Source organism: Pseudorhodoplanes sp. (assembly GCF_050250235.1).
Taxonomy (GTDB): domain Bacteria; phylum Pseudomonadota; class Alphaproteobacteria; order Rhizobiales; family Xanthobacteraceae; genus Pseudorhodoplanes.
On sequence record NZ_JBFWPA010000014.1, the window covers coordinates 1 to 56479 of the forward strand.

Genomic DNA, 56479 nt, shown 5'->3' on the forward strand with positions numbered 1-56479 from the left:
CGATCATGCGCAGCAGCGTCGACTTTCCGCACCCGGAAGGGCCGACGAGAACCACGAACTCACCGTCTTCTATGGAAACATCTACGCCGTGAATGACTTGCGTTGCCCCAAAAGCCTTACGCACGTCCTGAATTTGAACTCGTGCCATCAACTGAGCCCTGACTTAAACGCCTGCATCTTTAAGGAAACGGCGTACCGTCGCCGCCACCCTTGTCGGGTCTTCGAGATGTGGAAAGTGACCGAGGCCCGGCAGCATTTCAAAATGCTTGGGATGCGCATTGACGATTCTGTCGAAGGTCGCACGCATCATGTTCTCGGAAACCAGCCAATCCTCCGTACCGCGCAACAACACCGTCGGAGCCGTGATCTTGCCCATCAATTCGCGTGTGTCGCAGTGCGCGTAGGCGCGCAGATCGCCCTGCTGCGCGAGCGGGATGAGAGACAGCACGCCCCACGCGGAGAACTCCCGTCCAGCCGGCGTAGATTTCGAGCCGACCAGGCTCATGGAAAAGTCCATGTTGGAATGCATCAGGCTGATCTGCGGATGCGTCATCAGATCGAGCGCCGTGTCAGTGAACGTCGGCGTCCAGTCGCATCCCTGCAGCGCAACGACCGCTCGCACCTCCTTGAAACGCGCGCCCATCAAAAGCGAAAGGTTTCCGCCGATCGAACAGCCCATCACGACGAAAGGCGCTTGCATGACCCGCAAGGCAAAGCGATGCAGCCATTCGGCGATCGCTTGAATGTCCTGAAGACAGGCGTTTCCCGCCAGCGGCCAACTCTTTCCATGTCCAGGGAGGTCAGGACAAAAGAATCGATAGGTCGAGCCAAGCTCCTGCATCAGGCCCTGCCATTGACGGCCATCGCGTCCGGCGGTGTGGATCAAAAGAACGGGCGCACCCGTTCCGCAGGACTCGTAGTAGGTACGCGCGCCATCGATCTCAACATAGCGTCCTTCGATCTCAAGCATTCTCAGGCGCTCCCGAGGCAAGACGCGCGGTCACGCGGAAAAGCTCCCAGAGCGCGGGTGTCGCCCATGTCATCGTAAGGATGTCGCCTTCTGCCCGCAGCTTGCCGTGGCGGACATTGATCGCTTGTGCAAACGCGATCTCTTGGCGCATGACACGCCGCCATTCCGCGCCCGGTCCCCGAAGCGTGAAACGGAACCCGCGTAACGCAGGCCCATCGATCAGCGCAAGTTTACCGCGATGGAACTCAAGACCGATCACCGCCTCGTCGATGACGAGAGCGGCGGTGACGGCTTCGAGATGCCGCGACTTTTGAGCAAAGGGCGGATGATCGTTCGCCGCCCTCGCGACCTTGGACCAAAACGCGTGGTCGTTAATATTCGGCATTCAACCTTTCTCCAGACATTCGCGCAGGGCCTTCATGCTGCCGATCCATAACGGCGGATTGCCTCGCGCGAAAACTTGACGCCGACGCCAGGCCGGTTTGAAAGCTTCAACACGCCGTTCTCGATCCGCGACGGCTCGTCGAAGAGATTGTCCCACCAGCCCGGCAAATATTCCGCCAGTGTGCCGTTCGGCATCGCCGCGATCATGTGGGCGGAAATCTCAGTGAAGGTGTGCGACGACACGGGCAGAAAGCGAGCGGCAGCCAATTCACCGACACGCATGAACTCGGTCGGGCCGCCGGTGCGCATCAGGTTGAGCATCAGCGTATCGCAGGCACCGCCATCGATCAGCGCCAAATGACCGTGCCGAGTGAATACCGACTCTCCCGCAGCGACGGGCATCGCGAGCGCATCGGCGACACGGGCCGTACCGGCGATATCGTAGCAGGAGACCGGCTCCTCGTACCAAATAACACCTTCGTCCTGCAGGTGACGACCGGCTTCAATCGCGGTGTTCACGCTCCACGCCTGATTGACATCGACCATGATCCCGAATGCATCACCGACAGCCTCGCGCAAGGCTCGAACGCGCGCGACATCCACGGCCCAGTCGGAGCGCCCTACCTTGATCTTGCAGCGATTGAAGCCATTCGTGCGATGCCGTTGCACCTCCTCGATCACAGACTGGATGGGATCAGTGAGAAAGCCTCCCGTGGGATAAAGCTCCACCTCATCCCTCATCGCTCCAAGGAGCTTGTAGAGAGGAAGGCCCTGGCTCTGCGCGAAGAGATCCCACAGGGCCGTGTCGATCATCGCCAGGGCCACAACGGGCGGGCCGGCGTGACCGATGAAATTGAGCCGCGTCCAAAGATCGGCCCAATGCCGCTTGAAATCTTCGACCGGCTTTCCGATCAGCGTCTTGGCGAGATCCTCAGCCAAAAGACGGACGGCCTCAGCCTGCCCCGGCGCGAAATTGAATGCGTATCCAATTCCCGTCAGACCTTCCGCCTGCACTTCGATAAGAACGTTCTCAAGCGTCACATAGAGATGATTGCCGGTCCGCAGCGGCCGCTCAAACGGAATCGACAGACGATGCGTAGTAAAGGCTTCAATCTTCGGCATAACTCAGCTTGCCTCAAGTCATTGCGACACGAGGATGACGACAGCATCGCGGCAAACATCACGTGCGCGAGCGGGCCGTCGTCCGGCTAGTAACATCGAAACTTACGCAACAACCGATCGGCAGTTGCGTACATGACGTTATCAAGCGCCTGCGGTGTGAACGGCAGACTAGAGACGCGCTCGATCGCCGTTCGGACCGGCACTACCGGATAGCAGCTCGCGAACAGCATGCGATCAGGAACGATCGAATTTGCTGCTTCCGCGAACTGGGCCGTCCCCGGCAGATGCATGTAGAGCGAAGTGTCAATGAAGACGTTGTCATGACGGAACAGAATCGCGATCGTCTCTGTCACCCATGGCCAGCCGGAGTGATCGACCACAATCGTGAGCTCCGGAAAATCGCAAGCGACGTCATCGATGCCGCGGACGTCGCCGTGATCGAGGCGCGGTCCGGGAAACGGCAGCGGGCCGCATGTCACGACGACGGGAACATCGAGTTCTGCGCACTTCGCGTAGACTGGATACAGGCGCCGGTCATTCGGAGCGACGTTGCCGCCATACGGATCGATAGAGACGCCCTTCAGCCCCAACTTGCGTACTGCGTGTTCGACCGCACGAACCGACGTCATGCCTTGAAGCGGGTCGATCCCCGCAAAACCGATAACCACACCGGGAAAACGGAGCGCCGTCTCGGCGACGTATTCGTTGGTAACATCGTGGCCGCTCGTGCCCTGTGACTGGCGGCCCGTAAATACGACCCGCTCGACGCCCTCTTTCTGAAAGCCGGCAACCCACTCTTCCAGAGTGCCTGCCTGCGGCTGCGGCGAGCCGAGTTTGCGCATAACCGTGCTCGCGACCGGCGAACGCAAAGCCACCAGATATTCCGGCGTGTTCGGGCGGGAGCGAAAGTCAATTACCCGACGAGGAACGGATCGATCGCTGGCGCCCATACTCGTTGCGTCCTACATGATGCTGATTAGCGCGGCGGGTTCCGGGGCGATTGCCCCGACCCCGCCGAAAGCCGTTTTCGAAAGCCGTTATTTCAAGGTCTGCGCCGCGGCCTCCACGGCCTTCGCCGGATCGACCTTGCGGACAACGATCTGCTCAAGCGCCTTCGCCAGAACACGCTTCTGCAGGGCCGGACCGAGCTTCATCACCGGCGTGCCTGTCTCGCTGATCGGGAACTGGCCCGTCTCCATCGCACTGTTAAGGACCTGCAGCGAGCGCTTTCCCGCCTCCGTCTTCAACAGCGGCTGGTCGAGAAAGGCCGGGTCGGAAACGATGCTCTTGCGCGGTGGCCAGTAATGCACGGGAACCGTTTTCATGACTGTCGCTTTACGCTTCGCATCTTCCAGGAAAGCGAGGAAATCCGCTGCTTCCTTGGTGAATTTCGCTGACTTGGCCATAGCCCAGCTCTTCACGTAAAGCAGCGTGGCGCGATGGCCCTCTTCACCCGGCCCTTTGGGATGTTGCATTGGCACGGCGACCTTGAGGAGCTCAGGCGCTGATTTCTCAAGGTAACTCAGGAGGCGAAAAGGGTACTCCGTGTGCGCAACCGCGCCCGTCGCGAAGGCGTTCATCATTTCATTATTGGTGTAGCTGTTGACGCCGGGCGGTGCGAACGAGGCAAGCTTTCCGAGATAGGCGAAGGTCGCCACGGCCGCGGGCTTGTTCAGGGTCGGATTACCCTTGGCATCGAAGACGGTCGCGCCGTTCGACCACATCCAGTTCTGCGTGTTGTCGTTGGTGAGCCAATTGTCGCCGACCGAAAGCGCTGTGCCGTAGAACCTCGCGTCAGCCTTTTCCGCACCTGCCTTGGAAAGCACCTCGACATTGTGCGCGTACTCGTCCCAGGTCGCCGCTTCCTTGAGGTTGTACTTGTCGTAAAGATCCTTGCGGTACCAGAGGACGTTCACGCCGATGCTGAAGGGCACAGCCCAAACTTTTCCGTCGAGCGTGTTGGAACCGAGGATACGCTCGTAGTAATCGCTGCGGCCGATGCGATCAATCACATCGTCGACGGGGCGCACGATCCCCTTCTTGGCCAGCTCGAAGAGCTCGTAGCTGCTCTGGACGTTGAAGATCTGCGGCGGGTCGCCCGCGGCAAGAGAGGACATCAGCTTCTGATTGAGGTCCTGGAATCCGACATATTGAAGCTCGATCTTCACGTTCGGATTTTTCGTCTGATACTCCGCGGCAATTGCGTCAAGCGCGGATTTGGTGTCCGGGTTCGTCTCGGTCGTCATGACGCGCACGACTGCAGTCTGCGCATTTGCCGCGCTGACGGAAAGCGCCATCGGCGCCAGACACAATGTCACGCCCAACAGAATGTTTCGCATCGTCTTCCTCCGTAAAATCTCTGGCTGAGAATCTCTTGTTGCATCAACCTTTGACCGCTCCTGCAGCAAGCCCGTGAATGAGCCAGCGCTGTACGACGGCAAATCCGATCAGGACCGGCAGTGTGATGAGGACGCCGCCGGCCATCAGCAGCCCCCACTCGACGCTCGTGGCCTCCACGAAGCCGGCGACGCCGACTGGGAGCGTCTTTTTTTGTTCGTTCACGATCAGGATGAGCGCGAACAAATAGTCGTTCCACGACATGATGAAGGCGAAGACGGCGAGCGCGACGATCCCCGGCAGCGCAACAGGAAGAATGACCAGCCAGAGAGCCCGCAGCCTTCCGGCGCCGTCGATCATCGCAGCTTCATCAAGTTCGAGCGGAATTGCCTCGAAGAAAATGATCGCAAGCCACATCGCAAGCGGTAACGTGAAGCTGATGTGGGCAAGGGCAAGCCCGCCGAGACTATCAATGACACCGACATTCTTGAGCATCACGAACAGCGGGATGGAGAGCAGAATGGGCGGGAACATGTAGACGAACAGGACACTGCTCGCGAGCAGCTTGCGCCCGGGAAAATCGAAGCGCGTGATTCCGTAGCCGGCAAGCACGGCGGCTGCCACGGCGCCCAGTGTGGCGGCGGTAGAGACGATCAGGCTGTTCAGAAAGTATCTTGCGAACAATGTATCGTGCAAAAGCTGCACGTAGTTCGCCAACGTAAAGCTGCCGGTCGGCAAAAGATGCAGGCTGCGGCTGAACAGCTCGTTGAACGGACGGAAGGACGACAACACCATCCAATAGAGTGGGAAGCAGACGATGGCGACCGTCAGGATGATCAGTAGCCAAAAAACGATCTGTCCGTTGCGCGAAAGAGACGTCATTTCGACATCTCCTTACGCATTTTGCCGGTATACCAATAGCCGAAGACGGCCAGCAGCATGAAGATGCAGGCGGACACGGCCGCACCGCTGCCCAGTTCGTACTCGTGGAAGGCCTTGAGATAAGCCAGGATCGGCAATGTCTGTGTCGAACCAACTGGGCCGCCCTGCGTCAGCAGCCAGATCGTATCGAACTTGTTGAACATCCAGAGGCCGCGGATGAAAACCACGAGCAGGATGGTCGACCAAAGTTCAGGAAGGATGATGTACCAGAAGCGCTGCGCTGCATTGGCGCCGTCGACGCGCGCGGATTCATATAATTCAACCGGGATCGCCTGGAGGCGCGCCAGCACCTGGATCGTGATGAACGGAAAGAACATCCAGACATTGATAAGAATGACACTCGCCATCGCAAGGCTCGGCGAGCCGAGCCACGCGATACCCTCGTCGATGAGTCCAAGCTTCATCAGAACGAGGTTGGCGACGCCATAGAGATCGTTGAGAATCCATTTCCAGATCAGTATCGCAACGATTGTCGGCACCACGAACGGAAACAAAATAAGCCCGCGGACAAGCGCACGACCGGGAAACGCGTTGTCGAGAAGGAGCGCTGTCGCGACCCCCGCAGCAAGTTGTAATGCAACCGTGACGACGCTGAAGACGACACCGTTGAAAAGCGCGGTCCAAAACTCATTTGACGGCAGCAGTTCCGCGTAATTCTTCAGGCCTACAAATTCGCGTCCAGTACCGAAGATCTCTGCAGTATGCAGGCTAAGCCACAGGGACGAGACAAGCGGATAAGCGGCGAACAGAAAAAGAAGAATGATGCTGGGCGCAACGAACAAAATGCCTTGAAGGCTTTGCGAATTTTTTAGTGCGTCAAGGCCAGCCCACATTGGCTCGCCGCCAGACTCAATCACACGGTCCGTCATTTCGGCCAGTCCAAACGCCTATCCCGAGCCTTGCCTGGCTCGATTGAACTATCCCGCGCGCAGCATGTCAATCGATTATCGATTTTTTTAGCGATACTTCTCTTCTGCGATCGGCTTGGAGGCGAAGCAGACGCTAGCGGCAACTCTACCTTTTGTAGTTGACGTTGCGACGGCGTGGCGCCGCACTGAACGGTTGCCTCTCCTCTCGCTGAACTTGCAGCGATCGAGAACGGACCTCATGCTACAAAATGCGAACTCCATATCGAAGTCAGATCGGATTGGATCGTCATGCATCAATTCCGACGCCCCACGAAAAGATTGCCTTGAACCTCATCTTCGAATGGCTCGGCGAAAGTCGCTACAATCGCTCCGCCGAAGAATATAAGGCGATTGCGGCACGCATCCCATCGCTTGACGCGTGTCACGCCTACGTCACGCAACGGCTTATGCGGACCATTGAGAACCAATTCTTGGCGCCCGATGGACGAGTCTGACTAGACGGTAATGCACGGCCGCCTTCCGGCAGAAGGTGCGGACACCAAGTGCCGTTTTTCACCGCGTTGGGATTAAAAATATCGAACCCAGTCTCTTCGATTATCGAACCGAGTCTCAGGCCGACAAAACGCGGATATCAAAAATTCGTGGCCTGACTTTCAAGAAAATTTGTCCTGTCGCGGCAAGCATTTGGGCGACATCGGTCTGCAGAGACTACGCGGTGCCTTTGAAGGCGCGGAGATCGCGTCAATTTTTTCGCCACACGGAAACCGCCCGCAGAGTCCCGCGTCGCTGGCTGACGATGCAGCGATATCGAACACAGTCTCTGCTTGAATTTCGCGGATAACAGGGAAAAATATAGGGAATTTCGTGAATCCGTGAAGAGTAATTTTGATTTCTAGTGAGGACATGAGCCAGACGGAGCCGCACCTTCTACCAACATTTGGAAGCTGCCTCGATCAATCGAATGACATGCCCCAATGAGGCGCGCCTCCAGAAATCAATAAATACCGCTTCCTTAGACGCTGCTTTGAAAATTCTTCTGTGGCCAGAGCAACTGAACCGCCTGCAAGACCACAACGCCAACAACCAGCTGCAGCAACGACAAGCTCGCAACCTGCGAAAAATTTCCCGTGTTCCACATCTCGAAGGAAAGCAGCGAGAAGGTCCGCGTCTCCGCCGTGTAGAGCAGCACCACCATCGACAGTTCGGTGATAAAGATGCTGAACAGCAGCATCCAGCTCGCGACGATGCTTGGGCGAATCAGCGGCAATGTGATCTTCAGGAAGGTCCGGACTGGCCCATAGCCGGAAACGCGCGCACTTTCTTCCAGTTCAGGATGAACTTGCACGAGGCTTGCCGAAATGCTGCGTACCGCATAGCCGGAAAAGCGCCCGATGAACGCGAAGATGATGATCCAGATCGTGCCGTAGATAGTCATCGGCATCTCGAGCCAGAACAGTGCCACGCCTACCCCAAACGCGATGCCGGGCACCGAAACCGGCAACACCGCCAGATATTCGAGGAGCTGCCGACCTGGAACGCGCGTCTTCTGTGTGATCCACGAAATGGCGACGCCGAGTGTCGTCGCAATCGACGCCGCGATGACGGAGATGAGTAGACTGTTGCGCAGCGTCGCGCGAACGTCGCTATCCGCCCAGAGAAAGCGCACGTTCTCCATCGTGAAGCGCCCGGACCACGTATAGGTGGAGAGCGACGCGACGATCAGCACTGCCACCGGCGCGATGATCGTGAAGATGCAGTAGAGCCACACTGCACCGGCGGCGACATAGCGACTACGCCCGAGCACGACCGGGCGCGCGCGGAAGCCCTTGCCCGAGACGGTGACGAACGAACGGCCCCGCACCAGCCACCGCTGCAACAATGTCGCTAATACCGACAGGGCGATCAAATAGCTCGCGAGCACGGCCATCGTTGCCAGGGCGGGCGGCACTTCCTGGCTGGCGATATAGATGCGCGACGTGACGAAATAGATCTGCCGGGCCCAGCCGATGACGACAGGCGTTCCGAACAGGCCGATCGTGATAACGAAGGCAAGCGTCGCGCCGGAAAGGATGGCCGGCGCGACAAGCGGCAGCGTGATCCTTGTCGCCGTGCGATAGCGCGACAGCCCCGAAACCTGCGCGGCCTCTTCGAGACTCGGATCCATGCTGCGCAGGGCCGCCGCGACAATCATCATGACGTACGGCGCGAGGTAAATTCCGATGACCCAAGATATCCCGACGAGAGAATAGACGTTGAACGGCTCGGAACCGAGCAGATGCCGGAACGGGTAGTTGAAGACGCCAATTCGCGGTGCCGACAGGAGAATCCAGGCAATGGCGCCGACGAATGGCGGAATAAAAATCGGAATCGTCGAAAGCCGTTCGAGAAATGAACGGCCAGGCATGTTCGTGCGCGCAAAAAGCCACGCCAGCGGCACGCCGACGGCCGTTGCGATCACGGTCGCGCCGGCACCGATGATGAGCGTGTTGAGAAGCGCGCTCCAGTAGACGCCGCCACTCACCACTTCAAGGATGGGCGCGGCGGTAAAAGTCCAGCCGCCGTCCGTTTGCGTCAGCACCGCCCGCACCAGAATGAAGGCGAGCGGGACGACGACCAGCGCAAACAAACCAAGCGCCGCCGCGGCAAAAACCGCATGGCGGCGCAGGCGGAGCAGAGCTCTCTTGGCTAAGTGGTCGAACAAACGCCTTGGCTCACTTGGTGCCGGCCACGTCCTGCCACCACGCGATCAACGCCTTCTGCTCGGACAGCGCCTTCTTGACGTCGACCGATATGAGCTTCACCTCGTTCAGCGCCGGCAACCCTTTCGGCGCCGGAGAGTTCGGGCGCAAGGCATACTCGCCGCGCGAGATAATGACGTCCTGCCCCTGCTCCAACATGAACTCGGTGTAGAGCCGCGCCGCGTTCGGATGGCGCGCGCCTTTGAGGACACCGGCCGCGAAGTAGAACGGAACGGCGCCGGATTTCGGAATCTTGAACTTGAGCGGCGCGCCTTTCTTGAGCGCATCGACGACGTGGTTGGTCAGGATGTACATCATTAGAGGCCGCTCGCCGGAGACGACCTTGGATACGCTGGCGGGGGTGTTCATGGAGATTTCGGGCCGCGTGCGCCGCAGGCCCTCGTAGATTTCACGCGCTTTGTCCTTGCCGTAGTTCTGAACCATGGCCGCGACGACGAGAAAGGCGACGGAGGAACCGCGCGGATCGACGTAGGCGATCTTGTCGTCCCAGGACTTGGGCGGATTTGCAAAGCTCGTCCAGTCGTCCGGAACAGGTGCGTCCTTCATCTCATCCGTATTCGAGACAAGCGCTGCATAGCCGAGCTTTGTCCGAACGAAGCTGCCGACCTTCGTCTCGGACGGATAGTCCTTCAAGGCCGCCGGCGTGTAGGCCTCTAGTCGTCCCTCGGCATCCAGCGTGAGCAACGTGTCTTCGACATTCGTGAAGACGTCCGCGACATTCTGCCCCGACTTAAATTCGGACATGTAGCGGTTGTAGAGTTGCCATCCGCCCATCGTGACCGAGGTCACCTTGATCTTGGGGTAGAGCTCCGCGAACCGTTTGACCTGATGTGGCGTTTCGCTGATGTCGCCACCATAGACGACAAGTTGCCCCTCCTTCTCCGCCGCCGCGACGAGTGCCGGATCGGCCGCTTGCGCGCGTTGCGACGTCGCCAGTGCCGCGGAGACCAGAAGCGCCCCCGCGAGGGCAGCGAGTCTCAATGTCCGGCTATGTTTGCAGATACCCACGCCGTTGACTCCCCTAAATGCTTATTGTTCAACCGCTCCGTCGAATAGCACGGGCAGTATGCACAAACTGAAAGCGCATGAAAGCGTGCTGTGTCTCATGGGGAGAAACACGAATTGCGGGTGCATTTCTTTCTCAAACAACCGGTACGCCAGTGAACGTTGAAACGTCGGGGGCCAGCGTCGCCGTTCGAAATCTCCGCAAGTCATTCGGAGACGTGACCGTCATCGCCGACCTGTCGGTCACGTTCCAAGCCGGGAAAATTTCGGTTCTGCTCGGATCGAGTGGATGCGGCAAAACGACCATCCTGCGCTGCATTGCCGGCCTGGAGACGCCGAACGGCGGCGACATCGTCATTCACGACAGGGAAGTTTTCTCGGCCCGGCAAGACATCAACTTGCCGCCGGAACGCCGCGGCTTGGGCATGGTGTTTCAGTCCTACGCCATTTGGCCGCACATGACCGTCCACGAGAACGTCGCGCTCCCCTTGCGCGCGCACGGCGTTCGCGACGCTGAAGTTCGCCCTCGCGTCGAAGAAGTGCTTACGCTGGTCGGGTTGGAGGCTTTCGCACAGCGAAGCGCGACGCAACTTTCCGGCGGACAGCAGCAGCGCGTCGCGATCGCGCGATGTCTGGTCAGCCGGCCACAACTGATCCTGCTCGACGAACCTCTCAGCAATCTCGACGCAAAGCTGCGTATCAGCATGCGGGCCGAATTGCGTGCCCTTCAGCGCCGTTTCAACACGACGATGATTTTCGTCACGCACGATCAGGAGGAGGCGCTCTCGCTCGGCGACGAGATCTTCCTGTTCCGCAACGGTCAACTCGAGCAGAACGGACAGGGCGAGGAACTCTACAGGAGGCCGAACCGCCCTTACGTCGCCGAGTTCTTTGGAAAGGCGAACCTGTTCAAAGCGCGATTTGAGAGTTCTGGCGGAAGCACGGCCCTGTTCCCCGCCGGATCGGCCCATTGGATCGCGCGCGGCACATTTCCCGACCTGCCGGGCAACGGCGGCGAGCGCCTCTGCATGGTACGCCCCGAGGCGTGGCGATTGAGCACATCGGCAGACGGCCTGCCTGGCCGCGTGGAAGACGTGACGCTGCTTGGAGACCGTCTGGAACTAAAGGTGGCCACGGACATCGGTCCGCAGGTGGTTCTTGCGCTCGGCTATGAGCGGATCAAAAATGGCGACACCGTCGTTCTGACGGTGTCACCGGAGCATGTTCATTTCGTTCCTTCGGAGACGTAGGCGCGTGTCCTCACGCGTCAGCGCGCTGCGGCTGTGTCTCCGCCAGCGTGGCTGCGAAAAGGGCGGCCACGCCGTGCTTGTCCATGTTCATCGCGACACGGAACAGCGCCTCGTCGCCTGCGTCGCCGAGACACGGTCGCACCAGCGACGAAAACTTTGTGCGCACCTCCTGCGCCGTCACGAAGTTTTCCGGATCGCCTTTCGGAACCCGCTGGAAGGCCTTGTGGGTTGTCCCGTCCCTGAAGACCAGCTTGAGCGAGCCGGAAAGTAGCCCTGGATAGTTCGACTCCACCTCCGCATCCTCGAAGACGCTGACTTTCCGCGTCAGGGCGAGCGTCTTTTCGTCGCGTAGCTGCGGCCCGTAATCGTCCCAGTCGAGTTTCCCCTGCCGCAACATCACCGCGACGGTGAAATGGGTGGAGAATTGCCCGTCGACGACGCTTTTCGGTTCGCGCTTTTGTTCCTGCGGCACGCCTGTCAGCACCATACCGGTTTTGCTCAAGCCGGCGATCACTTCGACGATGTCGTCGCTGCGATCGCCGTGGTCCTTGAAATAGGCCGCGCCGAGATCCGCCACGGCGTGCGAAAGCCGGCAGGCCGGGTAAGGCTTGATGCCTGTCGTCATGACCTCCCAGACGTCGCGAAGATCCTTGATTGCCTCGTCCGGCTTCGGGTTCGGGACGTAGGCGTGGAAAAGGCCGAAGCGGCCTTCCAGCGCGTCCACTGCGCCGGAGAATCCGTGCTTGGCGAGAGTCGCAGCGACCAGACCGTTGCGGCCCGCATTGCCTGCCTGGAAACGTTTCGTCCAAGCGCCGTTGCGAAGATACTGCATCGAACCCGCAGCCTCGGAGAGCGCGATGCCGAAAGCGTCCATCATCTGGGCGGTCGAAAGGCCGAGCACGCGCCCTGCGGCAGCCGTCGCTCCGAAACAGCCAGCGACGGCCGTAGGATGAAAACCACGTTCGTACATGTCGGCGGGAACCAGCGCCTTGCTGATCTTGCAGGTGACGTCGTAACCGACGACGATCGCCGCCAGCACGTCGCGCCCCGAAGCGCTGCTCATCTCCGCTGCCGCGAAGACGGCCGGCATGATCGGCGGGCTCGGCGCCAGCGACGCTGGCGTGTTCATCGGATCGAAATCCATCGAATGCCCGATCGCGCCGTTGACGAACGCGGCGACCGGAGGCGCGAGACGGCGGCGCGTTCCGATGACGCTCGCGCTGGCGCCACCCTCACCCGCCGCACCGAGTGCTTCGGCTCCTGCGATCAGGGACGGCGTCGAATCGGCGTCGTGAAACGCGCGTACGGCGATTCCCATGAAATCGGCGATGAACAGCTTGGCGCGCTCGATCACCTCCGCGGGAATCTCTTCGTGTTGCAGCGTCGCCGCGTGCTCGGCCAGCCGCCGCGTAACGCCTTCCGCAACATTCTCGGACATCTCATCTCTCCAAATTCGAGGAATGGCCACGAGTCGCGGGCAGAGACGGCCACCTAATCGCGCCGGCCCGGATCATGCGAAAGTCGCGCTTCTTTCACAAGGGTCGCGCCAGAAGAGCTAAGCGGAGCGTTCCGGCGCCAGGACAAATATTTTAGCGCGAAGTGAGGAAACAACTCGCCTTCGGCGAGAACCTCGAGAAGCATCGCCTTCGATTGCGAGATACAAGATATGGGTTAGGAGCGCCGCCCATTACGGCCTGCTGTAACTGTTTGGGTTTGCGCCTTCCGCAAGATATCCTTGTCCGGCCAGACAACCGGGGCCATCATGTCGAGCGCCGCCAGTTCGTAGCCTCGACGAAAATCGACGATATGTTTTTCCATCCAAATCCGTGCCTCAGCGACGTCGCGGGAGCGTATGGCTTCGATGATCCGCGAATGCGCGGTCAACAAGCGCTGCCCGGCATTCAGGCCCGTTATGACCTTGGCGAAGGCGGGATAAAAAAGCTGACTGATCGGCTCTCGGCACAATTGCAGCGCGCGATTGCCTGATCCACGAGCGATGAGATCGTGAAATTCGATGTCAAGCACAACGAGCCGCGGCCAGTCGTTCAGACATTCCCTCGTCTCGCTCAGATTGGCGTCGAGAGCGGCGACGATATCAGGCGGCGCCTGCTGTGCGGCCGTCGCTGCGATCGCAGGCTCGAGGCAATGCATCGCACTCCAAAGCTCTTCAAATCGCATTTCGTGAAGCACGATAGCTGCCGCGGCACGTGATGCGAGTTGCGCCCGCTCCGGAACGCTGACGAACAGATGCTTGCCACCATTCGTTCGACGGACAAGTCCGTTTTGCTCCAGCATTCGGATCGCTTCACGCACGGTTGAGCGATTGACCCCGAAGTGTGCCGCGATCGCCGTCTCGGAAAGCAAACGTTGCCCTACAACAAGCGTCCCCGACATAATCTGAGCTTCGATGGTGCGCGCCACAGAACGATAGGTAGGGTCGGGCGAGGCGTTCTCGATCATAGCGTCTCGCCTCTTTGCATAGTCGTTCTCGAGGATGCTCGACTCCGGTCGTTCATACGATCAAGCGGCTGCCCATTTCCGCAAAACGAGCACACCAAACGCCTATCTCGCACTTTTAAGCGCTGCGACCAGCGGCGCACCGTCCTGTCACGCAATTGGAAACAACCTAGGCGAGCACGCCTTCAACTACAACGGAAACTCCCGAAAACTCAACGGCTCATCCCTGCTTGACAAGGCTAAGGTTGCATGATCGATTATTGTCCGACAATAAATTAAACAACAATAATGGAAAATATTTTTTTGGCGACGCCGGGAGGATCGGAAGATGATTGGGGATTTCGTTTATGTGAATGGAGAATACCTTCCGAAGAACGACGCCAAGATATCGGTGTTCGACCATAGTTTTATTTACGGGGACGGAGTTTTTGAAGGGCTTCAGCTAGCAAACGGCCTCATCTTCAAGGGCCGGGAGCACATTGACCGCCTTTTCAAGTCCTGCCGCTTTCTCCAGATCGACCTGCCGTTTTCCCAGGACGACCTTATCGCGATCGTTTCCAAAACGGCGAGCATGAACAAGCTGCGCGACGGATACATGCGGCCGATCGTGACCCGCGGCGTGGGGCCGACCGGTATCCGCAACATGCACGAACTCAAAGGCCCAACTGTCGTCGTGATCGCCCAGCACGAGGACATCAACAAGAAGGCCAATATCTTCGCTGCCGGGTACAAGGCCATCGTCTCCTCGTATCGCAGGGTGCAGCCCGACAGCGTCGACTCGCGCGTCAAGACCTGCAACTATATCAATAACATTCTCGCTTATCTTGAGGCGAAGAATGCCGGCGCTGACACGGCCCTGCTGCTGGATAATGCCGGCTATCTCGCCGAAGGTTACGGCAGCAACATTTTCGCCGTCACGAATGATGTCGTCCGCACCCCGCCGGAAGGCAACATTCTGTCAGGCATCACGCGGGCCGCTCTTCTCGGAATCTGCGCTGACCTCAATGTCGAGGCACGCGAGACGCGCATGACCCTTTACGACCTTGTCACAGCCGATGAAGTGTTCGAGTGCGCATCGATGATGGAGATCGCACCAATCGTCTCGATCACCGGCAGACGGATCGGCAGCGGGAACGTCGGCCCAATCACGCGCAAACTGCATGAGGCGCTGCGGCGTGAGATGGCGAAAGAGGAGAACGGCGTCAAGGTCACGTACTGATGGCGCCGCCGCATCCAGTCAAGTTCTGCAGCGTCACGAAGACGATCGACGGTCATGAGATTCTTCGGAGCATCGACGCCGCTTTCGCCTGGGGGACGAAATACGTCATCTGCGGACCGAGCGGATCCGGGAAGAGCACTTTGTTACGGTGCATCAACGGGCTGGAAACCGTCACCTCAGGGACCATCGAGATCCTGGGCACAAAGGTCGGCAAACGACAATTTGCGGACCCGAAATTCCGATCCAAACTCGGAATGGTCTTCCAAAAATTCAGCCTGTATCCGCATCTGAACGTCCTGGACAATTTGATCCTTGCGCCGATGAAGGTGCTGAGGCAGCTGCGCCCGACGGCCATCGCCAAAGCTGAGGAACTTCTCGCCACCGTCGGGCTCTCCGACAAAGCGTCATCCTTTCCACACCAGTTATCGGGTGGACAGCAGCAACGCATTGCCATCGCACGTTGCCTCATGATGGACCCGAGCATCCTGCTGTTCGACGAGCCAACATCGGCACTCGACCCCGAGAACATCAAAGAGGTGCTGGAGGTCATCGCGAAGCTTGCGACCAGTGATCGAACCGCTATCGTCGTGACGCACGAGATGGGGTTCGCACGCAAGTTCGCCGACACGATCATGTTCATGGATAACGGAACGATCGGCTGGCAGGGGCCGGCCGAAGAATTTTACTCGCAAGCTCAGGACGAGCGTATCAAGCGTTTCCTGGGCGGCATTCTGCACTGAGGGGAGGTAAGGGCATGAAAGCGATCCGATATATTGCAGCGGGACTGACCACGCTCACGCTCGTCGCCGGGCTGACCGCTTCAAACGTCGCAAAAGCCGAGTCGACACTCGAGAAGATCAAGCGAACCGGGAAGTTCCTAGCGGGCGTCCGGTTCGATTATCCACCGGTAGGCAGTGTCGACCGCGACGGCAAGAACATCGGCTTCGGCGTCGACATCGCCAAGGCATTCGGAGAGAAACTGGGCGTCGCGCCGACATTCGTCCAGACGACATCGCGCAATCGTATTCCGCTACTGCAAAGCGGCGGCATCGATGCGGAGATCGGGCCGACGACGCCAACCAAGGAGAGGGACGAAGCTGTCGACTTTAGCATTCCCTACTACTGGGACGAGGCGGTGATCCTCACCCGTAAGGGGGAATCAACAGACCCCAAGGCATTCGGCCCGCCGAAGAAAATGGCAACGACGCAAGGAAGCTATTTCGGCGAATACTTCCATCGCCTGTTCCCGCAGGCCGAGTACACGACGTTCCAGGAATACTCCGAAGCGGTCATCGCGCTGCAGCAGAGCAAGGTCGACGGCGTGCTGATCAACCGTTACGTCGCGGCGGAATACGCCAAGAGGTTCCCCAGCCTGCAATACACCGCCTCCTACGTGCGAGACCCGATCGCAATCGGCGTGCGCGAAGACGACTCCAAGTGGCGCGACTTCGTTAACTTCACGCTGCAGGAGCTTTGGGCCGCCGGAAAATATCAAGCGATGTTCAAAGCGCACTTCGGATACGAGCCCGACTTTCAACTCTGGTCGCCCTACGGCCTGCAGCCGGGCATCAAGTAGCGGTCCGTCCTCGGCGGATGAAGTTTACGCGCGGAGCGTGGGCCTCCCATCGGGAAAAGGCCCACCAGTGGGCAATCTCGCCGCATTTGGCACCTGAGGATCAGGAAGGCCGATGGACTTTGGGATATTCTGGTCGTTCCGATCCGAATTGTGGATGGCTCTCCAGATCACGGTCTTCCTGACTGCCATCGGCGTGTTGGGAAGCCTCTGCCTCGGCGCGATCATGGCGCTGATCGCCCATGGCAGCCCGCTTCCCATTGCTTGCCCGGTTCTGTTCGTTATCGATTTTCTCCGGAACGTTCCGGTCATCGTCAAACTGTTCCTTTTCTATTTCGTGTTCAATCTTCCGCCGATGGCGGCCGCCGCAACCTCCCTTGTTCTCCATCAATCGTCTTACATCGCTGACACATTCATATCCGGCCTGCGATCGATCCCGCGCGAACAATCGGAAAGCTCGTACTGCCTCGGGCTGACGACGCCGCAATACGCGCGCTACATCCTGCTGCCACAAATGCTGCGCCAGCTCGCGGCCCCTCTGAAGACGCAATTCATCGAAGTCCTGAAGAACTCTTCGGTTTGCATGGTGATCGGCATCCAAGAGCTTACCTTCGTCACTCAGGAAATCGAGACCAAAACGTTCAAAGGATATGAGGCGGCATTCGGCGTCACATTCATCTATCTGGTGTTGGCGCTCGTCATCTCGTCCGCGACATGGCTGCTACTCGAACGCAGGGGGCGCAGCGTATGACACCTCGCAGCGCAAATATCCTCTTCGTCATGCAGCTCGCACTTATCGCGATTCTGATTTGCGCGCTTTTTCTCGGGCAGTATCAACTTGTCGCGCTGAGCTGGAGAATCCTGCTCCAAGGCGCATGCATGACGATATTGCTCACCGCCATCAGCTATGCGGTGGGTATCACGATCGCGTTCGTGATCGCGCTCATTCGTTTTCAGCGCGTGCCGCTCTTCGGCTGGATGATCGGCGGATTCGTCGAGATCGTACGTGCTTCGCCGCAACTCATGGTGATCTTTTGGATCTATTTCGGCGTACCGTACTTATTCAAGATCACTCTCTCCCCAATCGCCGCAGCTCTCATCTCTCTGATCGTAGTTGCGTCGGCCTATATCTCAGAGGTCTTTCGCGCCGGGCTTCTAGGAATCCCGAAAAATCAATTCGAAACCGCTCATGCGCTGGGACACAGCTTCTGGCAGACGCAGCACCACGTGATTCTGCCGCAAGTTCTGCGCAACATGTACCCAGCCTTGCTGGGACAACTGGTCATGCTCTTCAAGATATCGTCGCTGCTCTACGTGATCGGCGTCATCGACTTTTATCGAGCCGTCACCATCGTCAACAACCGCGAATACATCCCGATCGAAGCCTTCGTTCTGCTCATATTGTTCTATTACAGCTTTGGAGTGATTTTTGTGCGGATCGCCGCTGTATTCGGGCGCGAGATCAAATATTGAAACGCGCAGGCCGATAACGGAGAGAGCGATGGACGCGGACAGCTGCCAAAAGGGACTTTCGATCCGCCGAGAAATTCTTGGCGACCAGCATGTCGACAAAGCCGTCGGTGACGGAACGGGCTTCGATCAACCGCTGCAGGAGTTTATCGGCGGGTTCGCGTGGGGAGAACTGTGGTCACGGCCGAACCTGACGCGGCGCGAGCGCAGCCTTGTCACACTCGGCATGCTCTCCGCAGCGCCGCCGCCGAACGAGCTGCGCGCGCATATCCTCGGCGCGTTGCGTAACGGCGCGACGCGAGAAGAAATCTGCGAAGTGTTTCTGCACACGGCGGTCTATCTCGGATTCCCTCGCGCGATCGAATCCTTCCGCATTGCCAAAGCGGCCTTGGCTGAGGTCGATGCCGATCCAACGCTCGTAAAGACCAAGATCATCTGAACCCAGAAAACCAATTCTGCAGCTGTCCCCGCGGGTCCAATGAGCCTGCAACGCAGAGCTGCCGCCCGACAGAATGGTTCGGACCAAGTGGACGGCCCTACCCGTATTGCGATTAAAAATATCGAACCCAGTCTCTTCGATTATCGAAACGAGTCTCAGGCCGACAAAATGCGGATATCAAAAATTCGTGGCCTGAGACCTTCAAGAGAATTCGCCCTGTCGCGGCAAGCATTTGGGCGCACCGGCTTGCAGAGACTACGCGGCGCCTCTGAAGGCGCGGATATTGCGCCACTTTTTCGTCATGCGGAAACCACCCGAAGAGACCGGCGTCGCTGGCTGACGACGCAGCAATATCCAACCTAGTCTCCGTCTGAATTTCGCGGATAACAGGGAAAAATACAGGGAAATTTCGTAAATCCACGACAAGCAACGCAAACTTACGGCAAATTCAGAGGACATTTGACGGGCTTGCAGAGAAATTCCCTACGCGACGAAACAGGGAAAAATCGGAACAGATCAGGGAATATTCGGTGTCAATTAGACATTATCAGGGATGCCGGAAAGGGGGGAAGGGGCGAGACGCCATCTCGCTTGCGATGCATCTCGGCGGCCTCAGCTTCCTGCAGGCTTGCGAAACATTGACTGGAGAGCCGCCGCCCGCCGCGAGGCGAGGCCACTGAGTGAGGCGGAGCAGGCGGCGCGGGCCAAGAGGCGGGAGCAGGCGCAGGCCGCTCAGCAGCGACGCGAGGCCGAGACCGCGGCCCACGAGGCGCGTCGGCTTCGCACCGCGGGCGGCCTGTGGCGCGTAGGCGTTGCGATCGGCGGCACAGCGTCGGAAACCTACCTGCTCGCACGCGGCATCCCCATCCCCGCCGGCGGCTGGCCCGAGTGCCTGCGCCACGTCGATGGGCTGGCCTACGAGCTTGACGATCGACTCACGTTCCCCGCGCTGCTCTGCCGTGTCGAAGGTGTTGACGGCAGGGGCAAGTCGATCTGGCGCGTCTACCTTTCGACGGACGGCCGAGACAAAGCGCCGGTCGAAAAGCCGAAGGTTGGGCTGGCCCCGGCGCGCGGCGGCGCGGTGAAGCTCGGCGGCGCCGCGGAGCGCGTCAACCTTTGCGAAGGAATCGAAACCGCGCTCGCGATCTGGACGCTCACCGAATATCGCCGGCCGGTGTGGGCGTGTCTCTCGACGTCCGGTTTGATCGGCATCGAACTGCCGGACGAGGTGAAGGTCGTCACCATCTGGCCTGACGGCGACCACCCGATCAAGCGCAAGGGCGGCGGCTACGTGCCGGCCGAGCCCGTCGGCATGAAGGCCGCGCGCGCCCTGACCGATCGACTCAAGGCCAATGGCATCAAGGTCACCATCAATCCGGTTCCGAAGGCCGCGACGGATTATCTCGACGCTCTGAATGCAATGCGAGGCGCGGCGTGACGCTCATCAAGCGAAGCGAACCATCGTTTATGACGGCCGAACAAGCTGCTCAGCGCCGCGGCTATGCCGCCGAGTCCGAACTGTCGCTGCGGAACGCGATGGAAGACTTGTTGCGCCAGCGGTTCCCGGCGGCGCGCATGTGTCATGAGATGGTGATGGGGCAGGGCAAAGTCCGCGCCGATCTCGTCGCCGTTGATCTGACGCACATCGCTGCTGTTGAGGTCAAGGGCGAGTATGACGAGACGACGCGCCTGCTGCATCAGGTCGGCATGTACCAACTATGCGTGCCGGAAGTTTGGATGATCGTGCCTGACAATCACTCGGCCGACGGCCGCCTCATTCGACACCTGCTGCCTTCGGTGGGGCTGATCGTTGCCTCTGGCATGACTCGCTACGGTCCAAGGCTCCTGTCACCCTGAAGATTGAAGCGGAGGCGGAAAGCCGGAGCTCGGCCGGTGGCGCGTAGAGCGACATCAGGCGGCCTCTCGGCTTTCAGCGATGAACCGCTCGATCATCTTCCGGGCGGCGCCGCGTGATGGCGGGCCATACAACTCCCGCGATGGATCGTGCTTTGATCGACGCCGAACCGCTCGCCAAAGGCAGCTTGGCTCTCTCCAGCGCGCTCTCGCGCGGTCCTGATGTCCTGACCGGTGGCCATGGAACATTATTATGCGTAACGCATACGATAAGTCAACGCCTATCGCATAATTGCGTAATGCAAAATGCATGGATGGCGAAGGACTGGAAAAATCTTCGGTTGCCGCATGAGCGTCTAACGTGGGCGCGATCACAAAAGTACAGCGACCCGAAAGATGCGGCGGAAGCGATGGGCGTGACGCCGTCGACGTACTACGGGCACGAAAATGGCAGTCGCGGCCTGGCGCGCGCTGCCTCGCGCTATGCGTCGTTCTTTGGAGTGTCCCTCGATTGGCTTGTAAACGGCAAGGGCGATCCCCGCTCGAGCGCCACGTCTTCTACAGCTCCTGAGAACTTCATCCGCGTCCCTCTTCTTGAGTGGGTTGCTGCCGGTCGTCTGGCTAATCCAGCTTCCCAGATTCCCGTTGAGTCGGTCCCACTTCTTGCCTTCGCCGACCTTGGGCGTGGTGACTTCTTTTGTGGTCAATCGCGCGGACAAGCGGCTTGTGACGAACAAGTTCTACGTTTTCGAGGTCGCCGGCGAAACGACCTTCAAGATGTGGCCTGGTGGCGATCCAGTGTATCTAGCCCCGCACTCCACCAATCCACTCAACAAGCTGATCTTTCCCAAGCGAAAGCGGGATATCAGCGTCATCGGCCGCGTTGTCAGATCCGTGGTGGACCTGTAATCATCGTCCTTGCAGCGGCACAAGGCGGGATAGCGACACGTAGCCATCAGTGCCTCCCCAATTTATCTTGCACCATTTGTGTTTCGAGTTCCCTTTCGCCTTGCAGTCGCTAACATAGGCAACGCTTACACCCGTCGGCAACGCGCCCACCATTAACGATTTGCTGTCGGGTTCCTTACGAATAGGTATCGATATCAACTTCTTAGAGGTAGACACGCGATAAGCACTTCCCTCCCCTGGGGAATTTTTTGCGCCCTCAATTAGCAGGGTGATCGCGAGCTTGATGTTTCCAAGCTGGTCCTTGCAGGCTCCAAAAATCGCAGTCCGATCTGTGCCGGTAGCTGACGGTTCAATCTCACTGCAATGCTCGGGCTCGTCGGGTCCTGTTTCACACGTCCGTTGTGAGCGCCACCACTCGGAAATGCACGCCTTGCCCTTGATGCATCTCAGTTCGACGTCTCCTTTACGGATGGCGGGGGTACTGAGGTCCGAGAATCTGGCACTTACCACGATCTCCTGCTTCATTTCACGAGAGCGAGCGCCAAACTCGATAGGGCCCATCCAAACGTCAGTTTTGCTCAACGCTATGCTCAGCTCGCTCTTATTGCCAACCGACTTCAGAACCATCTTCGTTTTACTGCCACTGGAATCCGCCACCGGAGATGGGCAGGCAAGAGCCAGCTCGAGAAGCTTGCTTGCCTTTTCCAGGTCATCCCCCTCTGCGAGCGCAGTCCGCGCATAAGACACAGTCGCCACGCCAACCAGCGCCGTGCAAATGATGGTCCGGATCATTATCGCTCTCTGAGATCGTGCGCTTCGTGGGCCACCTTATCGTGGTTTGCGGATGGCGTCGCGGACGATTGACATAACTTCGCCCCCCAACATACTTTTAAAGCCCATCGTGGGAGGGCTTACAACGATGCGGTGGTGCGCGCTTCCGTTCCTAGGAGTGTTGTGTCTAGGCATGACCATTGATGAGAGCCTAGCACAAACCCCTAAAACAAAATCCTGTCCTTCCGACACCAGCATTTGGTCTGAGCCAGCGAGTTGCGGTCCGTATCCTTGTCCAGCGAACGGTCCTTGTTCTTGGGGTCCAAAACAGCAGGCTTGGGAACATTGCGACAGGCAGCGCGACAAGGCCATAGCAAAAGTCAGGGAGCACAATAATGCAGTTAAGCGTTGCGGTTACGCCGGCGCTGCCAGCGCGTCGAGTTCGAAAGCACGACAGGTTAATAACCGAACCAGCGCCCGCACACACGGGAACAGCGCTTCTCCGCCATTGACACAAAAGAAGGCTGCTCCGAAAGTCGATCTAGATATGGCGTTGAAGCACGCATCCGATCGCGCCAAGGGCAGCGAAGAGAAGAACGCACAACAAACATCGGCACTAAAGGCCAATCATCAGAACAATGTTCAAGCTGGGAGATCCCTTTACGAGAAGAAGAAGGCGGAGGCAGAAGAGGCCGCACGATATCGCGAACAGGTGAGACGGGAAGCCGCGCGGATTGAAGCCGAACGGACTGCACGACAACTGGCGGAAGCGCGCAAATGGCGATGCTACGGTGAAGTTGGCAGTGTTCGCCAAGGCTTCAATGAGTGCAGAGCCGAATGTGGAAATTACTTCAACGCAAATTATTGCGCGTCAACGTGTCGCGCAAGCGAGGCGAGCCTGGAAAACGGGCGCTCTTGCTTTAAAATTCCGTAACCACCCTTGCGTCTAAGCACGGTTCGGCGCCGGACTTATCGTCATGGATAGGACTGAATCGCTGCCCTGAGAGAACGAGCGCTGCGCTCATTCAGCGAGAAACTGAACAACTGAGCTGCGGTGTTGATCTGGATGTGCTGGCTCGGCTTGCCCAAGATCGAGCCGACTGGCCGATGCCAGTTGAACTTGCACTCGCGCTCCGGTTGCGCTTCGATCGTCCATGGGAATGGGGGATTGAGAAATGCGTATGCTGTTCTGCGCCGCCGTTGCGACGGTTTTCTTGATGTCATTGCCTGCCGGCGCGGCCATCTCGGAAGATCTGGTGTTCTGCTCAAAGCTGACGGCCCCGAAGGAGCGGCTCGCCTGTTATGATGCCGCAGCTAGAATCGAGCGGCTTAGCGCGTCTGGTCAGAAACGCGCGAATGCACCATCCCGTTTGTTGCCTCCTCCTTCAGCCGAGGGCTTTGCTTCAGTCGAAAGACCTGACCTTCATTCGTCAAATTTCAGCGGGGCCTATGTCTTCGGATACGGCGGCTACGCTCCTTCGCTGAACAGCATCGAATACGGGCATTTGAACCTAACCACGTTCGGTGCAGGCCTAGGCTACAATCACGTCGATGGAAAGTTCTTGATCGGTATCGAGGCGCGCGGAGCTAACTCCTTCGGCCGCAACGTGACGCAGATTGAGGCGTCCGATGTTATTTCGCCATTTCCCATCGTTGTCAGTCCAGGCACGGCCGAGCCGGTTGTTGGCTACAAGCGCATATCGGATCGAAAGTTTTCTGCCGGGGTTGGTGGCGACATTTCAATGCGCTTCGGCCTCATTGACGATGACTGGCTATTCTATGGAAAGATCGGTGCCGGACTTCAGGATATGGTGCTTGCATATGATTGGACGGATGGACCGTACGTCTGCATAAATCCAGCAAGACAGCCGGGGTCTCCCGAAATAATCATCGGATGTGGTGAAATCCGCGACGATTCAGTGAAAAGACACTCGGCATGGTCCGGCATCGCCACCTACCTCGTGGCGGGGATCGGAGTCGAACGGAACTACGGGCAATTATTTGCCCGCCTCGAGGGAGAAGTGAAGAGCTTCGGGCCAACCTTCGCGTATGCAACCGGCGGGACCATAAACACTTCAACGCAGATCACACTGCCATCTTTCATTTCGTTCTCGGCCAACGCTGCGGTTGGCTATCGGTTCTAACCGGCGACGCGAGCCGTGCCCGATGGGCTCCAGTGGACGATCGATAGTGGATACCGGCGATCCATCTGCGCGTCGATCGTTACATCGGCACCAGTTCGGCAAAGACCGGATTTGGCTGGTGCGCATAAGCCGCGCCGGTATAGTCGTCGACGACCATTCCGACTATGCCGCCGGCGATGATGTTGCCGGCCGTACCGGCAGCAACACCTGCCCCAGTGAACCCCCGCGTCAGATGTACGGGAAAGTTCTGATAACCGGACTTCTTGAACACCACAGTGATGGTGTCCGATTTCTTCACTCGGACACCGCATGGCGTGATGCATGTTAACGGCACGTCCCCGCCGGCAACCTGCGCCTCGGCGCCGGGTGGAACGGTCGTCAGTTGCAGTTGTTCGTCACCACCCTGTGTGATCGTCGCGCAACCGGCGCATAGCAGCGCCAGCGTCAATACACACAGATGCGGATTGATGCGAGTTTGATGCTGGCGAGGAAATTGTCGTCACGTTTGTCGTAGCGGGTGGCGACGGCACGATAGTGCTTGATTTTGTTGAAGAACCGCTCGACCAGATTACGCTTGCGATAGAGCCGTCTGTCGAAGCGCGGAACCACGATCCGGTTCGGCATCGGCTTCACATTGGCCCTCGCGCCGCGCGCGGCCAGCGTTTGACGCAGGGCGTTGGAGTCGTAGGCCCGATCCGCCAGCAGCACGTCGCCGCGCTCGACGGTGTCGACCATGTCCTGCGCGCTGCGCCCGTCATGCGCCTGGCCTTCGGTGATCTTGAGGACGATCGGCAGGCCGTAGGCATCCACCAGCGCGTGGATCTTGGTGGTCAGCCCGCCGCGCGAGCGACCCATGCAACGGGATCGCGTCCGTTTTCTTGACCGTTGGCCGCATGCTGATGCACGCGGATCGAGGAGGAATCGATCATCTGGATGTCACCATCGTAAGCCTTTGAAACCGCCGATAGAATGCGATCCCAAACGCCTGCCTTGCGCCACCGGTTGAAGCGGTTCACGCAGGGTGTGCGGGCCGTAGCGCGCTGGAATGTCCGCCCACGGCGCGCCGGTGCGCAGCCGCCAAAAGATCCCGTTCAGCACCCGCCGGTCATCCACCCGTGCAACGCCGCGCGACTTGTCCGGTAAAAGCGGCTGGATCACAGACCATTCAAATCCGTCAGATCAAAACGCGCCATTCAATCCTCCCCGTGATTCGGAGATTTGAACCATGCCGACCGCCCAAACGGAATCCTCTTTATGGGTTCGTGACCTAGAGTGAGAGTGCGGATCGGGTTTGCCGTGACGGGTAGATAGCCGGAGGAGAGGCTTCCGGCGCCAGTCGCGGAGAACCGCGATGTCCCGACATGATCGCCCACGCGCCGACGCTGACCGGGCGAACCTCTATGACGAAATCACCGCGGGCGGCAAGCTTCCGGCTGTCGCCATACTGTTCCGCAATTCCCGAAGTTATGGACGACACGAGAATCCCTCCTTCAGGATGTCGATAGCCTCAAGGTCCGAGGCGAGCGGACGCGCAAGGCAGAACTTGCCATGCAGCTCCAAGATCTGCGTGCGATAGGTTTCTGCCAGCAAACGCAGCGCCGACATGATGGCGTCGGCCTCGCATGGGCTATAGGACACCTTGAGCGCCGCGAGAATTGCAGAGCTCCCCGAATGTCGAACTTCGCCGCGACGGCCGTTTCCGGCGTCCGATCATGGAGCCAGTCGTCGGCCTGCATGATGTGCTGGCGCAGTTCGTCCAGCAGCGACAGGGCATAGAACAGCTCCCCACGCCGCGCGCGTCGGTAAGTTTCATGTGCGGCCGCCAAGCCCTTGCTGATCGAAAAATCCAGATCGTCGTCGGACATGGTGAACGTCAAGCCCCACGAACGCTCTATGATATCCGCGACGATTCCCTCGGGATCGTGCAAAACCCTGATCGGCAGGCGATACCAAGGAGATGGAGCAAGTACAGCGGCATCGTAGTAGAAAATGTCGATCTTTCCGAACGGCCGAAAATGGGAAACGCAATGCTGTGCGCCCGGCACCCATTCATTGAACAGAAAGCCCGGCCATTGCTTCGGATTCTCCCGGCGTCGATCGACATAGTAGCCATGACGATCGGTCGTCACGACAATCCGTAAATCAATGTCCGACCAGGCGTCGGCGTTACCGGCCGCCAGTGATCCGCCAAGAAACAATCCTTTGACAGCCGGGTCAGCAGAGAAGAACCGCACGGCAATTTCAAGAAGCTGGTCACGCGTGCGGTTAGTAATCTCTCATCCAATGTTGCAAACTCCCGAACCCGCAACATCGCGGCATTTAGACTCTCGCGGCAGCCTTTATCTTTCGTCTGCCCGTCGGCGACCGATATAGAGACTTGTCGTCATGTTTCGGACAACGCGATTTTCAAAGTCGTCGCGCGCGATGCGGCCAAGCTTGGCCAGCACGGCCGCGCGGTCGGGATGAGCGTTCACGTTGGAGTAAGTGGCGTATAGCGCCACCGTCTGCTCTGCATCGAGAACCGGCGGCCAGCGACGCGAATCGTGTTCCACGAGATCGAACGCGCCGCTGCGTTTCAGCGCCGCCAAGCGGGCCTCTGAGTCCAGGGCGAAGGGAATGCCTCTTTCCCCTGCCGAGGGGCTTTCCGGAGCCGCCAGCAATTCCTTGGCCGCTTCGTGAAAACGGATCAGGCAGGCTGTCATCGCCGAATACGTTCCATATGGCAGCCCACCAGCCTCCGGGGCGAAGCAGACTTGCGATCTTCACGAGGGCGGATTCTTCGTCGAGCCAATGGAAGGCGGTGGCGCTGACGCCGAGGTCGAAGGCCGCCGCTTCCAGCACCGCCTCCTCAAAGGACGCCATCACCACTTTCAACGCCTTGTCGGGATTGTTCGTGCGCAGGAAATCCGCAAGGCGCTGGTCCCGGCTCCATCGCCACCAGCGGGTCAGCGCCGAGTTCAAGCAGCCGATGTGTCGCCGTCCCGGTGCCAGCGCCGATTTCGAAAACCGCAGCATTGCGGCGCAAACCGCACCGGGAAATGAGGGTATCATACACCCAGTCAGGATATTCAGGCCGCGCACGGTGATAGCTTGCGGGGTTGTCTCCGAAAGCTTGACGGCCGAACTTCTTTGCAAGTCTCTCCGTAGCTATCTGCATCTTCCAACCGTCGCAAAAATCCCGCAGACCGTCCAAAAACTCCGCTCCGAAACCACAAGGAGGCTTGTGAAATGGTCCGTACGAATTTCGCGATGGGCTCCCATGGAAATTGACGTTTCCTATGAGTAAGCAGGAAATATTCTCGCTGCTCGATGCCAATCACCCTGAAGCCGGATGAGGCCCTCGTTCCTTGAAAGCCAATCCACTTTCCTCGGACGGATAGACGCCTTTCAGAACATCGTCAAAGTGGCGGCTGACACAGGGATTGCATTCGCAGGCGAGCGCCCGAAGTCCATCGATATTAGCGATGCCTATGCGCCCGCGCCGTGTTTCGATGACCCCTTTCGTCTTCAAATCCTGAATGACCCGGCTGAGATAGCTGCGCCCGACCCCCAACATCGACGCCAATTGTTCTTGCGTCAGCGCTACGTCGGTCGCGCCGGTCCTATCCATGGCAGCCAGCAGCCATTTCGCCGTTCGTTGTTCGATCGAGTGGGCGGCGTTGCAGGCGACGGACTGGAAGACCTGGGCCATCAGGCAGTCGGCATAGCGTGCGAACAGGAATCGCAGTGTGATCGAGCGCGCCTTCGCTTCTTCGAGATCGTGCAGATCAATGCGCCAGAATGACCCGCCTAACTGTACCTCGGCGCGGGCATAGGCGGGAAGGCGTCCCTGGCTGACGATGCCGCCGATCGCACCTTCCCGGCCGATGAGGGCCGTCTCGATCGCACGCCCGTCGCCGAGCACCACCAGATAGGAAATCAGGCTTGGCCCGCAGGGGAAATAGGCGTGCTTGACCGTATCGCCGGGATCGTGGAGCAGCGTTCCTGTCGGCGCGGACCATTCCTCCAGCATCGGTTGGATGATTGCCCAGTCTTCGGTCCGCAAGGCGCGCAATAAATTGTTTCCGATCAGGTCTCCCTCGGCGCTTCGGACATCCATTGCCTACCTCTCGTCTCGGATTTTTTCGTAACGCACAAGCTGGAGAAACGTTCACTAGTGGGCAGACCGATCCCGCATTTCTGTCTACAAGGCAACACAAGGCGCTGATCAGGCCTCATCGAACGTGAGCGATGGCACCATCGATTCCCAGCGAGATACTGGCCGCCTCGAGGGAGAAACAAAGCCGAAGCGGAATCCGGCGGGGCGCCCAAGCACGCCAATACCCAATTCTGTCCTGGAAAATGGGCGTGACACATGAATACAAATGATGTGGCCGATGAAGCGGTTCGTCCAATCCTCCGGCTTTACCTGGCGGGCGACGCCCCCGCCGCGCGCCGCGCGCTTGAAGAGCGCAAGCGCATCATCGATGCGGCGTCGGAGCCGATCGAGATAGAAATTATCGACATTTTGGAGCGGCCGGCCGAGGCGGAGATCGCTGGGATTCTCGCGACCCCGACACTCTCCGACGAGACCGTGACGCCGCCGCGCCGTCTGATCGGCGACATCAGCAACACGACCCAGGTTCTCGAATATTTCGGCTACGGCAACAAGGATGCACCCGCATGACCATAAAAGAGGATGATGCCGTCGATCCCGTGCTTGAACGCGTAAAGACGGGCGTCGAGGCTTTCGATGATCTGGTGATGGGCGGGCTTCCTCGCGGACGAACCACCATCGTGGGCGGAACGCCGGGCAGCGGCAAGACGGTGTTCGCGACACAGTTTTTGGCGCACGGCATCGCCAGTCTTCACGAGCCGGGCGTGTTCGTCACGTTCGAGGAATCGCCGCACGAGATTGAAGTCAACATGGCCAGCTTCGGTTGGGATCTCCGGCGTTGGCGCGAACAGAAACAGCTCATTTTCGTCGATGCGAGCCCGCAGGATCGCGACGAGATCGTCGTCGGCGACTTCGATCTCGCAGGTCTCCTCGCGCGCATTCTTCATGCCGTGCGCGCGGCCAAGGCCAAACGTCTCGTCCTGGATTCGCTGACGCAGCTTTTCGATCATTTCATCGCCGACCCGACGACAGTGCGCCGTGAGCTTTTGCGCATCGCCGCCGCGCTGAAGAAGGAGGGTCTGACCGTCCTGATGACGGCGGAACGCAACAGCGAATATGGTGAGATTTCCCGGCATCGCATCGAGGAATTTGTCGCCGACAATGTCGTCATCCTGCGCAACGCGCTCGACAAGGAGCGCCGCCGCCGCACGATCGAGGTGTTGAAGATGCGCGGCAGCCGGCATGTCGAGGGCGAGGTGCCGGTCACGCTGGTCGAAAATCACGGGCTCGTCGCGGTTCCCCTGTCGTCGCTCCGGCTTGAACAGCAATCGAGCACCAAGCGCGTAACCAGCGGCAACGCCGAGCTCGACGGCATGACGAGCGGCGGCTTGTTCCGCGACAGCGTCACATTGGTGAGCGGCGCCACCGGCACCGGCAAGACCCTGCTGGTGACGAACTTCCTCGCTGGAGGAGTGGCCGCCGGCGAGCGGGCGCTGCTCGTCGGCTATGAAGAAAGCCGAGGCCAACTGTTCCGCAACGCCCGCGGCTGGGGCGTGGATTTCGAAGCGATGGAAGCGGAAGGGAAGCTCAGGGTGATTTCCTTGTATCCCGAAGCGCAGAGCCTCCCGGACCATTTGCTGACGATCCGGAAACTGGTGGAGGAGTTCAAGCCGGATCGGCTTGCCGTCGACAGCCTTTCGGCATTGGAGCGGATCGCCCCCGAGACCGGGTTCCGTGAATTCCTGATCAGCTTGACGTCCTTCATCAAGCAGCGCGAGATCGCGGGGCTTTGCACGGCGACCAACAAGTCCCTGATCGGCGGCCAAAGCGCCAGCGAACAGCACATCTCCACGCTGACCGACTCGATCATCCTGCTGCGCTACATCCAGGAAGGCGACATGATGAACCGCGGGCTGATGGTGCTGAAGATGCGCGGCAGCGAGCATGACAAGCAGATCCGCCGCTTTACGATCGATGCAAAGGGCATGCATCTGGGCGAACCGTTCGGCGGAGCCCCCGATGTATTTGGCGACACGACAATAGCGGGTCCCACCGCATGAGCATGGCGCAAGAGAAGACGCGCATGGCGGCAGAAGTCTTCGATACGGGCGAGGATGAGCCGCTCGCGGGATTTAGCCAGCTCTCCTTCCAACGTCTCGTCGAGAATATTGCCGACGGCATTCTGATCGTCGATCTCGCCGGCACCGTGCTTTACGCGAATCCGGCGGCGGGCGAAATTTTCGGACAACCAGTCGAAAATCTTTTCCATGTCCCGCTCGGCCGGCCGGTCGTTGCCGGAGACATTGCGGAAATCCGTGTCCGGAGGCCCGGCAAACCTTCGGCGGACGTCGAAATGCGCGTCGTCGAGATCGGGTGGAATGGCGATGCAGCACTTCTCGCGAGCCTACGCGATGTCTCGGCTCAACGTGCGTCGGAGGAACGTCAACGCCAGTCACAGAAGATGGAAGCCATCGGCAGGTTGGCCGCCGGGATCGTGCACGATTTCAACAATCTGCTCGCGGTGTTCGAATCCGGCCTGAATCTCCTTGAAAAACAGATCGCCGTTGATCCCGCCGATGCCAAGGTCGGTATGCTCATCAAGGAAATGCGGGCGCGGGCCGGCAATGGCGGCGCGCTGACTCAGCAATTGCTCGCCTTCTCCCGACGGCAAACGCTCTCCCCTGAAGTCATTGACGTGAACGCCCGGATCGAATCTCTCATCCACCTGTTCGAAGGCACTCTGGGACGGGGAGTCGAGATCCGGACCATTTTGGCGCCGCATCTCGATGCGGTCGCAATCGACGCTAACCAGTTCGACGTCGCCCTCCTCAATCTCGCCGTGAACGCCCGCGATGCCATGGACGGTAGGGGCACGCTGACCATTGAGACGAGCAACATCTCGGGCGATTTCAACGGCTCCTCCGAAACGGGGACATCCTTGGTTCGCGTTACGATCCGTGACACCGGCTGCGGCATGAGCAAGGAGACCCTGGCCCAGGTGTTCGAACCGTTCTTCACGACAAAGGGCGAAGGACAAGGAACCGGACTGGGCCTGAGCCAGGTCTATGGCTTTGTCCACCAATCAGGAGGGCAGGTGCTCATCGACAGCGAACTTGGCAAGGGCACCAGCCTGCATCTTTTGCTGCCGAGCGTGCACCGGCTTTGATACTGAGCGGGACCACATCCTTCGTCAATTCCGTGGATGTGCTGATGGCATCGGTGACGAGTGAAAGCGGATGACTGCTCCAAGGGAGCTTTTCTGAGAGCGCCCGCGCCGGCTCCTTCCCGATTCATTGCGTAGAGCGGGGACGTCGAACCACTATAACGATGACCCTGTAGCAGAGCTCCCATCGTTTCGTGCACAAGTGAACAGACGAAAGCCGAAATGTGCACTATTGGACACAAGATTCACATCGGGCTCGGGCACCTTATTCATGATTTCTCCTACTCCCGTCGAGATGCTCGAAAACGAGCTTCTCGCGAAACTGAACGAGGATGACCGGCAGAGGCTGGCAGCTCACATGATGGTGTTCGAGCTCAATCGAAAAGATGTTCTTCAATCGGCCGGAGAAGACGTCGTTGACACCTGGTTTCCGTGCGGCTCCTCGCTGGCAAGCTTCCAACTCGGTTCCGAGGACGGCACGGGAGCCGTTGAAGTCGCACTGATCGGTCGCGAAGGTGCAATCGGCGGCATCGTCTCAAACGGAAGTTTGCCGGCCTATGCGAACGCGGTCGTGCGCGTCGGAGGGCCGTTCTTCCGGTTGAAAACAGCCGCATTGGAACAAGCAAAGCTTGACTCGCTTACATTGCGTCACTGGTTTGCGCGCTATTCGGATTGTCTCATTGCGCAAGTATTCCAGACCTCTGCATGCAACGCGACGCACACCATCATGCAGCGGGCCGCCAAATGGTTGCTCGCAGCGATGGCGCGGACGAGGCAGCCCGTGGTCGACATCACGCAGGAACAACTTGCTGAAACCTTAGGCGTTGGACGGACTTTCGTGGCGCGGGTCATCCGCCAGCTTCGGGACGAAGGCATCATCACAACAAGTCGCGGCGCGATCACCGTGATCCATCAGCACGCACTCCAGGCAAAAGCGTGCCGCTGCACGGAGCATATTGAAAACCACTATGACGTCGTCCTGCACGGCATCTATCCTAGAGATAGACTTGCATGATGAGGCGGATTCTAGCCTGTCAATGGCTCAAGCCGGCAAGTTGCCCTAGTCGAACCCTCGCAACGGCAGATTTGGAGGGTGCCAAATATCGCTGATAAACAGCGTCAAGGTGCGGTCAAAGTCGCAACGATTTTGTGGGGAAAGATCTGTCGCAGAAGTCGCGTGCGAAAGTCGAGGTTTCGCGACTGACTTTTACGACACATTGCGGTCTGGATTCCGGGCCGTTGCTGATGGGGTGCAGGTTTCAGGAATTGCGCGACACCCTCACGGCTACCGCTGACGCGCCAGCCAGACCGTATGTCCGCCGCAGTCGGCGTCTTCCGCAACATGGGCCACAACATCAAAGCCATTCCGGTCGAGCAGCAGGCGGTATTCGTCGGGGTCAAGGCTGGCATGATAGAGGGGTTCGCCTTCCAGCGTGCCGATAGCTTCGCCAAAGGCGGGACCGCTGGTGAACAGCAATGGTGCTTCCGGTTCGGCATGGTCACGGAAGATGGGGAACATCATACGCTGATCGTGAGGCGCAAGGTGAAAGAAGCTGTCCCAAGCGATCAGCCCGCCATATTTCCGATCCAGTTTCAGCGAGCGCATATCCGCCACTTCCGATGTCTCGCCGGGCAGATTGGCCCAGAATCGGGCGATCATCTCGGGCGAACCGTCCACGCCGGTAACCGGATGGCCTCTGCCGGCAAGGTAACGGGCGATCGGCTCGCCCGATCCGCATCCAATGTCGAGCACCGCCGCCCCTCGCCGCAGCATGTCGGCAAACCGCTCGATCCATGCGCGCTCCAACAGCACCGTGCCGCGCGCGGTTGTCCATGCACCAGCATGGCGACGATAAAGGTCTATGATGCGGGCGGCCACGTCGATCATGGTCTTATTGTCGATTTCCTGTTTCCGGTGTCGCAAAACTCCCGAAGCCTGCAACATCGTGGAGGCCTCGCCCCGGACTTGAACCGAGGATATGAGGATTTGCAGTCCTCCGCGTAGCCAGTCCGTCACGAGGCCGTTACGCCCGACGTTAGCTCCGGAAGCGTCAATCGTCTTCAAAAATCAGGACAAGCGCGACAGTTTCAATTCCGCTATGTCAACGCCGAGCTGTTTCTTCAACTCGCTCGATCCTTTGGGCGTGACGGTGACAGCACGCGACGACTTCGAGCGCTGAAGCCAGCCATTAGCGCACAGCGTGGCCATGAGGTGAACGCCAAGAGGCCCGGCGAGATGATGGACACGCTCCGTCCAGTCGAGGCATTGTCGCGCGAGGCCGCGACGGGTCGGCTTGATGGAAGCGACGTTCACGCTGATGCTGGCGAACCATTCGGCTCCGGCTTTGGTCACGACGAACTGCTTGTCCGATGCTGGCCGAATGTAGTCGTGATCCTGCAAGGCGCGCGCTACTTCCACGCCCACCTGTCCGGCCAGATGATTGTAGCAACGGCGGCAGAAACACAATTGCCGATGTGCGGGAGAAAGAACTTTCGGCCGCGCCGTGGCCTCGGGCCGGATCGCGGCCAGATGCTCAAGCGTTTGGGCGACATGGCTATCGGCAAGACGGTAATAGCGATGTCGTCCCTCCGTCTCGACGGAGATCAAGCCGCCTTCCAGCAGCTTGGCAAGGTGGGAGCTGGCGGTTTGCGCCGTCACACCCGACGCGCGAGCGAGTTCACCTGCGGGCAAGGCCCGCCCGTCCAGCAAGGTTATGAGCATGGCCGCGCGGCTCTGGTCCGCGATGAGAAACGCCGTGGCGGCAATATTGGGGTTTGGCATGGCGGCCTCCGGACGATCGCGGCGATGCCAGATTATCTATAGCACCCCATGTTTCGACACGCATCGAAACATCCGATTGCGAGCGTCGATATGCTCGCTGGTATGCAAACTGAAACTCCTACCGATAGTGCTGCGGCTTCGCTTTCAGCCGCCACAAGCGCAGCCGTCAAACGTCATTGGCTCACGCTGACGACGCTTTGCCTTGCCGTCCTCGTCGCCCAGATCGACACCGTCGTGGTCAATCTCGCAGCGCGCCCGATCGGAGCAGACCTCAAAGTCGGAATCGGCGCGTTGCAATGGATCGTGGACAGCTACAACCTTGTCTATGCGGTTCTGCTGCTGACGGGCGGCCTGCTTACCGATCTTTACGGCCGGCGACGCATCTTCATGGCCGGTGCCGGCATCTTCACGGCCGCGTCGCTTTTGTGCGCGGCAGCGCCGTCCGCTTCCGTCCTGAGTGTCGGAAGGGCGCTCGCCGGACTTGGCGCGGCCTTTCTTGTCCCGGCCTCGCTGGCGATCATCCGTGTGGTTTGGCGCGATCCCGGCGAGCGTGGCCGCGCGCTCGGCCTGTGGGCGGCCTGCAACGGACTGGCCATGGCCATCGGGCCGACGCTCGGCGGACTGCTGATCGGTCATTTCGGATGGCGGAGCATCTTCCTCGTTGTGGTGCCGGTCGGCGTGGCCGCGTTCGTTCTGGCGGTCCCGTCCATTCCGGAATCCTCCGATCCCGAAGGGCGGCATTTCGACGGCGCGGCCCAGCTTCTCGGTGCCGTCGCGCTCGGCGGCCTGGCCTTCGCCGCCATCCAGTCTCACGAGGCGCCGGAACTGGCGATCGCTGCCTTCCTCACTGCCGTTCTGGCGCTCGTCGTGTTTATCCGGGTGGAAGTAAGCAAGGGGGCGGCCGCATTGGTGCCCCTCGACGTATTCCGCTCCCGTATTTTCCGTGGAGCGGTAACGGCCACGGCAGGCATGACGTTCGGCATGTACGGCGTGCTTTTTCTGCTGCCGCTATCATGGCTGAGCGCCCGCCGATTCAGTGCCCTGGGCGCTGGCATCGCCCTGATACCGATGGCGTTGGTGTTCGTCGTCGTTTCCCCGTTTTCCGGCGCACTCACCAGCCGATATGGCGCACGCACCGTGGCGGCCGGCGGCGTCGCGATCATCGGCCTCGGGCTCGTATTGATCGGCCTCGGCGCAGATCACACCACGATCATCACTTCTGAAATCGGATTGGTTCTGACCGGCCTCGGGATGGGCATCGCGACCGGTCCGCTGATGGGGGCCGCCGTTGGCGCAGTAGCCGCAACACGGTCCGGGACAGCCAGTGCTCTGGTCAACATCGCGCGCATGGTGGGCGCGACGGTCGGCGTCGCCCTGCTCGGAGCCGTGTTCGCGATGGCACACGGCGACGCAACGGGCTTGCGGGTGGCGATGCTGTCGGGCGGAGCGATCCAGATCGCATGCGCGGCTATCGCGTGGCGCACGATGCGGCCAGCACAAGCGACGTAGGGCCGATCCTGTCGCAAAAATCACGCAGGCCGTCCGAAAGCTCGTCCAGTGCTGCTCGTCGAGGCCCGGAAGACAGTCGTTCAAAAAGGCAGCATCGGGGTGACTTTATTGGGGAACCCAGCCCCAAGGTTCCCATTTGCCCTATGACCCTCGAAGCATTCTTTGCCCGTAACCGTAAAATGATCGCCGCGATGTGGGAAACGGAGACGGGTTTCTTCTAAGCGGCGACCAGTCGATCTGGTGCGAGAAGCAGCAGCATCGCATTGCGGACGGGGAGATCCATCATGGCGAGCAAATTGATCTGGGGAATCCTGTTAGGCGTCATAGTCGGCGCCGCGTTCGGTTACGTCGGCGGCAACACGCCGATCGGGATCGCCATTTGCATCGCGGCCGGAGCTATCGCGGCAGGGATTTGGCATTCTCTTTCGACGAGGAATGCGGAGTGATAGGATGAACCCCGCTGCCGAATTTATTCTACATACTGCTGCTGGCCGGTTTTCCGTCGTCGACATCGTTTATAAGGTCGACCGGCTCACCCGTTCCCTCGCCGACTTCGCCAAGCTCGTCGAATTGTTCGACCACCACGGTGTCTCGTTCGTCTCGGTGACGCAGTCGTTCAATACGACCAGCAGCATGGGGCGACTGACTCTGAATGTTTTGCTGAGCTTTGCTCAATTCGAGCGCGAGGTGATCGGGGAACGGGTCCGCGACAAGATCGCGGCCTCCAAACGCAAGGGTCTCTGGGTCGGCGGCCCGGTCCCGCTCGGCTACAAGAGCATCAGCAAGAAGCTCGTCGTCGTCCCCGAGATGGCCGAGCGGGTGCGCATGATCTTCACCCGCTATGTCGCGCTTGGATCCCTCGGTCTTCTCGCCAAGGAGCTCGACAAGCAAGGCATCCGCTCCCTCTCGGGAAAATCCAAGACATCGACTCGCGGCATTGCCATGCCGATCTCCATGGCCGGTGTCGCCAACCTCCTGCGCAACCCCTTCTATGTCGGCGACATCGTCTATCGCGGCCATGTCGCGCGCGGCGATCATGAGCCCATCATCGATCGCGCTCTCTTCGAAGCTGCGCAGCGCATCCTCAACGCCAATGCCGTCGAGCGGATGAACCGGCTCAAAGGCACGTGCGCCATACTCGGTGGACGGCTCTTCGACGACCGCGGCAACCGCATGACGCAGAGCCATACCAACAAGAACGGCGCGGTACAGATACTATGTCTCGATGGCGATCCTACAGAAGCGCCCGCACCAGGCGGGCAGCATCTCACGTGTTCCCGCACCGGAGATCGAGGCCGCCGTCATCGATGCGCTGCGTGAGTGGTTCGCGCGCGAGCAAAAGGACCGCCAGAGCTTGGGGACGTAGAACTGGCGGAATGCTATCTGGAGACTATCATTGTCAAGCAGGGCGCTCTCGACGTTGCCGTCAAGTCAGCCGGGCAGCGTCCGCCGAGCGACAAAAACGAACGTCGCGGAAAAGCAGCAGATCGCAATGGCGCCGAAAATGAAGATGGCATTGGCTCAGTTTTGAAGGTGGTGTGGTCGCCGCCAGCGGCGGGCGCCATTAAAGGCGTAGCGCATGCGCCTTCGCAGATCACAGGAATGAAGCCCGAGACTCGCGACGCGCTCCTCCTCGCAATTGCCAAAGCCCGCCACTGGGTCGACGACCTCGCCGAGGGGCGCGTCGCCTCGCTGCATGAGATCGCCAAAGCGGAGGGCAGGGTCGTGCGTCACATCAGGCTGCTGGCGCCGCTGGCGTTTGTTTCGCCGACGATGGTGAGTGCGATCGCGGCTGGACAAGTAGATCAGAATCTCACGGTGACGGGGCTCGCCAAACACGTCGGCAACCAATGGTCATCTCAAACGCTGCTATTCGCGTGAGCCCCCCGGCATCTCCAAGTGCACAAGAAAGCGTACTTAGTTGTGGAGTCGGCAGCGCTCGAAGCCAAGCCGGTCCGTTGACGGTACCCGGGAATTCTGGCCGTGAGTTTCGAGTCCTTTCAGGCCCACCATGCAGTCTGCGGACATAGAGATTTTCCGAACTAACGTGAAAAGTGCCCGTATTGTCGGGGAGTCTTGTCTGTTCAGAATTCTACAGAAACCACCTGCCGACGCATTATCGGCAGAATGCGGTGCCGGTCTCTGACCGGCACATTCTTATTTCCTAATGGCCTGGACAAGTTCGTTCAGAGACTTTGTCCGCTCGGATGGAGACTGGTTTGTTTCGATTTACGAACATTGCCAAAGCGATCCGCTGCATGACATCATATTCCAAAATGCGTGTCGTGCAGCGGCCCGTCCTCCAGCACGGCGATCGCGGCTCGCAGCCTCCCTGATTGGTTCCGCATTCGTGAGATGTCGACCTAGAAGATCGCCGAGGCGAAACAATGAGTACTTATGGCCACGCTCATTGTGCGACGGCGCGGCTGCGCGATTTCACCGATCTAACAGCGCGGCCAAAGAAAGAGGAAAATTATCGTAATTTGCCGCGCCCGAGGATCGGCCACACTATCTCAACCCTATCGTCACGCATGCCGATAAGATCATCGTGTAGCAGTACTGTCGTGTCACCGTAGCCTACGACAAATTCGATCTTGTCCCCGACCTTGATGTCGGCGTTCGAAGCATCGAGATTAATGCGCGAATGTTCGGCAGAAAAGCTGATCGAGGCGACATCTTTCAACCCAATCGGTATCGGCACGGCCGCGTCGTGGCTCATGGTCTTCTTTCCGGCATCGCAAATGATACGCCGGTCGTTAGGGCGGCTGATGACGGTGCTCAGAATCGTAAGGGCGTAGGGATGGTCGACGTGAAACTTCGTGCGGTAGCGAACGTCGCTCAGAATTCCTCCGCCCGCCTGAACTTCGGTCACTCCCGGCAGCTTGGCGGTTATAAGATACGTCCCGGTGCCGCCGCAGCTTACAATCGGCGTGGCGAATCCAGATCGGCGCAAAAGGGCAGCCGTATCCGTCAGCAAGGCGACAGATTTTTCCACTTCCGCTATCTTCTTTTGCGGATTCTCGATGCTTGTCGCATGGCCTTCCCAAGCGACGATTCCGACAAATTCCAGGGCCCGCTCAGTTGCGATATGCTTCGCAAGCTCAACGGCCTGCTCTCCGGGAGCGACACCCGATCTTGAGAGACCGATGTCGACCTCGATCGCAACGGGCAAGCGCACATTAGCCTCCCGCGCCGCGGCCGCGAGATCGGAAACATTCTCCCGGTTATCGACCAGGACCTTAACGTGCGCATGGCGTTGCAGGCCCGTCAGACGCGCGATCTTCGGCGCCCCCACGATCTGATTGGCGACGAGGATATCGCCGATGCCGGACGCGGCCATCACCTCCGCCTCTCCCAACTTCGCGCATGTCACTCCCAGCGCGCCGGCTTTAATCGCCTTATGCGCGATCGCAGGGATCTTGATACCCTTCATGTGAGGACGCCACGCGATGCCGGCGGCTTTGCATGCATTCGCGATGCGCTCGATATTAGCTTGCATAACATCCAGATCGACCATCAGTGCCGGCGTATCGAGTGCCATCTTCGACATTCCGACCAAAGCACCTTGTATACTCATTGATCTCCCGCTCCCCATCAGGAATTTTTTGTCCAGTTCTGGTTATGACGACGAAGAAAGGTGCGAAGACGCTCGCTTTCCGGACTTGCGAAAACGGTCGCTGGCGGACCTTGCTCCACAATTATTCCCCGATCCATGAAAATCACGCGATGCGCAACATCATATGCAAACTGCATCTCGTGCGTCACCACGATCATAGTCATTCCATCTCGCGCCAATTGCTGCATGACGGCCAGAACCTCATCGACAAGCTCAGGATCGAGCGCCGAGGTTACCTCGTCAAAAAGCATCAACTTCGGCTTCATGGCGAGCGCACGCGCAATAGCCACTCGTTGTTGCTGACCTCCTGACAAATTGACCGGATATGCATCTGCTTTATCTTCGAGCCCGACCCGAGCAAGCAGCCGGCGAGCGTCCTCCTCCGCCTCTTTCGGCTTCATTCCTTTCACCCGAATTGGAGCGACCGTAACGTTGCGCAACACGCTCATGTGCGGAAATAAGTTAAAGCTCTGAAACACAAAGCCTATCTCAGCGCGGCTGGATGAGATTTCTTGCGCACTACGATTTACGCGCGATCCATCAGGGCGCCTTGCGTATCCGACAACCGAACCGGCTACGATAACGTCTCCTTCTTGATAATCCTCAAGAAAGTTGATGCATCTTAGGAGCGTTGTTTTACCAGATCCACTCGGCCCGATGAGAACGACAACTTCGTTTGTCGATACAGTCAGCGAGACGTCGCTCAGAATCTTGTTTGTCCCGAACCATTTACTGACTCCACGGAACTCCACCATCGATGAGCTTGAGCGAGCGGCATTAGTGGACATAGCTCATCCGTTTTTCAGCAAACCGTCCTAAGAGCGAAAGCGAGTAGCAGATTATGAAATAGATCATCGCCACCCCAATGAGAATCTGAAATGGAGCAAACGTGCGCTCTACGATCTGGCGTCCGGCCATTGTCAGCTCCCACAATCCGATGATTGACACTAGAGAGGTGCTCTTTATCAGCAGGACACAAGTGTTGATAAACGGTGGCATGGAGAGTCGAATAGCCTGCGGCAAAACAACTACGGTCAATAGTAGAGGCAAGCGCATGCCAAGACTCTGGCCAGCCTCCCACTGCGCGCGCGGAATCGATTCTATAGCCGCGCGAAAAACTTCACACATGAACGCTGCGAAGTAGATCGACATAACTAGGATCCCGCCAGGCAACGGCGGAATGTCGATGCCTGAGTAAGGAAGACCGTAATACATATAGAAAAGAAGAAGGAGTAACGGGACGCCCCTCATAAGATAAACATAGACGCCCACCAATGCACGAAAGACTGGCCCCGCGAAAATGCGCAGGATCGCCAGAATCACGCCCATCACAGTCGCGAGGACAACCGTCGCACAGGAAAGGATGAGCGTCCACTCGGCGCCCCGGAGCAGCATCCAGAAGTTTTTAAGGAGAATCTCTGGCATCGGATTCAGTGACTAATGGCGTATCGGCGCTCAAATACGCCGGTCGCGAACATTACAAATGACGTAAGGATTAAATATATTATCCCCACCATAAAGAATATCTCATAAGTTGAAGCTGTGCGCTCACTCAGAAGCTTGCCTTCGTACATCAATTCGCCCACAGCAATGGCCGATACAATCGACGTGTCTTTGATAATCTGGATAAACTGGCTGCAAAGAGGAGGCATCACTCTCATAACGGTCTGAGGTAACTCGATGAGCTCAAAAATATCTCGTCGGCTCATTCCGAGTGCTCGGCCGGCCTCAATCTGCCTCTTGCTTATAGATTGCAGTCCGCCGCGAAAGATTTCGGCAACGTAGGCTGAATTCTGCGCAGCCAATGCGATAAGGCCGGAGGAAAAGCTTGACAATCCAAAACCAGCCATCCCAAAGCCAAAATACACGATATATAACTGCACTAACAGCGGCGTGTTTCGCATAAGTTGGATAAATGCGCCGGCGGGCCATTTTAGCGCCACTCTTCCCGACATCGATGCGAGAGCTATTACCATGCCCCATACGACAGCAAGAAGCACCGCGAGCACTGAAAGCTCAAGGGTGACGACAACACCCTTGAGCAGGCTCGGTAGGAAACGTTCGAGAGTTAGCAAGCTAAAAGGCATGTGCAGTCGCATACGGCATGAGAACGAGCCACTGCCCTTAAGCTGCTACTTTCCATGGCCAATATAAAATCGCTGAGGAGGCGGATTTTTTCCGAACCATTTCTGGTACATGTCAGTATATTCGTGATAGCGTGAGCCATATCGCAATTCGCGAACCACCGTGTCAAGGAAAAGCCACCAGGTAAAGTCGCCTGGCTTCATAAAGATCGCATTGTTCGCAACGCCAAGTTTTTCAACCATGTCGGGCAGCACGACAAGGTCCTTGTTCTGAAGGGCAAAATAATCGGCGATAGGAACGTCGGTTTGCATCGCGGTTGCACGTCCGCTCTTGACCGCAAGCAATAGCTCGCTGGGGTTATCAAACCACAACGTTTTGGCTTTGGGAACGAACCTCTTTGCGCGTTCGGCGTTCTGGGGGTTATTCTGCCCGGTTATTGTAAACTTCTCATCATTCAAGTCCGCCAAACTCTTTACGCCCGAGTCCCGTCGCACGAGGACTGCGCTACCGCTATCCATATAGGGATGGGTGAAGGCGACTTTGGCAGCACGCTCTGGATAAATAGTTGTCGCCGCGATGGCGAAATCCGCTCGGCCGGACAGCACTGAAGGAAAGCGACCTTCAGATTGAATAATGATAAATTCAATCTTATTGGGGTCGCCTAAAAGATCCTTTGCGATCAAGCGCGCAATCTCCACCTCAAAGCCTACAAGCTTTCCATTCTCGTCTGTAAATGCGAGAGGCGGCGCGGTACTGTAAGTCGCCACAATAAGCTTCCCGCGCTTCACTACTGCATCGAGACGCGACTCCTGTGCATAGGCCGCCGTAACGAGACAAAGGAACGCCGCAACGACATACAACCATAGATGTTTGATTTTCATTTCATTCTCCCCAAGACTAACGCCGGTGATTATGCGCAGGACTGCAAATTATGTCCAATGTTGATATTTTTCCAAGTATCGATGCATTACTCGCGCGTCGTGACGAGTTTGGATCAGTGGCTGCTGGAGGATACTTCGCGCAGCACCGACGCCATCGCCATAACACGGGCGCACTTGAAGGTCATCAAGCAGTTGACGTTTCGCGATCTGCTCACAAGGAATGCGAGCTTTTCCTTCGGCATCATCCAGTTGCTCTGCTCTCGGCTTCGCGACCTCAGCAAACACTATGAAGCCGTCGGCCTCTTGCCCGTCGAGATACGGGTCGCCCGCTTGCTGTGCGAAATGCTCTACGAAAAGGAAAGCGCGAAGCGAGAGGAGGTCCACACTCTGCGTCTCGATCTTTCACAGAACGAACTTGGGCTTCTCGTCGGGACCACGCGCCAGCGTGCGAATGCTGCGCTCACGGCGCTTGAGCGCGCTGGCGCCATCAAGCGCTCGGCCCGACGGCTCACCTGCAACGAAGAGAAGCTTCGTAAATTCGCACAGTTCGATTGTCCCTGAGGTCTACACCGACACTACCTGCACCTTCTCGCCCGAAGGAAGCGGTCCTCCAACCGTTTGGTGAACAGGTGGAGCCCTGTGCCATCCCAGAACACGAATGGCCCTCACTCGTCATTAAGATCGACCATATCGCTCATATGATAGGTTTGCTGCAAGGACGTGACTAATGACGACGCTTCCTGATGATGATCCGTTCGCGATCCTTGAGGACACCCGAGTCGTAACGGTGCTGCGACGACTCTACGGTGTGGCGAACCGCCAACACCTCTCGATCATCCGTCACTTCCTGCCGCACGCGATACCTTATTTTCGGCGGCGTTTCGTGCCTTTTTCTGAAAACGAGATGGGTGGATTCTATGCCGACAAATACATCGCTATTGTCGAGGGCCAGGGCGCGTTCGCCTATTTGACGGTGCGGGCTTTGCGCGCCCGCGGTGGTCGAGTTCGGTACGTCTTTCGGTCTATCGACACTCTGGCTCGCTGCGGCGGTGCGCGCTAATGGCGGCGGCCGTGTCGTGACGACAGAGATCGTGCCCAAGAAGGCGCATATCGCGCGGCGCAATTTCGAGGAAGCGGGCCTTGCCGATCTGATCGAGATTCGTGAGGGCGACGTGCACAAAAGTGCGAAAGTCGCCAGGAAGAAATAGAGCGATAGCAAGCTCAAGCAAAGCGATAACCGCGAATTCCCTAAGTGTGCTTGGGCTTGTGGGCCGTCCTCTCCAAAAATTTGCTGTTCCAATATCGAAACGCAGTCTCTCGCATTTTCGAACCGAGTCTCAGGCCGACAAAACGCGGATATCAAAAATTCGCGGCCTGAGACTTTCAGGAAAAAACGCCCTGTCGCGGCAAGCATTTGGGCCGCACCGGCGTGCAGAGACTACGCGGTGCCTCTGAAGGCGCGGAGATCACGCCACTTTTCCCGTCACACGGACATCGCCCGGAGAGACCGGCGTGGCTGGCTGACGATGCAGCCATATCGAACACAGTCTCTGCCTGAATTTCGCGGATAACAGGGAAAAATACAGGGAAAAGAGAGAAACAAGGGCCAGAGAACGACTTTAGAGAGCGATAACTGCCGTAGGTTCAAGGCCTTACAAGAAAATTCCCTAAGAACCAAAACAGCGAAAAATCGAGGACGATCAGGGAATTTTCGGCCTTAACTAGACGCCTATCAGGGAAACTGTAAGCGTTCATGGACCCGCGCGCTTGCCAAAGCGTCCAAACGTCGGTATCGGGCCCCTTGATTGTGAAATTATGAAGCTGATCTGCAAGATCTTTGTGTCTTGCTCTGAGCCATGTTTCAGCACTCCGGAAGATTCGTCGCGAGGCCGCCGAGGCTCGTTTCCTTGAACTTGACGCTCATCTCCTCGCCGATCTGGCGCATGGCGTCGATGCAATTGTCGAGCGGCGTGAAATGCGAGCCGTCGCCGCGCAGCGCAAGCGAGGCGGCGGCGACCGCCTTGGTTGCGCCGATCCCATTGCGCTCGATGCATGGCACTTGCACCAGGCCGGCCACCGGATCGCACGTCATGCCGAAATGATGCTCGAGAGCAATCTCCGCGGCGTTCTCCACCGCTCTGGTGTGCCGCTGAGAACGGCGCATAAGCCGGCCGCAGCCATTGCAGCCGCCGATCCGACCTCGCCCTGGCAGCCGACTTCAGCGCTGGAGATCGAAGCCTTGTGCTTGATCAATCGGCCGATCGCGGCGGCCGTTAGAAGAAAATCGGAGATGAGCGTGGGATCAGCGCCGATGCAGTGGTCGAGATAGTAGCGCAGCACCGCAGGAACCACGCCCGCCGCGCCGTTAGTCGGCGCCGTCACGACCTTGCCGCCCGCGGCGTTCTCCTCGTTGACCGCCATGGCGTAGACGCTCAGCCAGTCGGACGTCGCATGCGGCTGCGCACGGTTGGAATGTCGCTCGGCTTTCAGTTGCTCGAGGATGTTCTTCGCGCGCCGCCGCACTTTGAGGCCGCCCGGCAGCACGCCGTCCCGCGTCAACCCGCGATTGATGCAACTGTTCATCGTCTGCCAGATGCGCGCGATCCGCTCATCCACCTGGCGTGATGAGCGCGCCGCCTCCTCGTTCGCGCGCTTCATCGCCGCGATCAACAGGCCGCTGTCGCGCGCCATCGTCAGCATCGTGGCCGCGGTGTCGAACGGATAGGGCCAATCCCGCTGCTCGGTCTCCGGCGTCACAGCGGGATTCTGCCGCTCCGCGGCGGTGAGAACGAAACCGCCGCCGATCGAGTAAAAAGCTTCCTCCAGGCAAACCGTCCCGTCCGCTGCGAAGCCAGCGCCGAACAAGGCTTTCGCTCACTCCATCGCAAGCGCTTCGACCTCGTCCACGAAGCTGCAACCAACATAGTAGCGTTTGCCTGGGTAACCTTCGGCATATTCGTTGGTCAGCACCGAGCCTTGGGCCGCAAGCACATCTTTCGAGACGATGTTCTCCGAAGCAATCAGTTCTATCTGATTTTGCTGGCGATCAAGCTCGCAGCCAATAGCTGCAGCGACAGCGTTGTCCCCCAGTACAGTCTCAAAGTGAGTCGGGTGTAGCCTCATGTCATTTCTCTCCTGTCAAATGCCGAGTTCGATCTCGCGGCTCGCCGCCCGAAGACGGCCCCAGACGTGATCGGCGAAAGAGCACCACACGCGAAAACGATCGGCCGCGTGACGGATCAGAACGATCTGCACCCCGTCGAAAACCGTTCGACAAGCGGCATCGGTGGGCATCGACTCGACGCGAAGGCTGGGTCGTCGGGCCTCTCCTGTATTAGGCCGGCACGGCCGCGAGCGAGGGAGGTGGATCGAGCCTGTGAGGACCACTCGGATTCGCGCTGATGTAGCCTTGCGTAAGATCGTACTGGATCAGAGCGGCGTCGCGCTCATGAGGTGAACCGAATCCGGCACCGCCGCCGAGACGAACCTCGACGATATCTTCGGCAGAGTTGATCTCGATCATCGTTCCCTTCTCAAGCTCACGCATCGCGCCGATGCTTCGACTGTAGTGAAAGGCACGCACCGAACCACCGGGGAGGCCGCCGAGGAGGCCGTCAGTCATGACATCCGATCCTTCCGGATAGACGTTCACGAAGAAGGGCTGGTTGGTGTTATGCAACAGTCGCAGCTTTAGAACCTGGCCAAGGCCGCCGCGGAATTTCCCGGAGCCACCGCTGTCCGTCAGTAGTGCCTTCTCGGTCACCAGCACCGGCAACCGGCTTTCAACCATCTCAATCGACGTATTGGCGGCACTTGTTGGCCAGATCAGGCCGGACTTTCCGTCATGATCGTGGCAAGCGCCTTGTCCACCGCCGACGAAGATATGATCGCTGTAGATACGGCCGTCCGTTTCGAAACCGTAGAGATCGATCAGGCTCGGCAGTCCGGTATAGGCCTGGACGCGGTCAGGGATCGCGGGGCTAAGCGCGCGGAAGATCATGCCGATGAAGTGCCACATAGTGAGGCGGCGGAGCGCAACAGAAGCGGGCTTCGAACAGTTGAGAAGCGAGCCTTCCGGCGCCTTGACGGTGAACGGCCGATAACATCCGGCAGTTGCGCGGATCGACGGCGAGAACACACACTTGAGCGCGAACAGGGTCTCGGCCCAGGTCACCGTGCCCGTGCAATTAATACCGCCCTTGGCGACTTGAGGCGGGCAGCCCTCGTAGTCAACCTCAATGGTGTCGTCATTGACGGTTATCTTGACGGGGATTTCCAGCCGCTCGCCAGCGCCATTGAACGCCGCAGTCGACGTGTAGACGCCGTTCGGCACCTTGCGAATCTCCTCGCGGACTGAGCGCTCGGCGCGGCCCTGGATGACGGTCGCAAGCGCGGTGAGGTCGGTGAGCCCGTATTCCTCCATAAACGCCACGAGCCGTTCCGCGCCGATCTGGCTTGCGGCGACAAGTGACTGCACATCGCCGACGACCTGGCGCGAGTTGCGGACATTCATAGCTAGGATACGGAACAAGTCGTCGTTCGGCTTGCCTTCGCTGAACAGCTTCATCGGCGGGATCTGTAATCCCTCCTCATATAACTCGCGGGCGTTCGCGCGATCCTTGGTACCGCCGATGTCGCTGACGTGGCCTACCGATCCGACGAAGGCGACTACGCGGCCGCCATGGAAAACCGGAGACACGATCATGAGGTCGAACAAGTGGCCGGCGCAAATCCAAGGATCGTTGGTGATGAGGACATCGCCAGGCTTGAGCGTGTCGACGGGGTAGACCTCCAGCATCGCCCTGACGGCCGTCATAAGGGAGATGTTGAACACGGGCATCGCGCGCGGGGAATGGGCGAGCGAATTGCCCTTGTCATCGAGGATCTCACAGGCGAAATCCTGCGCTTCGCCGATGATCATCGAAAAGGCAGTCCTGATCACGGTGAGCCAGCACTCTTCCGAGATCGTGACGAGCCGGCTCCACATGATCTCGAGCCCGACCGGGTCGTTCTCAAGATCCTCTACAGTTGCGGCGCGCGGAGCATGGGTCGCCACCCGCGTGGCGACGCTCGACACCGCGATCACCAGATTGCCATGAGCGTCAACCGAAACGCGATCGCCCGGCGGCACGACGGTCGTCGACTCGTTTTCCTCGATGATCGCCGGACCGACGATCTCAACGCCCGACGCAAGATTGTAGCGGCTGTAAATCTTGGCGTTGACGAAGCCGTTCGTCTCGGGGAACCACGCCGGCCGCTCACCCTTCAGGGCATGGTTGCTTCCGGCATTGGCCAACGTTGCGTCCGCAAGCTCCGGCGCCGGCCCCCGAGTCGTGACGCGCCAGCCGATAATTTCGAGATCGCCGTCCGGCGGCGTCCGCCCGTAAAGATCCTGGTAGGCAACCGCAAAGGCGTCCGCCAAGGTGGCGGTCACAGCCACATCGAGCGCGCCGATCGGCGCGCGCACACGCAGGGTATGAAGCTGGCCATGCAAGCGTAGATCCACCTCGCGCGTCACCATGATGGCGTCGCCCACAATGTTTGCGGTCGCGAGCAGATCACGGCCCTCTTGCTCCAGGTCGCAAAGTAGCGCGTTGATCGTCCCCCAGTCGGCGTCCGCTACTAAGCTCGGATAAGAGCGCGATGCCTCATGGGCGACCGCGCCGGAGAGAAAGCCGAACGCGGAAGCTGCACCCGATGCCGGCGGCACAATCACAGTTGACACGCCGAGACTTTTTGCGACCCGCACCGCATGCGCCGGTCCGGCACCGCCGAACGCGATCATGGCGAAGCGGCGCGGATCGCGGCCTTTCTCGACGACATGCACGCGCGCTGCGCCTGCCATGTTCTCACACACGACCGAAAATACGCCCCAAGCGGCATCCTCAACGCCTTTGTCGAGCACCTTTGCGATCGGCCCGAATGCCGTCTTGGCCGCCGCGCGATCGAGCGTCAGGCGCCCGCCCAGGAACGATTCCGGCGCGAGATAGCCAAGCAGAAGATTGGCGTCGGTCACGGTCGGCTCGGCACCGCCGCGCCCGTAGCAGGCGGGGCCGGGCTCGGCCCCGGAACTGTGCGGGCCGACCTTGAGCAGACCGATCTCATCGATCTTCGCAATGCTGCCGCCGCCCGCGCCAATCTCAATCAGGTCGATCACGGGGGCACGGATTGGAAGTCCGCTGCCACGCTTGAAGCGATGCTCGCGCGCGGCTTCCAGCATCGGTGCAACGTCGACTTTTCCGTTATGGATCAGGCAGACCTTCGCGGTGGTGCCACCCATATCAAACGCGATCACGTCGCCGCGTCCCATCATCTTGCCGAAATGCGCAGCTGCAAGGCCGCCGCCCGCCGGGCCGGATTCAAGGAGACGCACTGGCAGTCGCTTGACCATTTCGGGCGAGGCAAGATCGCCCGATGATTGCATCAGGTAAAGGCGCCCACTAAAACCGCGTAACTTCAGCATCCTCTCCATATCGTCGACATAGGGCTCGACGATCGGCTGAGCGTAAGCGTTGGCGACCGTAGTCATCGCGCGCTCATATTCGCGGATTTCGCCGCACACTTCCGCTGAGATTGAGACGTAAAGCTGCGGGAATTCCTTGCGGGCGAGCGCCTCGACCGCCTTCTCGTGGCTACTGTTACGGTAGGAATGCAAGAGGACGACGGCGATCGCCTTCACACCGTCGTCATTAGCCGCCTTCAGCACGGCGCGCACCTCATCGAGATCCATCGGTGTGATGACATCGCCGTCGCGCGACATACGTTCCGCGATCTCGTAACGACGCGAGCGCGGCACCATCGGATCGGGAAAGCGCAGAAAGATATCGTGGATGTCGTAGCGTTGCTCGGTGCCGATCTCTATAATGTCGCGAAAGCCCTTGGTGGTAATGAGCGCGGTGCACGCGCCCTTCTTCTCTATGATGAGATTGGTAACGAGTGTCGTTCCGTGCACGATGTCGCTCACGTCGTCATAGCCGATCCCAGCCTTGCCGATCAGTACATCGAGGCCTTCGAGCGCACCGAGGGCAGGATTAGCCGGAGTCGTCAAACTCTTGTGCACCTCAATCTTGCCGGTCGTACCGTCGAGCAGGACAAAGTCCGTGAAGGTGCCGCCGATATCGAAGGCGCAGCGATAGCGTCCCAGTCGGGCAGAGCACATGTTCTTCTCCTTTGAATTCATCTTGCGGACGCCACGTTGCGAACAGACGGCGATGACGCAGAGGCAGCAATGACGGGCGCCGGCACAAAGCACGCGTGCGCCTGTCCGGCGCCGTCTGGTATCAGTTTAGGTTGCTCGTTCGCGCAGCGCTGAGTCCGGAATGGGCAGCGCGGCAGGAAAGCGCAGGCGGCGGCGCTCGCCGTTACGGCCTCAGGCATCTCGTTCCACGGCCAGTCCGGCTTGAGACGGTCCTCTTCGGCCGAGACGGTTGGGATCGAGGCGAGCAGCATATTCGTATAGCGATGGCGCGGCGCATCGAAGAGCTGCTTCACCGGCGCCATCTCGACCAGTCGACCGCGATACAGCACGGCGATGCGGCTTGCCATGACACGCACGACGCCGAGGTCGTGCGTGATGAAGATGTAAGTTAGATCGAACCTCTGCTGCAGGTTGCGCAGCAGACGAAGAATGTGCGCCTGCACCGAAACATCGAGCGACGACGTGGGCTCGTCGAGCACTAGCAAATCCGGGCTTGTCGCCAGAGCGCGCGCGATCGCGACGCGTTGGCGCTGCCCACCCGATAGCGCCAACGGACGACGGACTGCGAAGTCCGGTGGCAGACCGACAAGCTCCAGGAGTTCGATCACGCGCCGATAGCGCTCGCGCCGATTCCCAAGCCTGTGCACGATCAGAGGCAGCTCGATCGCCTGCCGCACCGACATGCGTGGATTGAGACTGGAATAGGGATTTTGCTGGACAAGCGCGATGCGCTTTCGCAGCGGACGCGGCCGGCGCTTCTCCAGCCGACATCCATCGAGCAAGATCGCGCCCGTGTCAGCCGCTTGGCTGCCGAGGATTAGGTTTGCGAGCGTCGACTTGCCAGAGCCAGATTCCCCAACGATCGCCAGCGTCTCGCCACGGAAGACGTCGAGCGAAACGTCGTTGACGGCAACGATCTCCGTGTTCGCTAGCTGGAAACGCTTAGTCGCTTGATCGATACGTAGCAGTGGCGGTTGCGTCATTCCTGCGCGCTTTCGCTAACGCAGGCAACGCTGTGCGACTCGCTGATGCTACGCATGACGACCGGTGCTGTGCAGAGCGCGATCGCGGCTGGACAACGCGGTATGAATGGGCAACCCGCGGGCTCTTCATGATAGTCCGGAATCGATCCTTCAATACCGAGCGGCAGGTCTGTGGATCCAAGACGCGGCACGGAAGCCAGCAGAAGTCGCGTATAGGGATGCCGCGGGTTTGTGAAGATTTCGGCGGTCGAAGCGGCCTCCACGATCCGGCCTGCATACATCACATAGACGCGGTGCGCGAAACGACGAACGACGCCGAGATTGTGCGAGATGAAGAGGATCGCGGTGCCGTGCGCCTCGGACAGCCGCTCCATGACCCGCAGGCTCTGCTCTTGCACGGTCGCATCGAGCGCGGTGCCCGGCTCGTCGGCGATCAGGAGACTCGGTCGGTTCATAAGGCTCGCGGCGATCATGACGCGCTGATTAAGTCCGCCGCTGAGCTGGAACGAATAGCTGTCAAGTACGCGCTCCGGATCAGCGATCGAAACATCGACAAGCGCTTGACGCATCTTCTCCTCGATCGCGGCCTCACCAAGCCGGCCACCGTCGCGCGCGACAATGCGGCGTAGTTGTGAGCGGACCGGGAAGACTGGGCTCAATGCCGCAGTCGGATCCTGGAAAATCATGCTGATGGCACGGCCGCGCAGAGCACGGTACTTGCGTTCCGACAGGCGCGTCAGTTCCGCTCCTTGAAATATGATGGAGCCGGATACTTGCGTCTTGCTGGCCGGTAGCAGACCTAGAATGGCGCGAGCGGTAACAGACTTGCCGCTGCCGGATTCGCCGACTACAGCCACCCGCTCCTGAACGCCGATCGCCAGGTCAACGCCGCGCAGGACATGGACCGGTCCGTCGATAGTCGCGAACTTCACATGAAAATCGCTGACTCTCAGAAGGTCCGACATATCAGGTATCGATCCCGTAGATGTCGCTCAGCCCGTCACCCAGCAGATTGAAGCCGAGCACCGCGATGAAAACAGCGAGGCCGGCGGAGACCGAGAGCCACCACAGATCCGGCAGGTAGTTACCGCCCTCCGCGACCATCGTGCCGAGGTCGGGAATCGGTGCCGGCGCGCCAAGCCCGAGGTAGCTCAGGCTTGCGCCGAACAGGATAACCAACCCCATGTCGACGCTCATCTTGGTGAGGATGGTCGGCGCGCAGTTCGGAAGAATTTCTCCTAGGAGGATGCGAGTGTGCGATGCGCCGATCAACTCGGCAGCGATCACGTAGCCTTCGAGGCGGATCGACTTCACGAGGCCGTAGACGAGTCGCGTGTACCATGGCCACCACACGAATGAGACGGCCATCATAGCGAAAATCTGCGATGGCCGAAGCAAACCGAGGATCGTCATTGCGACGATCAACGCTGGTAACGAAAGGAAAATATCGGTGAGGCGCATGATCGCGCGCTCGACCATGCCGCCGAAATAGCCGGCCATCAAGCCGAGCAGGCTTCCGAGCGGCGCCGCGATCGCCAGAACGACGCAGCCGAGAACGAGCGATGTCCGATACCCGAACAGAACGCGGCTGAAGATGTCTCGGCCGACGAGGTCTGTGCCGAACCAGTGTCTCAGGCTCGGCGGCTGATTTGCGTTAGCGAAATCGACAAACGTGCCAGCATGTCCCGGGTAAGGCGCAAGCCAAGGCGCGAACAAGGCGGCACCGATGATCGCGCAAACGAGCAGCCCCCCGACGATCGACAGCGGGTTGCGACCGAAATGCCGCGCCGCATGCCAGGCAGTCGAGTGAAAGAGCATACTCATCCGCGGTACCTGATACGCGGATCAATCAGGGCGACGAACGCATCAATGAAAATGTTGACGAGGATAAATGCGAGCGAGAAGACCATCACGACAGCGACGACCGAGTTGAGGTCTTTGCGCAGAATTGCCTCGACGCCGTAGCGCGCCATGCCAGGCCAGGCGAACACCGTCTCGATCAGGAACGCATTGCCGAGCATCAGTACGATCTGCATGCTAATGAGCGTAAAAGTCGGGATGAGCGCAGGCCGCAGCGCCCATTTGCAGGCGATCTCGCGCTCTGGGAAGCCGTACGCGCGGGCGAACTCCACGTAGGGCCGCATATAGGACTCAACCATGTTCGCACGCGTCAGTCGTGACACCTGTGCGATCCCGGGCAGCGACAACGCAATCGCCGGCAGAACAAGGTGATGAAGGGCGTCGCGTAGCACATCGAAACGGCCAGCGACGATCGCATCGACCGTAAGGAGCCCGGTCACAAAGGGTGGCTGCGTGAGACGCTCGCTCAAGCGGCCAGCGATCGGGAACAATCCGAACCAGAAAGACAGGATGAGCACGAAGATAATCGCCCAGACGAAATTCGGCATCGCGACGGATAGCAAAGTAAATGGCCGCAGAAGATTGTCGAACCACCGGTCCTTCCAGCGCGCGCTGGCAATACCCAAGAGGAGGCCGAAAATGATCATGATCACACCGGCCGCGAGCGCGAGTTCGAGCGTCGCCGGAAGCGCTCGCGCGAGATCTTGCGCGACAGGCCGGTTGGTGTAGAGCGAGACGCCGAAATCGAGTCTCGAGGCGCCTTTCAAGAAGATCCAGTACTGTTCGAAGAATGGACGATCGAGTCCCATCTGCAACCGAAGCGCCTGCACTTGCTCGGGGCTGGCCGCGGGCCCAAGCGCGAGCCTTGCAGGATCGCCAGGTAGCGTACGCGCCAGCGCGAATACAAGAAGCGAGACACCGAACACAATTACGATGGCACCGCGCAGGCGACTAAGAATAAAGCTTGCGGTCTGAATGCCAGCACTCCGTCGCAGCATGCCTCAACCCGCCGTGATCGAAGATTTCATCCTGATGCCCCGCGCGAATTGCCGAGGTTGTGGAGCGGTGCGTCATCGTACGGAAAGTTCTTTCCCGCCGCGATCACTTGCGGATTTCCATCGCTGCGAACTGGAAATTTCCACCGAAAATTGGAACAGCATTCTGCATGTTTTCGATAAAGGGCGCCCAGACATAGTCCTGGTGAGCGATCACGTTGACCTGCTCGTAGGCATAAATCGCGCAGTAGAGATTCGAGATGGTCTCGGCAAGCGCGCGGTAATGAGTTTCTCGCGCCTTGGCATCAAGAATCGTACGACCCTTGTCGAGCGCCGCATCGATGTCGTTGTCCTTCAGCCACTGCATAGAGAAATACGTGCCGCCGGCGGAAGAATGATAAGACGGATAGAACAGCGAATCGACGTCGGGCGTGGTGAGTGCAACATAGATGCAGTTCACGTGGGGGGTCGTTTCCGGCTTTGTGACGAGCTGCTGGTATTGCGCCCACGGCGTCGGCGCAATCTCCACGTTGATCCCGAGATCGGCCATGCTCTTCTGAAACAGCAGGGCGTATTTCTCGACTTGGGCGAACTCGCGCACGAACATCAGGCTGATCGGATATTCGTCGGATTTGTACTTCGATTTCGCGAGCGCCGCCTTGGCGGCGGCAAGGTCGCGTTTGGGGACAGGTTTGTCGGGGTCGTAGCCGAGAACGCCCTGGGGGATAGGACCACGAGCCGGGAAGCCGGAGGCAACGCCTGCCAGATTGAGCAGGCTGTGATGCGCTTCGTAATCGTAGCCGAGTACGACCGCCCTGCGAAATTCGATGTCATCCATCGGGGCGCGAGTCGTGTTCAGCTTGAAATGAAACTGGGTTGAGCCACGATCCTGCGCGAGCTTGACACCAGGCGCCCGAGAGGCTGACAGCAGCACCTCTGGCGGTAGCGATACGCGCGTCAGCTCTAGTTCGTGGCGCGCCAAAAGGTTGCGCACCGTCGCGGCTTCAAGGCCGAAACGCAGGCTCACACGCGTGGGCGTCTTGTTCGAGGGGCGGCGGAAGTGCCTTTCGTTGAGCGTCATCGCCGTTTCTTGTTGCGCCTCGTGCCGTGTCAGAATGTAGGGACCACTGCCCGCGTCGTTACGCGTCATATAGGCTTGGCCGTAGTCGCCGAGCTCGCCGAAGTCGCCGGCGGCCTTGTTAGCTACGGCGAGCTTCTTGTTCACGATCGCGAGCCGCACCAGACTGGCAAGGAAGGGCGCCGACGGTACCGCGAGCGTAAACTTAACGGTCGCCGCATCGAGAGCTTCCGCCGCGTTCACGTTGGCGAAAAGTGATGAGAAACCGCGCTTGATTGCCTTGATCCTGCCAAGCGAGAAGACAACGTCGTCGGCTGTCAGCAGCGTTCCGTCATGAAAGACGACGTCGTTACGCAGCGTGAACGTATACGTCCGTGCATCGTCCGAAACCGCCCATGCGGTCGCCAGCGAAGGCGTTACCGGTCCGGCGCCACGCGGCGCCGTCACTAGGAAGTCATAGAGATTGAACATTAGAATTGAGCCAGGCACGTCGGTCGGCCGATGCGGGTCGGCGTCCGCGAGCGTCGATTCCGTGACGCGCAAGAGGCGCTCCTCGGCGGCCTGTGCTAAGAGCGAATCTGGTTTCATGCCAGCACCGAGCGCAAGGCCGGCGACAGCAAATTGATAAATCGCTTCGCGACGGTCTAGCGAACGACTCAGCAGATCGTGCCGTTGATCCGCCATGTCCTGATTGTCCTCGGGCTGCGGCATGCATGGCTCCTGATCTGTGCCCCGACATGCATCGGTGCTGGAATTATCCGAGATATGCGAAAATCGAATCCGTCTTGAATCTGGCGCTCAATTTGGTTTTGCGGCGTGCGCTATGCGGGGCGAAGATGCCGGACATCCTGAGTGCAGTGTCGTTCAGAAGTGTCGCAAGCCGCTACGGGCCTGACAAACGGGATTTCGCTATCTTTCCCGATAAAGTTTTGTTATTAATGAGGCTTGGCTGGGCAGTCGATGTATGTACGGACGCTGCCTGTGATTATGAGTTGCGCCGATAGGCGGCAATTCTCTGAGCCAAATAGCACCGTGAGCGACCTAACCGAGTGAATCTAAAATTCCTCGAGACCTTTATCTGGGTGGCGCGCCTTAGCAGCTTCAGCGGTGCCGCTAGGCGAATGCACGCGACGCAGGCAGCCGTGTCCAATCGTATCGGCGCACTCGAACGCGAACTCGGCATACGCTTATTCGAACGCGATCTGCGTTCGGTGCGCCTGACTCCGGAAGGCAAAGAAGCATTGGCAAAAGCCGAACAGATCATTCGGTTCACGAACGAGTTTGTCGAAGGCGCTCGCGATCGCAGAAGCTTCCATGGCGTCGTGACCATAGGCACGATCGATGCCGTGGTGCATGCGTGGCTGCCGCGATTGATCGACGGACTCAAGCACGATTTTCCGCGCGTTGCGTGCAATCTCGTGGTTGATACCAGCTTCAACATCATCAGACAGCTTAACGACGGCGAGATTGACATTGGCATTATCGTCGGACCTGTCCATCACGACGCCGTTGAAAATATTTGCCTCGGGCGATTCACATGTGAATGGATCGCGAGCTCCGCTCTTAATCTCCGGAACAAGCGTTTGACCTTGCGGGAACTCAGCGAGTTTCCAATTCTGAGTTATCCAAAAGTCTCGCAGATGCACCGGGTCGTGCAGGAGTTACTCGATGATGCCGGCGTGGCCAGGGCGCGCATCTACAATTCAAACTCAATCACTACGATCGTTCGTCTGCTGACAGACGGCATCGGCGTCGCGCC

At 59.1% G+C, this 56479-nt stretch carries 56 protein-coding genes, 1 tRNA gene and 4 pseudogenes (1 of these 61 cut by a window edge); 25 read left to right on the forward strand and 36 right to left on the reverse strand.

Annotation, left to right across the window (positions count from 1 at the left end):
* From AB7F49_RS08850 to AB7F49_RS08895, 10 genes are all read right to left on the reverse strand, one after another.
* Positions 1-148: ATP-binding cassette domain-containing protein (locus AB7F49_RS08850; RefSeq protein WP_428521569.1), on the reverse strand; the 148-nt coding region annotated here is incomplete at its 3' end.
* A gap of 15 nt (positions 149-163) precedes the next feature.
* A complete protein-coding gene (locus tag AB7F49_RS08855; RefSeq protein WP_428521471.1) occupies positions 164-970 on the reverse strand; it encodes an alpha/beta fold hydrolase in 807 nt (268 codons plus the stop codon).
* Entirely contained in the window at positions 963-1355 is a 393-nt protein-coding gene (locus AB7F49_RS08860) for a hypothetical protein (RefSeq protein WP_428521472.1), read from the reverse strand. The genes AB7F49_RS08855 and AB7F49_RS08860 overlap by 8 nt, the downstream gene beginning before the upstream one ends.
* Positions 1356-1387: 32 nt before the next feature.
* Positions 1388-2476 carry a mandelate racemase/muconate lactonizing enzyme family protein gene (locus AB7F49_RS08865; RefSeq protein ID WP_428521473.1) on the reverse strand — a complete coding sequence of 363 codons (1089 nt, stop codon included), beginning with the start codon at positions 2474-2476 and terminating at the stop codon, positions 1388-1390.
* Between the two features lie 86 nt (positions 2477-2562).
* A complete protein-coding gene (locus AB7F49_RS08870; protein ID WP_428521474.1) occupies positions 2563-3426 on the reverse strand; it encodes an amidohydrolase family protein in 864 nt (287 codons plus the stop codon).
* Positions 3427-3513: 87 nt separating this feature from the next.
* Positions 3514-4815, reverse strand: coding sequence for an ABC transporter substrate-binding protein (locus tag AB7F49_RS08875; RefSeq protein WP_428521475.1), 1302 nt, complete (start codon positions 4813-4815; stop codon positions 3514-3516).
* Positions 4816-4858: 43 nt separating this feature from the next.
* Entirely contained in the window at positions 4859-5695 is an 837-nt protein-coding gene (locus AB7F49_RS08880; RefSeq protein WP_428521476.1) for a carbohydrate ABC transporter permease, read from the reverse strand.
* Positions 5692-6624 carry a carbohydrate ABC transporter permease gene (locus AB7F49_RS08885; RefSeq protein WP_428521477.1) on the reverse strand — a complete coding sequence of 311 codons (933 nt, stop codon included), beginning with the start codon at positions 6622-6624 and terminating at the stop codon, positions 5692-5694. Before AB7F49_RS08885 ends, AB7F49_RS08880 begins: the two co-directional genes overlap by 4 nt.
* A gap of 1012 nt (positions 6625-7636) precedes the next feature.
* Positions 7637-9325 carry an ABC transporter permease gene (locus AB7F49_RS08890; protein WP_428521478.1) on the reverse strand — a complete coding sequence of 563 codons (1689 nt, stop codon included), beginning with the start codon at positions 9323-9325 and terminating at the stop codon, positions 7637-7639.
* A 10-nt stretch (positions 9326-9335) separates the two neighbouring features.
* Positions 9336-10391, reverse strand: coding sequence for an ABC transporter substrate-binding protein (locus AB7F49_RS08895; protein ID WP_428521479.1), 1056 nt, complete (start codon positions 10389-10391; stop codon positions 9336-9338).
* A gap of 152 nt (positions 10392-10543) precedes the next feature.
* Here AB7F49_RS08895 and AB7F49_RS08900 point away from each other — a divergent pair, with 152 nt between their 5' ends.
* Positions 10544-11638, forward strand: coding sequence for an ABC transporter ATP-binding protein (locus AB7F49_RS08900; protein WP_428521480.1), 1095 nt, complete (start codon positions 10544-10546; stop codon positions 11636-11638).
* 10 nt (positions 11639-11648) lie between these two features.
* Here the strand turns inward: AB7F49_RS08900 and AB7F49_RS08905 are convergent, their stop codons facing one another.
* Together AB7F49_RS08905 and AB7F49_RS08910 are read right to left on the reverse strand one after the other, a co-directional pair.
* Positions 11649-13076: an MmgE/PrpD family protein gene (locus tag AB7F49_RS08905; protein ID WP_428521481.1), complete on the reverse strand. Its 1428-nt coding sequence runs from the start codon at positions 13074-13076 to the stop codon at positions 11649-11651.
* A gap of 233 nt (positions 13077-13309) precedes the next feature.
* Positions 13310-14098, reverse strand: a complete 789-nt coding sequence (locus tag AB7F49_RS08910) for a FadR/GntR family transcriptional regulator (RefSeq protein ID WP_428521482.1) — start codon at positions 14096-14098, stop codon at positions 13310-13312.
* 325 nt (positions 14099-14423) lie between these two features.
* On the opposite strand from AB7F49_RS08910, the gene ilvE reads away from it, so the two are divergent.
* From ilvE to AB7F49_RS08960, 10 genes are all read left to right on the forward strand, one after another.
* Entirely contained in the window at positions 14424-15314 is an 891-nt protein-coding gene (gene ilvE, locus AB7F49_RS08915) for a branched-chain-amino-acid transaminase (RefSeq protein ID WP_428521483.1), read from the forward strand.
* Complete coding sequence (locus AB7F49_RS08920) at positions 15314-16054, forward strand: amino acid ABC transporter ATP-binding protein (RefSeq protein WP_428521484.1); 741 nt, start codon at positions 15314-15316, stop codon at positions 16052-16054. Before ilvE ends, AB7F49_RS08920 begins: the two co-directional genes overlap by 1 nt.
* A 14-nt stretch (positions 16055-16068) precedes the next feature.
* On the forward strand, positions 16069-16890 hold the full coding sequence (locus tag AB7F49_RS08925) for a transporter substrate-binding domain-containing protein (RefSeq protein WP_428521485.1): 822 nt from the start codon (positions 16069-16071) through the stop codon (positions 16888-16890).
* A gap of 112 nt (positions 16891-17002) precedes the next feature.
* Positions 17003-17638 carry an amino acid ABC transporter permease gene (locus AB7F49_RS08930; RefSeq protein WP_428521486.1) on the forward strand — a complete coding sequence of 212 codons (636 nt, stop codon included), beginning with the start codon at positions 17003-17005 and terminating at the stop codon, positions 17636-17638.
* The gene (locus tag AB7F49_RS08935) at positions 17635-18360 is read left to right on the forward strand and encodes an amino acid ABC transporter permease (protein WP_428521487.1); all 726 of its coding nucleotides are present in this window, start codon (positions 17635-17637) and stop codon (positions 18358-18360) included. The genes AB7F49_RS08930 and AB7F49_RS08935 overlap by 4 nt, the downstream gene beginning before the upstream one ends.
* Positions 18361-18388: 28 nt before the next feature.
* The gene (locus AB7F49_RS08940; RefSeq protein ID WP_428521488.1) at positions 18389-18796 is read left to right on the forward strand and encodes a carboxymuconolactone decarboxylase family protein; all 408 of its coding nucleotides are present in this window, start codon (positions 18389-18391) and stop codon (positions 18794-18796) included.
* Between the two features lie 39 nt (positions 18797-18835).
* The gene (locus AB7F49_RS08945) at positions 18836-19159 is read left to right on the forward strand and encodes a hypothetical protein (RefSeq protein ID WP_428521489.1); all 324 of its coding nucleotides are present in this window, start codon (positions 18836-18838) and stop codon (positions 19157-19159) included.
* A gap of 265 nt (positions 19160-19424) precedes the next feature.
* Positions 19425-20234, forward strand: coding sequence for a DUF7146 domain-containing protein (locus AB7F49_RS08950; RefSeq protein WP_428521490.1), 810 nt, complete (start codon positions 19425-19427; stop codon positions 20232-20234).
* Positions 20231-20653 carry a hypothetical protein gene (locus AB7F49_RS08955; protein ID WP_428521491.1) on the forward strand — a complete coding sequence of 141 codons (423 nt, stop codon included), beginning with the start codon at positions 20231-20233 and terminating at the stop codon, positions 20651-20653. The genes AB7F49_RS08950 and AB7F49_RS08955 overlap by 4 nt, the downstream gene beginning before the upstream one ends.
* Positions 20654-21334: 681 nt before the next feature.
* The gene (locus AB7F49_RS08960) at positions 21335-21559 is read left to right on the forward strand and encodes a hypothetical protein (RefSeq protein ID WP_428521492.1); all 225 of its coding nucleotides are present in this window, start codon (positions 21335-21337) and stop codon (positions 21557-21559) included.
* Here the strand turns inward: AB7F49_RS08960 and AB7F49_RS08965 are convergent, their stop codons facing one another.
* Positions 21560-22351, reverse strand: coding sequence for an SH3 domain-containing protein (locus AB7F49_RS08965; RefSeq protein WP_428521493.1), 792 nt, complete (start codon positions 22349-22351; stop codon positions 21560-21562). It lies immediately after the preceding gene.
* A 487-nt stretch (positions 22352-22838) separates the two neighbouring features.
* On the opposite strand from AB7F49_RS08965, the gene AB7F49_RS08970 reads away from it, so the two are divergent.
* Positions 22839-23264 carry a hypothetical protein gene (locus AB7F49_RS08970; protein WP_428521494.1) on the forward strand — a complete coding sequence of 142 codons (426 nt, stop codon included), beginning with the start codon at positions 22839-22841 and terminating at the stop codon, positions 23262-23264.
* A gap of 241 nt (positions 23265-23505) precedes the next feature.
* Positions 23506-24474 carry a hypothetical protein gene (locus AB7F49_RS08975; RefSeq protein ID WP_428521495.1) on the forward strand — a complete coding sequence of 323 codons (969 nt, stop codon included), beginning with the start codon at positions 23506-23508 and terminating at the stop codon, positions 24472-24474.
* A 79-nt stretch (positions 24475-24553) separates the two neighbouring features.
* Here AB7F49_RS08975 and AB7F49_RS08980 read toward each other — a convergent pair whose 3' ends face one another.
* The 6 genes and pseudogenes from AB7F49_RS08980 to AB7F49_RS09005 all read right to left on the reverse strand — a co-directional run bounded on the left by AB7F49_RS08980 (position 24554) and on the right by AB7F49_RS09005 (position 28573).
* Entirely contained in the window at positions 24554-24922 is a 369-nt protein-coding gene (locus AB7F49_RS08980) for a translation initiation factor 2 (RefSeq protein WP_428521496.1), read from the reverse strand.
* Positions 24919-25667 (reverse strand): annotated as a pseudogene (locus AB7F49_RS08985) (IS5 family transposase). The gene AB7F49_RS08980 and the pseudogene AB7F49_RS08985 overlap by 4 nt, the downstream one beginning before the upstream one ends.
* Before the next feature lie 297 nt (positions 25668-25964).
* Entirely contained in the window at positions 25965-26708 is a 744-nt protein-coding gene (locus AB7F49_RS08990) for a hypothetical protein (RefSeq protein WP_428521497.1), read from the reverse strand.
* 105 nt (positions 26709-26813) lie between these two features.
* Positions 26814-27176, reverse strand: a complete 363-nt coding sequence (locus tag AB7F49_RS08995) for a hypothetical protein (protein ID WP_428521571.1) — start codon at positions 27174-27176, stop codon at positions 26814-26816.
* A gap of 85 nt (positions 27177-27261) precedes the next feature.
* Positions 27262-27525, reverse strand: a pseudogene (locus AB7F49_RS09000) (hypothetical protein); the annotation flags it as partial.
* A gap of 265 nt (positions 27526-27790) precedes the next feature.
* Complete coding sequence (locus AB7F49_RS09005) at positions 27791-28573, reverse strand: Crp/Fnr family transcriptional regulator (RefSeq protein WP_428521498.1); 783 nt, start codon at positions 28571-28573, stop codon at positions 27791-27793.
* A 255-nt stretch (positions 28574-28828) separates the two neighbouring features.
* On the opposite strand from AB7F49_RS09005, the gene AB7F49_RS09010 reads away from it, so the two are divergent.
* The 4 genes from AB7F49_RS09010 (at position 28829) to AB7F49_RS09025 (ending at position 32748) form a co-directional block, all read left to right on the forward strand.
* Positions 28829-29140, forward strand: coding sequence for a circadian clock KaiB family protein (locus AB7F49_RS09010; RefSeq protein WP_428521499.1), 312 nt, complete (start codon positions 28829-28831; stop codon positions 29138-29140).
* Positions 29137-30630: a circadian clock protein KaiC gene (gene kaiC / locus AB7F49_RS09015; RefSeq protein ID WP_428521500.1), complete on the forward strand. Its 1494-nt coding sequence runs from the start codon at positions 29137-29139 to the stop codon at positions 30628-30630. The genes AB7F49_RS09010 and kaiC overlap by 4 nt, the downstream gene beginning before the upstream one ends.
* On the forward strand, positions 30627-31736 hold the full coding sequence (locus AB7F49_RS09020) for a two-component system sensor histidine kinase NtrB (RefSeq protein ID WP_428521501.1): 1110 nt from the start codon (positions 30627-30629) through the stop codon (positions 31734-31736). The genes kaiC and AB7F49_RS09020 overlap by 4 nt, the downstream gene beginning before the upstream one ends.
* Positions 31737-31965: 229 nt before the next feature.
* Positions 31966-32748, forward strand: a complete 783-nt coding sequence (locus tag AB7F49_RS09025) for a Crp/Fnr family transcriptional regulator (RefSeq protein ID WP_428521502.1) — start codon at positions 31966-31968, stop codon at positions 32746-32748.
* Between the two features lie 270 nt (positions 32749-33018).
* Here the strand turns inward: AB7F49_RS09025 and AB7F49_RS09030 are convergent, their stop codons facing one another.
* The 3 genes from AB7F49_RS09030 to AB7F49_RS09040 all read right to left on the reverse strand — a co-directional run bounded on the left by AB7F49_RS09030 (position 33019) and on the right by AB7F49_RS09040 (position 34515).
* Positions 33019-33621: a class I SAM-dependent DNA methyltransferase gene (locus AB7F49_RS09030; RefSeq protein WP_428521503.1), complete on the reverse strand. Its 603-nt coding sequence runs from the start codon at positions 33619-33621 to the stop codon at positions 33019-33021.
* 59 nt (positions 33622-33680) lie between these two features.
* Positions 33681-33756, reverse strand: a tRNA-Cys gene (locus AB7F49_RS09035).
* 45 nt (positions 33757-33801) lie between these two features.
* Positions 33802-34515, reverse strand: coding sequence for an ArsR/SmtB family transcription factor (locus tag AB7F49_RS09040; RefSeq protein WP_428521504.1), 714 nt, complete (start codon positions 34513-34515; stop codon positions 33802-33804).
* Positions 34516-34605: 90 nt separating this feature from the next.
* On the opposite strand from AB7F49_RS09040, the gene AB7F49_RS09045 reads away from it, so the two are divergent.
* The 4 genes from AB7F49_RS09045 (at position 34606) to AB7F49_RS09060 (ending at position 37905) form a co-directional block, all read left to right on the forward strand.
* Positions 34606-36024 carry an MFS transporter gene (locus AB7F49_RS09045; protein WP_428521505.1) on the forward strand — a complete coding sequence of 473 codons (1419 nt, stop codon included), beginning with the start codon at positions 34606-34608 and terminating at the stop codon, positions 36022-36024.
* Between the two features lie 284 nt (positions 36025-36308).
* Positions 36309-36470 (forward strand): hypothetical protein, encoded by a 162-nt coding sequence (locus AB7F49_RS09050; protein WP_428521506.1) that lies wholly within the window; start codon positions 36309-36311, stop codon positions 36468-36470.
* A 4-nt stretch (positions 36471-36474) separates the two neighbouring features.
* Positions 36475-37344, forward strand: a complete 870-nt coding sequence (locus AB7F49_RS09055) for a recombinase family protein (protein ID WP_428521507.1) — start codon at positions 36475-36477, stop codon at positions 37342-37344.
* Positions 37345-37905, forward strand: a complete 561-nt coding sequence (locus AB7F49_RS09060; RefSeq protein WP_428521508.1) for a hypothetical protein — start codon at positions 37345-37347, stop codon at positions 37903-37905.
* Between the two features lie 592 nt (positions 37906-38497).
* Here AB7F49_RS09060 and AB7F49_RS09065 read toward each other — a convergent pair.
* Genes AB7F49_RS09065 through AB7F49_RS09085 form a run of 5 tightly spaced genes read right to left on the reverse strand, consistent with a single transcriptional unit; the run spans position 38498 to position 42606 of the window.
* A complete protein-coding gene (locus AB7F49_RS09065; RefSeq protein WP_428521509.1) occupies positions 38498-39565 on the reverse strand; it encodes a DSD1 family PLP-dependent enzyme in 1068 nt (355 codons plus the stop codon).
* Between the two features lie 53 nt (positions 39566-39618).
* Positions 39619-40428, reverse strand: a complete 810-nt coding sequence (locus tag AB7F49_RS09070; protein WP_428521510.1) for an amino acid ABC transporter ATP-binding protein — start codon at positions 40426-40428, stop codon at positions 39619-39621.
* On the reverse strand, positions 40418-41065 hold the full coding sequence (locus tag AB7F49_RS09075; RefSeq protein WP_428521511.1) for an amino acid ABC transporter permease: 648 nt from the start codon (positions 41063-41065) through the stop codon (positions 40418-40420). The genes AB7F49_RS09070 and AB7F49_RS09075 overlap by 11 nt, the downstream gene beginning before the upstream one ends.
* A 5-nt stretch (positions 41066-41070) precedes the next feature.
* A complete protein-coding gene (locus tag AB7F49_RS09080) occupies positions 41071-41727 on the reverse strand; it encodes an amino acid ABC transporter permease (RefSeq protein WP_428521512.1) in 657 nt (218 codons plus the stop codon).
* Between the two features lie 45 nt (positions 41728-41772).
* Complete coding sequence (locus tag AB7F49_RS09085; RefSeq protein ID WP_428521513.1) at positions 41773-42606, reverse strand: transporter substrate-binding domain-containing protein; 834 nt, start codon at positions 42604-42606, stop codon at positions 41773-41775.
* Between AB7F49_RS09085 and AB7F49_RS09090 the strand changes: the two genes are divergently transcribed.
* From AB7F49_RS09090 to AB7F49_RS09100, 3 genes are all read left to right on the forward strand, one after another.
* Positions 42592-43167 carry a Crp/Fnr family transcriptional regulator gene (locus tag AB7F49_RS09090; RefSeq protein WP_428521514.1) on the forward strand — a complete coding sequence of 192 codons (576 nt, stop codon included), beginning with the start codon at positions 42592-42594 and terminating at the stop codon, positions 43165-43167. The genes AB7F49_RS09085 and AB7F49_RS09090 overlap by 15 nt on opposite strands.
* A gap of 166 nt (positions 43168-43333) precedes the next feature.
* A complete protein-coding gene (locus AB7F49_RS09095) occupies positions 43334-43666 on the forward strand; it encodes a hypothetical protein (protein ID WP_428521573.1) in 333 nt (110 codons plus the stop codon).
* Positions 43602-43814 (forward strand): O-methyltransferase, encoded by a 213-nt coding sequence (locus AB7F49_RS09100; protein WP_428521515.1) that lies wholly within the window; start codon positions 43602-43604, stop codon positions 43812-43814. Before AB7F49_RS09095 ends, AB7F49_RS09100 begins: the two co-directional genes overlap by 65 nt.
* Before the next feature lie 653 nt (positions 43815-44467).
* On the opposite strand, the pseudogene AB7F49_RS09105 reads toward AB7F49_RS09100, so the two are convergent.
* The 9 genes and pseudogenes from AB7F49_RS09105 to AB7F49_RS09145 form a co-directional block, all read right to left on the reverse strand.
* Positions 44468-45480, reverse strand: a pseudogene (locus AB7F49_RS09105) (L-serine ammonia-lyase); the annotation flags it as partial.
* Positions 45481-45483: 3 nt separating this feature from the next.
* Positions 45484-45729: pseudogene (glyA, locus tag AB7F49_RS09110) on the reverse strand (serine hydroxymethyltransferase); the annotation flags it as partial.
* Between the two features lie 15 nt (positions 45730-45744).
* On the reverse strand, positions 45745-45900 hold the full coding sequence (locus AB7F49_RS09115) for a hypothetical protein (protein ID WP_428521516.1): 156 nt from the start codon (positions 45898-45900) through the stop codon (positions 45745-45747).
* Between the two features lie 40 nt (positions 45901-45940).
* Positions 45941-49765, reverse strand: coding sequence for a hydantoinase B/oxoprolinase family protein (locus AB7F49_RS09120; RefSeq protein WP_428521517.1), 3825 nt, complete (start codon positions 49763-49765; stop codon positions 45941-45943).
* A 17-nt stretch (positions 49766-49782) separates the two neighbouring features.
* Positions 49783-50787 carry an ABC transporter ATP-binding protein gene (locus AB7F49_RS09125; RefSeq protein WP_428521518.1) on the reverse strand — a complete coding sequence of 335 codons (1005 nt, stop codon included), beginning with the start codon at positions 50785-50787 and terminating at the stop codon, positions 49783-49785.
* On the reverse strand, positions 50784-51752 hold the full coding sequence (locus AB7F49_RS09130; protein WP_428521519.1) for an ABC transporter ATP-binding protein: 969 nt from the start codon (positions 51750-51752) through the stop codon (positions 50784-50786). Before AB7F49_RS09130 ends, AB7F49_RS09125 begins: the two co-directional genes overlap by 4 nt.
* A gap of 1 nt (position 51753) precedes the next feature.
* Entirely contained in the window at positions 51754-52611 is an 858-nt protein-coding gene (locus tag AB7F49_RS09135; RefSeq protein ID WP_428521520.1) for an ABC transporter permease, read from the reverse strand.
* Complete coding sequence (locus AB7F49_RS09140) at positions 52608-53645, reverse strand: ABC transporter permease (protein ID WP_428521521.1); 1038 nt, start codon at positions 53643-53645, stop codon at positions 52608-52610. The genes AB7F49_RS09135 and AB7F49_RS09140 overlap by 4 nt, the downstream gene beginning before the upstream one ends.
* Positions 53646-53748: 103 nt before the next feature.
* Positions 53749-55431 carry an ABC transporter substrate-binding protein gene (locus AB7F49_RS09145; protein WP_428521522.1) on the reverse strand — a complete coding sequence of 561 codons (1683 nt, stop codon included), beginning with the start codon at positions 55429-55431 and terminating at the stop codon, positions 53749-53751.
* A 338-nt stretch (positions 55432-55769) separates the two neighbouring features.
* On the opposite strand from AB7F49_RS09145, the gene AB7F49_RS09150 reads away from it, so the two are divergent.
* A protein-coding gene (locus AB7F49_RS09150) for a LysR family transcriptional regulator (protein WP_428521523.1) crosses the window boundary here: on the forward strand, positions 55770-56479 show its 5' portion. 184 nt of this gene lie beyond the right edge of the window; only the first 710 of its 894 coding nucleotides appear in the window; its start codon is at positions 55770-55772; its stop codon lies off the right edge, out of view.

Excerpts from the sequence above, each read along its gene's own strand:
- AB7F49_RS08855 (WP_428521471.1), bottom strand. The coding sequence starts at position 970 with ATGCTTGAGATCGAAGGACGCTATGTTGAGATCGATGGCGCGCGTACC.
- AB7F49_RS08860 (WP_428521472.1), bottom strand. The coding sequence starts at position 1,355 with ATGCCGAATATTAACGACCACGCGTTTTGGTCCAAGGTCGCGAGGGCG.
- AB7F49_RS08865 (WP_428521473.1), bottom strand. The coding sequence starts at position 2,476 with ATGCCGAAGATTGAAGCCTTTACTACGCATCGTCTGTCGATTCCGTTT.
- AB7F49_RS08870 (WP_428521474.1), bottom strand. The coding sequence starts at position 3,426 with ATGGGCGCCAGCGATCGATCCGTTCCTCGTCGGGTAATTGACTTTCGC.
- AB7F49_RS08875 (WP_428521475.1), bottom strand. The coding sequence starts at position 4,815 with ATGCGAAACATTCTGTTGGGCGTGACATTGTGTCTGGCGCCGATGGCG.
- AB7F49_RS08880 (WP_428521476.1), bottom strand. The coding sequence starts at position 5,695 with ATGACGTCTCTTTCGCGCAACGGACAGATCGTTTTTTGGCTACTGATC.
- AB7F49_RS08885 (WP_428521477.1), bottom strand. The coding sequence starts at position 6,624 with ATGACGGACCGTGTGATTGAGTCTGGCGGCGAGCCAATGTGGGCTGGC.
- AB7F49_RS08905 (WP_428521481.1), bottom strand. The coding sequence starts at position 13,076 with ATGTCCGAGAATGTTGCGGAAGGCGTTACGCGGCGGCTGGCCGAGCAC.
- AB7F49_RS08910 (WP_428521482.1), bottom strand. The coding sequence starts at position 14,098 with ATGATCGAGAACGCCTCGCCCGACCCTACCTATCGTTCTGTGGCGCGC.
- ilvE (WP_428521483.1), top strand. The coding sequence starts at position 14,424 with ATGATTGGGGATTTCGTTTATGTGAATGGAGAATACCTTCCGAAGAAC.
- AB7F49_RS08920 (WP_428521484.1), top strand. The coding sequence starts at position 15,314 with ATGGCGCCGCCGCATCCAGTCAAGTTCTGCAGCGTCACGAAGACGATC.
- AB7F49_RS08925 (WP_428521485.1), top strand. The coding sequence starts at position 16,069 with ATGAAAGCGATCCGATATATTGCAGCGGGACTGACCACGCTCACGCTC.
- AB7F49_RS08930 (WP_428521486.1), top strand. The coding sequence starts at position 17,003 with ATGGACTTTGGGATATTCTGGTCGTTCCGATCCGAATTGTGGATGGCT.
- AB7F49_RS08935 (WP_428521487.1), top strand. The coding sequence starts at position 17,635 with ATGACACCTCGCAGCGCAAATATCCTCTTCGTCATGCAGCTCGCACTT.
- AB7F49_RS08940 (WP_428521488.1), top strand. The coding sequence starts at position 18,389 with ATGGACGCGGACAGCTGCCAAAAGGGACTTTCGATCCGCCGAGAAATT.
- AB7F49_RS08945 (WP_428521489.1), top strand. The coding sequence starts at position 18,836 with ATGAGCCTGCAACGCAGAGCTGCCGCCCGACAGAATGGTTCGGACCAA.
- AB7F49_RS08965 (WP_428521493.1), bottom strand. The coding sequence starts at position 22,351 with ATGATCCGGACCATCATTTGCACGGCGCTGGTTGGCGTGGCGACTGTG.
- AB7F49_RS08975 (WP_428521495.1), top strand. The coding sequence starts at position 23,506 with ATGCGTATGCTGTTCTGCGCCGCCGTTGCGACGGTTTTCTTGATGTCA.
- AB7F49_RS08995 (WP_428521571.1), bottom strand. The coding sequence starts at position 27,176 with ATGACAGCCTGCCTGATCCGTTTTCACGAAGCGGCCAAGGAATTGCTG.
- AB7F49_RS09005 (WP_428521498.1), bottom strand. The coding sequence starts at position 28,573 with ATGGATGTCCGAAGCGCCGAGGGAGACCTGATCGGAAACAATTTATTG.
- AB7F49_RS09010 (WP_428521499.1), top strand. The coding sequence starts at position 28,829 with ATGAATACAAATGATGTGGCCGATGAAGCGGTTCGTCCAATCCTCCGG.
- kaiC (WP_428521500.1), top strand. The coding sequence starts at position 29,137 with ATGACCATAAAAGAGGATGATGCCGTCGATCCCGTGCTTGAACGCGTA.
- AB7F49_RS09020 (WP_428521501.1), top strand. The coding sequence starts at position 30,627 with ATGAGCATGGCGCAAGAGAAGACGCGCATGGCGGCAGAAGTCTTCGAT.
- AB7F49_RS09030 (WP_428521503.1), bottom strand. The coding sequence starts at position 33,621 with ATGATCGACGTGGCCGCCCGCATCATAGACCTTTATCGTCGCCATGCT.
- AB7F49_RS09040 (WP_428521504.1), bottom strand. The coding sequence starts at position 34,515 with ATGCCAAACCCCAATATTGCCGCCACGGCGTTTCTCATCGCGGACCAG.
- AB7F49_RS09045 (WP_428521505.1), top strand. The coding sequence starts at position 34,606 with ATGCTCGCTGGTATGCAAACTGAAACTCCTACCGATAGTGCTGCGGCT.
- AB7F49_RS09050 (WP_428521506.1), top strand. The coding sequence starts at position 36,309 with ATGGCGAGCAAATTGATCTGGGGAATCCTGTTAGGCGTCATAGTCGGC.
- AB7F49_RS09055 (WP_428521507.1), top strand. The coding sequence starts at position 36,475 with ATGAACCCCGCTGCCGAATTTATTCTACATACTGCTGCTGGCCGGTTT.
- AB7F49_RS09065 (WP_428521509.1), bottom strand. The coding sequence starts at position 39,565 with ATGGCACTCGATACGCCGGCACTGATGGTCGATCTGGATGTTATGCAA.
- AB7F49_RS09070 (WP_428521510.1), bottom strand. The coding sequence starts at position 40,428 with ATGTCCACTAATGCCGCTCGCTCAAGCTCATCGATGGTGGAGTTCCGT.
- AB7F49_RS09075 (WP_428521511.1), bottom strand. The coding sequence starts at position 41,065 with ATGCCAGAGATTCTCCTTAAAAACTTCTGGATGCTGCTCCGGGGCGCC.
- AB7F49_RS09080 (WP_428521512.1), bottom strand. The coding sequence starts at position 41,727 with ATGCCTTTTAGCTTGCTAACTCTCGAACGTTTCCTACCGAGCCTGCTC.
- AB7F49_RS09090 (WP_428521514.1), top strand. The coding sequence starts at position 42,592 with ATGTTTGATTTTCATTTCATTCTCCCCAAGACTAACGCCGGTGATTAT.
- AB7F49_RS09085 (WP_428521513.1), bottom strand. The coding sequence starts at position 42,606 with ATGAAAATCAAACATCTATGGTTGTATGTCGTTGCGGCGTTCCTTTGT.
- AB7F49_RS09095 (WP_428521573.1), top strand. The coding sequence starts at position 43,334 with ATGACGACGCTTCCTGATGATGATCCGTTCGCGATCCTTGAGGACACC.
- AB7F49_RS09115 (WP_428521516.1), bottom strand. The coding sequence starts at position 45,900 with ATGCCCACCGATGCCGCTTGTCGAACGGTTTTCGACGGGGTGCAGATC.
- AB7F49_RS09120 (WP_428521517.1), bottom strand. The coding sequence starts at position 49,765 with ATGTGCTCTGCCCGACTGGGACGCTATCGCTGCGCCTTCGATATCGGC.
- AB7F49_RS09125 (WP_428521518.1), bottom strand. The coding sequence starts at position 50,787 with ATGACGCAACCGCCACTGCTACGTATCGATCAAGCGACTAAGCGTTTC.
- AB7F49_RS09130 (WP_428521519.1), bottom strand. The coding sequence starts at position 51,752 with ATGTCGGACCTTCTGAGAGTCAGCGATTTTCATGTGAAGTTCGCGACT.
- AB7F49_RS09135 (WP_428521520.1), bottom strand. The coding sequence starts at position 52,611 with ATGAGTATGCTCTTTCACTCGACTGCCTGGCATGCGGCGCGGCATTTC.
- AB7F49_RS09140 (WP_428521521.1), bottom strand. The coding sequence starts at position 53,645 with ATGCTGCGACGGAGTGCTGGCATTCAGACCGCAAGCTTTATTCTTAGT.
- AB7F49_RS09145 (WP_428521522.1), bottom strand. The coding sequence starts at position 55,431 with ATGCCGCAGCCCGAGGACAATCAGGACATGGCGGATCAACGGCACGAT.